This window comes from Sphingobium sp. RS1, assembly GCF_056156825.1.
This window is the reverse complement of the sequence record NZ_JBLZXE010000002.1, coordinates 736,553-794,223: the sequence shown is the minus strand read 5'-3', so window position 1 is coordinate 794,223 and position 57,671 is coordinate 736,553. Positions and strand designations below refer to the sequence as shown.

The following is a 57,671-nucleotide window of genomic DNA, read 5'->3' as shown; positions in this document are numbered from 1 at the left end:
TGGAGCCTCCTGAAAAGCCGGGGCGCTTCAGACCTCTGTTCGATGTTCTGTATGGGCATGGCCCTGGTCGTCAGGCTTTGCGGACATTCGGGAATATATGCGATGTCACGCAAACCAGCTGGATCACCGCCTTGTGTGAGACGGTGAAATTCCTACCGATCGTCCGCCGTCCTTATGCGTGGTCGCGAGATATCTCGATGCTCGCTGCCGATGTGGCAGCAGACATTGCGGCGCGACCGGCGACCCACGCCTGGCTTGAAAGCCAGCCAAGAAGCAGACCCGGCAAGGTTGGCCATGTCGCGCACCTGCTCAAGGTGCAGAACCATCTTGAGGGCTATATGCGGCCGTTCGGGTTCCCCATGATAAATCCCCTTATGTCCCAGCCCGTGGTCGAGCTTGCGCTCAGCATCCCGACCTGGAGAATGTTGGAAGGCGGCCGCGACCGGGCGGTAGTCCGCCACGCCTATGCCGATGCGCTGCCGCCGCTTGTGCGTGACCGCCGACGCAAAGGAAGCCCGAGCGGATTTGCCATGGCGGTGGTGGCAAGCAAGCAAAGCGAGGTGCGACAGCGACTGCTTGACGGGGCTCTGGTGTCTCGCGGACTGGTCGATCCACAGCTTGTGGACGCCGCTATCCCGCAAGGCCCGGTAACGGGGCGCGCCTATGTCCGGCTGCTCATGCTTCTCGATTTGGAAGCGTGGATATCGCACTGGCAGGGATTGGGAGGCTGAAGCATTGCCTCAGCCTCCCTCGGCCCGACGCGACACCGAGGCTTTGGCTTCCGATGTTTTCCAGCTCTTCTGCATTTGCGCCCACCTTTCGACCTCCCTTGCTCCCGGATCGTCGGCTGGGGGCTTTTTCCCTCGTAGCCAGAAATCGAACCATAAGAGATTGCGCTGGTAGACGCTGGCTTTGTGGGCTGGATGCCGCTTGATGTGAAGCTCGTCTGGATAGACGAACATTTCCACCGGGCTGCCGGCAGAGCGCAAAGCCCGAACGGCTTCGAGCGCAACAAGATACTCGCCATCTGCCGCCTGGATCAGAAGGGGGAATGCAACGCGGCCTGCGTTACGAGATAGTGAAATCTCCGCCCACATGTCTGCCTTATCGTCCGGTGACCTGGGCCAGCCGAAGCGCTCATAGGTGGCCTGTATCGAGGGGCCTAGTAACCATATCTGGGATGGTTCCCAGCAGCAACCGCTCACCACGGCAGCGCTGAACAGGTTACTGTGCAAGGCAGCATATTGGACAGTGGTCGATCCGTCGCTGAGGCCTGTGATGCCGATCCTATCAGCATCAACCAGGCCGGTGTCGATGAGTTGCTTCACCTTTATCTCGATCGCCGACAATATGCTGCGACGTTCGAGGAAGCCCTCATTCTGCTGGCGCTGCCGATCCGTAGATGAAAGGCCCTTGCCCAGAAGGGGCGATCGGGGCCGCTGGATGCTCAGGACGAGATATCCCTCGCGCGCGAAGAGCTGGATGGGATATTCGTCGCCGGTACCACCTCGCAGAAACCCACGGCTTTCATATTGGACGACGATCAGGGGGTAGCGGCGCCCGCGCTGGAAATCGGGCGGATAGACAAGGTCTCCGAAACACTCCACGCCTTGGTCATTTTTCCAGGTCAGCCGTTCGGCGCGGCCAAGCGCCAGTGTGTGAAAGCCAGGATTAGGATCGAAGACGACAGTAGATTTTTGCGTTTTAAGGGCTATGCGATCAAGCCAGCGCGGCCTTGATGCGCTCTCCCGTCCGCAGATGACGTCCTCGCCGATCGGCCCGCAGTTCAAAAGCAGATCCGACGTCATATAAAGTCGGAGTGGTTCCTTGGTGCCGATAATCCATTCATAGATGGCCGACGCATGGCGCGCCCACCCATCCCGGCGCACGAAGCGTACTGCTCCAGTGGCTGAGAGCCACGGCTTACCATCGATACCGGAGCATTGGTCGCTTTTGCAGCGCTGTTCGCTGCCTTGAACGTCGGCGGCGATCCGCTCCACGCCCGCCTCATCTGTTACGGTAATTGGCCGGGTGCCCTTGAGCGGATGATCCCCTTCATCAAAGGCTTGCAGCAGCGTATCCTCGGCATTGCTCACAGCCCGGATGGCGCCATCGCTGAACCGAACCGCCTCATATCGATAGAGCGGTGCACCGGCGGGAAAGGGGCGCGCAGATGCGAAAGGGAAATAGCGACCATCGAAGCGAAAGCCGGTCCTTGATTCCGTTTGCAGGGTCGATTGCTGCACGCTGTCGTCCCGGAGCTTGTAGATGATGCTGTTGCCGTCCGGGGTGAAGCGAAAATCAACGACATCCCCCGTTGCACTGTCTACCGATCGCGCTTCGATGCTATTCTTGTCCCACACCCGCAATGATCTGCCCCCTGCTGAGTGGCCCAGAGACTATGATAGTCTGGACCACGAAAGGGACGACAGATGCCATTCAAGAAGCACAAGCCGGAAGAGATCATCGGCAAGCTGCGTGAAGTTGAGATTGTGCTGGCGCAGGGGACTTCGACCGCCGAAGCATGCCGTCGGATCGGGGTCAGCGAGCAGACTTATTATCGCTGGCGCAAGGAATATGGCGGGCTGAAGACCGACCAAGCGCGGCGGATGAAGGATCTGGAGAAAGAGAACCAGCGTCTTCGCCGGGCGATTTCGGACCTGACGCTGGACAAGCTGATCCTGCAGGAGGCTGCCAAGGGAAACTTCTGAGCCCTGCGCGGCGGCGGCGCTGCATCGATCATTTACGACGAGAGCTTCCGGTGTCCGAGCGACGGATATGCCGGGTGCTGGGTCAGCATCGATCGACACAGCGCAAGGTGCCGCGCGGGGCGGATGACGAACAGGCACTGACAGAGGATATCGTCGCTTTGGCGAAGCAATATGGTCGTTATGGCTATCGCCGGGTGACGGCATTACTGTGTCATGCAGGATGGACGGTGAACCATAAACGGGTTGAGCGGATCTGGCGGCGTGAGGGGCTGAAGGTTCCGCCGCGCCAGTCAAAGCGGGGACGCTTGTGGCTCAATGACGGTTCATGCATCCGGCTACGACCCGAATATCCGGGACATGTCTGGGCCTACGATTTCGTCGAGGGGCGGACGCATGATGGCCGCAAGTTCCGCATCCTCACGATCATCGACGAGGCCAGCAGGGAATGCCTGGCGCTCATCGTTGCACGGCAGCTCAAGCATGAGGATGTTCTGGCTGCCTTGGCCGACCTGTTCGTCTCGCGCGGTCCGCCTGCACATATACGGTCCGATAATGGCAGCGAATTTATTGCGACCGCCGTCCAGAAATGGCTGGGCCAGATCGGCGTGAAGACACTCTACATCACGCCGGGATCACCATGGGAGAATGGCTATAACGAAAGCTTCAACGGGTCGCTTCGCGACGAACTGCTCAACGGCGAGATTTTCTACAGCCTCGCGGAGGCCAAGGTGCTGATCGAGGCATGGCGGCGGCATTACAACACCGTTCGCCCGCACAGCAGCCTTGGATACCGACCACCGGCACCAGAAACGGCAACACCGCCATATCCGGCCTCCGGTTCCGCTTCGCTCCACCTCCGTCCGGATATGGCGGCGATGGGATTAATCCACTAACAAACCAATCGGTCCACTCGGTGGGGGCAGGTCAGTCGCTGGCTCGGAACTGATATCTACTGTGCCCCAGGCAGTCGCTGCAATCTATGCTACGATGTTGCCTCTTCAGCTTATTGAGCCTCCTTTTGAAACGCCGTTGATCAGTCTTCGGCAATTTTGGCATAGGCGGGTCCACGACGACCCGGCTGTGACTTGGGTGCGGGAACTTGTCGCGGATCTTTTCTTGGGACGGGATCCATCTCCAGAGCGCCCGTAAATTAGTCGGCTGCGGTCTGGGAAGCCTAAAATGGCGAATGCTCCTCGAAAGCGGTAGAAATCTTCGTATCTGACCTCAGACCCGAAACTCGCCTGTCGGCCATTCGTACGTGTCGCGGTGACAAAACCTGACTGTCCGCAGCTGGATGCCAGAAATTGGCCTCTGAACGGCGGCTAAGGGTCGCCGTTACAGGTGGTCTATAAGGAAGTTAGGCGAGTTTATCGTAGTCCGCTAACTTTTATATCTTTCGCACGAGGCTTGGGATCTGCCTCCTACTGCTTGCTGGAACGTTTTTCCGGTGGCCATCACGGCCACTGGAGATGTGTCATGGGATTATCAGAATTTGATCCCGCCGCTCGCGAGCGGGTGTCGTGGAACGCTGGACGCAAAGTCGGCGCGAAGCGCGCGCTCAAGCCCCGCCAGATCTGGGCGATACGCTTCTTTCTTGATCAGCATGGTCGGACCCGGGATCGGGCGCTCTTTGATCTCGCGATCGACAGCAAGCTTCGCGGCTGTGACCTGGTGAAGATCAAGATCAGCGACATTGTTTGTGATCGGAAAATTCGGACGCGGGCGATCGTCGTCCAGCAAAAGACCGGGCGGCCGGTTCAGTTCGAGCTGATGGACGATGCTCGCGCCAGTCTGCTAAGATGGCTGGAGCTGAGGGGAGGCTCACTGGAGGATTATGCCTTCCCGAGCCGCACCGATCACGCGACCCATATGAGCACGCGACAGTATGCCCGCCTGGTGGATGAGTGGGTAACGGGCATCGGCCTGCCGAGTGAGGATTACGGCACGCACTCGCTAAGGAGGACTAAGGCGTCGATCATCTACAAAGCCACCGGGAATCTACGCGCGGTCCAGATCCTGCTTGGGCATACGAAGATTGAAAGCACCGTCAGATATCTCGGAGTCGATGTAAAGGACGCCTTGACCCTGGCGGAAGGCACGGAAATCTGAATTCAGCTGGCTCCTCGCATCTGCGAGGAGCCAGATCCCATGTCGCGTCCGCCACGCGCCACTTCTCGCCGTTCAAATCAAAATTTCGATTTTCGAAAGCTGACATAATAAGGCGGTTCATAGGCACGCCCGCCCTTGTCATTCGCCCATGGACGGGGTGAGGTCGCGGTTCAGCAAAGTCGCCCGATGGCCACCGCCATCTATGCTGAAGCAAGCATTCGGGATATATACCGGCAGAATCCATTGAGATGATGCCATGGTCGTCCAGTCTGCAGCTATTCCTTATCGTTATGACGCTGATGGGGAACTGGAGATTCTGCTCGTGACGTCGCGAAAGAAGAGGCGTTGGGTTCTCCCAAAAGGCCATGTGCGTCCAGGCATGGGGGCCCATTCATCGGCCGCAAAGGAGGCGTTTGAGGAGGGCGGCGTGATCGGCCGAACGGAGGCTGATCCCATCGCCAACTATCTCCGAAAAAAACGGAGTGGGTCCGAGGACGAGGCGCTCACCGTTGCCGTCTATGCTATGGCGGTTACCACGGAAGCGCCTGTGTGGCCTGAAATGCGTGAGCGAAAACGCAGATGGGCAACGCTGCCCACCGCGCTTTCGCTGGTCGAGGGCAAGGGAGTGCGCGAAGCACTCGCCGCCTTCGAACATGTTTTCAGTCCCCATCGCGGGCAAAGCTGTGACTAAAGGCTGACCGCTGCTGCGGATGGCAGAAATTTAATTGATGAGCCGCCCAAGCCGTTCCTCAGGCTTGCCTCGCCCCTTGCTCTGCGCCGGCTGGCGGCCACACATGCGCTTCCCCCTGACATGACTTGCACCAGGCGTACAGCGCGTCATACATGATGAGGCCCTGCGCGAGCATAATGTTATCGTCCTTGTAGATTGCCGAGAGTCCCAGCGAAATGGCGAACAGGCCCGCTGATTGCGGCGTTAGATCAAGCCGCGACGTATCAGCGCCGCGGACAATCGTGGCTAGTTGATCCAGCGCCGGGTCATAAAGATTGTAGCGAGCAAGAAAGGCGTCGAAGCTGCAAAGCTCCCCGACATGACTGAGCTCGGCACCCGGAATGTCATAGGCGATCGCGGCTTCCCGCTCCGCTGTGGCAAAGACCTCGGCTGCGGGCACGTAAAGAAATTCAGGATCGTCATCGATAAAGCGGGTGATGAGCCATGGACAGGCGATCCGGTCGATCTTCGGGCGTTCCCGTGTAATCCACTTCACGGCTGTTTCTCCTCATCTAGAGAGGCGGCAAAGCTGTCGCTTGTGCGTAGCGCTTCTCCACAGATTCCCAGTCGAGATTGGCAAACCAGGCATCGATATATTTTGCAGCCTGGGTGCCATAATCCATGTGGAAACTGTGTTCGTACATGTCGAGCGCGAGGATCGGGATGCCGGCTGCCGCGCCGTGCATATGATCCCAAGCCCAGTGGTTCTGGAGCGATCGTGTATGCACATTCCAGACAAGGAGCGCCCAGCCGGATCCTCCGGCGAGAGACATGCCTGTCCGGCGGAACTCTGCCTCCCAAGCGCCGAATGATCCCCAATTCCTGGCCAGCGCTTCGCGGATCGAGCCGGTTGCCTCACCATCGCCGCCAAGGCCATCGAAATAGATCTCATGGAGAACCACCGAGCCTGTGCGGTGCAGCTCCTCGCGCTTCATGCCGCCATAGACGACCGGGGGCACCTCCGCATCCGCCATCGCCGCAGCAAGTCTCGGTTTGAGCGCGTTCAGCGTCTTGACCGAGCCGATGTAATTATTTTCCCAGTGCGATCGGATCAGCTTCTCGGAAAGGCCCGTCAGCTTTGCCGGATCGAACTTGAGGGGTTTTGGCTGAAAGGTCCCGGTAAATGCCGGGGCGGCTGCAGCGAGAGCCCTCTCAGCCTGGGTGCTATCGGTTGTCGCCATTGCTAATGCTCCTATCCCCAGTGTCTTGACCGCCGTTCTGCGCGAGAAGTTGGTCATTTTTGAGTTCCTTGTTCAGACGAGGAGAACGTAGGCCGCGCCCAGCGCCGCGCAGACGCCCAGCACCGTCAATACCCCAACCTTGAAGCGGAACACCGCGATCAGAGCGCCAAGCGACAGCAGAAATGCGGGCAGGTTTATCGAAGCCAGCACCGGCAGATCGACCGATCCGGTCGGCGTTGGAACGGCCTCGACCCGCGCAAACAGCGTGTGGATGGCGAACCAGATCGCTAGGTTCAGGATCACACCCACAACGGCTGCCGTAATGGCGGTCAATGCAGAGGACAGAGCCTTGTTACCGCGAAGTCGTTCGATGAAGGGGGCGCCCGCGAAAATCCACAGGAAACAGGGAACGAACGTAACCCAGGTGGTCAGGATCGCGCCCAGCGTCGCAGCGGCGAGGGGGGTGAACGGGCCGGCGTCGCGGAATGCGGCAAGGAAACCTACGAACTGCGTTACCATGATCAGCGGCCCGGGGGTGGTTTCTGCCATGCCGAGCCCGTCGAGCATCTCGCCAGGGCGCAGCCAACCAAATGTGTCGACCGCCTCCTGCGCGACATAGGCCAGGACAGCGTAAGCGCCGCCGAAGGTGACCACGGCCATCTGGCTGAAGAAGCTCGCGATTCGGGTGAACACATCGTCCGGCCCAAGCGCCACAAAGAGGGCGAGTACCGGCCCGAGCCACAACAGCAGCAGAACCGAACAGATTTTGAGCGACCAGGACAGGTTGGGCTTTGCATGTTCGGGCAAGGCTTCGCCCAGGGCCGTGTCGCGATCATGAACGATTTCGCCGCCACTCGCACCATGGCCGCCGCCGCCCTTGAACTGGGCAATCCCGCTGCGGCCGCCAATATAGCCCGCCAGCCCCGCGGTCAGCACGATCAGCGGGAAGGGCGCATCCAGAAAGAAGATGGCGACGAAGGCAGCCGCAGCTATCCCTCGCATGACATTATTCTTGAGCGCCCGAGATCCCACCCGGACCACGGCCTGGACCACGACGGCAAGCACCGCGGCCTTGAGGCCAAAGAACAGGCCCTCGATCAGGGAGACATGGCCGAACAGCACATAGATGTAGCTGAGGCCCAGGATCGCGAGGAAACCCGGCAGCACGAACAGCGCCCCGGCGATCAGCCCGCCCTTGGTCTTGTGTAGAAGCCAGCCAATGTAGACGGCCAGCTGTTGCGCCTCTGGCCCCGGCAGCAGCATGCAATAGTTCAAGGCGTGGAGAAAACGTTCCTCACCGATCCAGCGCTTCTCCTCGACGAGGATGCGGTGCATGACCGCGATCTGACCCGCTGGTCCGCCGAAGCTCAGGGCGGCGATCCGCGCCCATATGCGGGTCGCTTCGCCAAGCGAGATGCCGTGGTCGCCAGCGGGCGGCGCGTCAGGGGCGGCCATGGTAGATGCACTGGCTGTCATCGATCCGTCTTTCTGTTGCTGAAAAAAGCGTGAAACTGGTTGAGCGCTTCGCTGGCGCTAGCGATGCGCTGGAGATCGTCGTCTGTCGAAGCGCAGACACCCGAGAGCATGGCGCCGACGCCGGCGGTTTCGGGGCGCGCGAACTTACCGTCACCAATGTCGAGCTCGTGGATGATCTCACCGATGGCGACGAGCGCGGGGTCGGAGGTCAGCTCGGCGCGCAGAAGCAGGGTTTCGAAACTGCATCGGTCACCCTCATGGGTGAACTCGGCATCGACCATGTCGAAGCGAAATTCGCCCTCCGCCGGATCATAGTGGCGGCTATCGACGAATTTGAAGTGCGCATGCGGATCGATAAAGCGGCGGATGAGCCAAGCGCAGGCGATGCGGTCGACATGCACACCGCTGCGCGTGACCCAGGTTTTGCCGGTCAGGTCGAGCGCAAATGACACATCGGCGGGTTCGGTCCGGCTGACATCGGGATGAGCGTAGCGCTGACGATCCAGTTCGGCGAGAGCGGCTTCTGCGTCCTGGCGGCCATGGGCACCGAAGAAGTCGAGCCGGCTGACTTCCTCCATTCGCTTCTGCAGCCGCGCAATGTCGGGCCCGCTCGCAGGGCCTGTCTCAAGAAGCCGCCGAGCGGCCTGCGTGATGTCGTCATAATCCGCGTCCCGCGCTGTATCGAACAACGCGCGTACGTCGGCGTCGGTCTGGCCAGCGAGGAGATAGGCGTCGATCAGCGTCGCCTCCCCGCCGCTGCCGCTGATCTCTTCCAATAGCTCCAGAAAGGCCGCTTCATTCTCCGGGGAACGGGGCAGAACATGCACGGCATTTTTGAGGGGCACCGCACCGATCGCTTGCAGTCGACGCCAGATTTTCACGCGCAGGTAAGGCGGCTTGGCCGGCAATTGATGAAGGAGGGCGAGCCAAAGGCTGGTGTCGGATCGAGTCATGATGCATATGTATCATCGAATCTGATTCGAGGAAATAAACATATCAATGTCTCGTTCCTTCTCCTTTCTGGTAGCTGGCACCATCCTGCTTTCCGCCACTCCGGCCTTTGCGGCAGATGACGGTTTCACCTTGAGCGGCAGCCTTCGCCTGCGCTTCGAAGAAATTGAAGGGCAGTCGCGCGCGGGCTTCGATCGCACGGACAGCCTCTTCAACGCGCGTACACAAGTGCTGGGAGAGTATCGCTCCGGGTCGTTTCGCGTGGGAGCCGAGCTTTTCGACAGCCGTGTTTATGGAGCCGATCCTGGCACGCCTATATCGACCAACGAGGTCAATGCGCTTGAGCTGGTGCAGGCTTATGTCGCCACCGATATCGCCAATCCGTTTGGCAAGGGCAGCAAACTGACGCTGACCGCTGGTCGCATGACGTTGAACCTTGGTTCGCGGCGACTGGTAGCGGCTGACGATTATCGCAACACCACCAATGGCTACACCGGGCTGCGCGCGGATTTTACCGCGCCCTCTGGCCTGAACGGCGTGCTCATCTACACTTTGCCGCAGCAGCGGCGGCCCGATGACAGGGAGAGCCTCGAAAATAACCGGGTTGCGTTCGATCATGAGGGGTTCGACCTCGTGCTCTGGGGCGGGATCATCAGCACGGCCAAGGCGATCGGCCCCGCCACAGCAGAACTCAGCTACTTCCATCTGGGTGAGCGGGATGAGCCGGGCAGGGCCACGCGCGATCGTTCGCTCGACACGTTCGGCGGCCGCATCATGCTGGAACCGGAACCCGGCAAGTTCGACTATGAAATCGAGGCCTTCTATCAGACAGGAAGTGTGAGCGCTTCCCTCGCAGCGACCGCACCGCGTCAGTCCGTCAGGGCGAACTTTGTCCATGTCGATGCAGGCTACACCTTCCCAGGAGCCTCGAAGCCGCGCATTTCTGTCGAATTCGATCGCGCCAGCGGTGACCGGACGGGCAGTGATAATAATCGGTTCGATACGCTGTTCGGCATGCGGCGGGCCGACCTCGCGCCCGCCGGGCTGTATAACGCCGTCGCGCGCGCCAACATCGTCACTCCCGGCGTTCGTTTTGAGGCGACGCCGAGCAAGAAGTGGGATTGGTTCGCGGTCTACCGTCTCATGTGGCTGGCTTCGCGCACCGATGCATTCTCCACGACGGGGGTGCGGGACAGTAGCGGCCAGTCAGGCAGTTTTGTCGGGCACCAACTGGAAGGTCGCGTCCGCTACTGGATTATTCCCACGCGTCTGCGGTTCGAGTTTAACGGTCTGCTGCTGGCCAAGGGGCGTTTCCTGCGCGCCGCGCCCAATGCGCCTGCGGGGAAATGGACCCGTTATACCTCGTTTAATCTCACCGCGAGCTTCTAAACAGGGGCAGAAATTTGTCTCTAACGCAGCAAAGCTGCCGGCCTCCATTCGGTCAATCCCAGGTGCTCACGATCGAAAAGCGGCCCTTCCGCACCTGGCAATCAAAAATTGGGCGCTGAACGGCCGGAAAGGGTCGGCTTTGCCACGTAGCGCTGCGTAATGGACAAATTAGTCGGTATCACCCGCCGCCCAAAAGTCGTATTTCACCGAACAATCTGGATCAGGCCACTGCGCCTTGTCCCGGCAAGGCTCAGCCGGTAGGGCGGGTAACCGAGCCTAGAGCATGCTGGAACGTTCCCGGCAATCTGACGCAATCGGAGAGTCCATGTGCCGTGACGACCTTCCCGTAGAGCTGCGGGACTATTTCGACAGCTCCCCGGTCGCCCTGTCCCTTGGAGAGGCATCGAGCGATCATGCTCTGCTGCTGACCAACAGGCGTTTTCGCGACCTGACCGGTTACACAACGAGCGAGATCGTCGGCCGCAACTGCCGCTTCCTCCAGGGCGAGAGCCGCAATGACGAGGCGCGCGAGAAGATCCATGCGTTTCTAGCGGAGGATCGCATTGCCAACGTCCGCACGCCCATCGTCAACTTCCGCAAGGATGGCCGTCCGTTCGTCAACCTCCTCTACATGTCGAAACTGCGGGCCCAATCCGGCGAGGTGCACTACATCTTCGCATCGCAGTTCGACGTCAGCCGTACGCAGGCGGACCTCTTGCAGAACTATGATGCCGACCTTGGTCAGACGCTGGACCGGATAAGCCCGGTGCTGGCGGAAAGCGGCATTGTGGTGGAGGGATCGCTGATGACCATCGCGAACTCAGCCGCCACCATCGCCCAGGCCAAGCTGACCCTGACCGAGCTAGACCGAGGTTCCTTCCTTTGAGCGGCGGGGACGTTCCGTCACCACGCCTGCCAGTCGTCGGCATCGGCGCCTCGGCCGGGGGGCTGGAGGCGCTGCGCGAGATGCTATCTTCGGCGCAGGGCCCGACTGGCATGGCCTTCGTTATAGTGCAGCATCTGGACCCCACTCATGAGAGCATGATGGCGCAGCTGCTCGACCGCCACACGACCCTGGAAGTGCTGCAGTCCGAAGGAGGCGAGCGGATCGCGGCGGATAAGGTTTACATCATCCCGCCGGGACACGGCCTCGCCATACGCGACGGCGTGCTGGAGCTGACCGAGTTCGCACAGCCACGGGGCCTGCGCCGTCCCATCGACGATTTCTTTATCTCGCTTGCCACCGACCAACAGGGGGATGCGGCGTGCGTCATCCTATCAGGAACCGGCGCGGATGGGACCACGGGACTACGCGCGGTCAAGGAAAATGGCGGCGTCTGCTTGGTCCAGCAGCCCGACAGCGCGCGCTACGACGGCATGCCGCTCTCGGCCGTTGGCACCGGGCTCGTTGACTATGTGAAGCCGCCGAGCGAGATGCTCGAATGCCTTATCGCCTTCTTCAACCACCGCGCCGTCGATGCAACGGAGCGGGAGGCAGCGCTGGTTGCCGACCATGTCGATGACATGTGCAAGACCTTGCGCGCTGCCGTTGGGCACGACTTCTCCGGTTACAAGCGCACGACCCTGATCCGCAGGGTCGAACGGCGCATGCATGTACTCGGCATTGGTTCAGGCAGCGCCTATCTCGCACGCATCAAGTCCGACTCGGAGGAGTGCGAAGCGCTGTTCCGTGATCTCCTTATCAACGTCACCCGGTTCTTCCGCGATGCCGAGTTGTTCGAGCGGCTGCGCACGCAGGTCGTGGAGCCGCTGATGCAGGAGAGCGATGGCGAGGAGATACGCATCTGGGTGCCCGGCTGCTCATCCGGCGAGGAAGCATACAGCATTGCCATCCTGTTCGCTGAGGCGGCGCGCAAACTGGGCGTGACCCCGGCCACGGTACAGATCTTCGCGACCGATATCGACGAGAGCATGCTCCAGATCGCGCGAGAGGGCGTCTATCCCGCCTCTGCTCTCGCAGACATGCCGAGCGCGCTGCGAGAACACTATGCGATCCCGCATGCGGAGCGCTTCACCATCGCGTCGCAGATTCGGGACATGATTCGCTTTTCTAGCCACAGCATCGTCAAGGATCCGCCCTTTTCGCGCATCGACCTGGTGTCCTGCCGCAACCTCCTGATCTATTTCGACGATCGTTTGCAGCAGTCGGTCATGCCGCTTTTGCATTATGCGATCCGGCCAGGTGGCTATCTCTTCCTCGGCCCCTCGGAAAGCGTCGGCCGTTTCGAGCATCTTTTCCCGACACTCGATCAGCAGGGGCGTCTGTTCAAGCGCGCGCCCGGTCCGCCCAGTTATCCCATAGACCTGCCCGGCAGCGCCTATCCGCGCGGCACCCGCGCTGACGGCCGAACGGAGAGGGGTAGCGGCCGCACCTTATCGGACGAGGGCGCAGCAGTGCGCCGGATCGTTGACCGCTATGCACCCGCCAGTTTGGTCCTAGACCAGGATGGTGGAATCATTGCCGCCTATGGTCGGTTGGGACGATATTTCGACTTCCCCGTCACCCGTACCGGCGGATCGAGCGCGATTAGCCTAGCCCGGGCGGGTCTGCGCACCGTGCTCGGCCCGCTGCTGCGAGAGGGCCGCGACACCCGCAAACGCGTCGTCGTGCGCGACGTCCAGGTCGAGACGGAATATGGCAATCAGCAGATCGACGTCGTGTGCGATCCGTTGCCCGACGGTACGTTGCTCTTCGTCTTTCGCGATACTGCTCCCTTCCGGCCTGTGCTGGATGATGACGTGGCAGAGATGGATGCAGGCGACGACCATCTCGACGCGCTGGAGGACGAGCTGCGCGTCACACGGCACCGGCTGCGCTCCACCGTGGAGGAACTGGAGACGGCGAACGAGGAGCTGAAAAGCTCGAACGAAGAAATGATGTCGATGAACGAGGAGCTCCAGTCCACCAACGAGGAATTGTCCACCGTCAACGACGAGCTCAAGTCCAAGGTCGATCAGCTTACTGTCGCCAATTCCGACCTGCGCAATTTCTTCGAGTCCACCGAATTGGCCGTGATCGTGTTGGATTCGGATTTGCGCATCCGCAGCTTCACGGAGGCCGCGACTTCTCTCTTTCCCCTGCAACCGGGCGACCGGGGGCGGCCGCTGGAGGACGTATCGACGCGCCTTGTGGAGGCGGACTACATGGATGATGCCCGCGCCGTCGCGGAAGGACATTCGGCGATCCAGCGCCGGGTTACAACACGGGATGGGGAGCGCGCCCTGTCGTTAAGGACCCTTCCCTATCGAATGCAGAACGGCGCTACTGACGGTGCGACCCTGGTGCTGACGGACATCACGGATGCTCTGTCTATGGAACGGGATTTGGCTGCACAGCGGGAGCGGTTGGATATGGCGATCCGGGCGGGCGGCATCGCCGTATGGGAATATAACGTCGACACCTGCGAAGCGGTCGTGGACGCGCATGGTCGGGAAATCCTTGGTATTTCGGCCGATACGGCGTCCAATGATGCGGAAGCGCGGCTGAGCCGCCTGCATCCCGATGATCGACCCGAATTCGACGCTGCGCTCGCGAAGGTTGTCGCGGATGGCGGCGATTTTGAGGCGAGCTACCGGGTTGTCGATGGCGAACAGATGCGACGGATAAAAAGCTTCGGCCGGCTGGTTACCAGCGAGGGATCGCCGCGGCTTGTCGGGGTATCCATCGACGTGACGCCGGAATATGCGCTTGCCCAAACGCGCGAGCTGATGCTGCGCGAGATGAACCACCGAGTGAAGAATTTGTTTGCCATCGTCGCTGGCATGGTCTCGGCGGGTTCGCGCACCCATCGGGACGTCCGCGCATTCGCGGCGGACTTGCGGGAACGGATAGCGGCCTTGGGCAACGCTCATTCTCTCGCCTCGCCAACAGGCGAGGTGCAGGCTATCGATCTGGCCGATCTGTTGAATGCGACCCTGGCACCCTACCGCGATCAAACTGATATAGCGGTCGATGGACCAGATGTTCGGATCGCTCGCTCCTCACTCTCGCCTCTTGCACTCATACTGCACGAATGGGCTACGAATGCAGCGAAATATGGAGCTTTGGGTCCGGATGGCGGCGTTCTGCGAATCGGTTGGGCGCTTGAAAACGACATCTTGCGATTGCGGTGGGTTGAGGAATGCACTCATGCGACCGTTCTTTCAGAGGGGACCGGTTTCGGGACAGTGCTGGTGAAGACTTCCGCGAAGCAACTCGGCGCCGAGGTTACACGAAAGATGAGAAACGGAACTTTTTTGATCGAGCTCTGTTTGCCTGCGCAAGCGCTTACGGATGGATAATGTGAATGGCCGGAACGGTATTGCTGGTTGAAGATGAACTGTTCGTTGCGCTCGACCTTCAGGATACCATCGAGGGGGCGGGTTTCGCCGTTGATGGGCCTTACATCTCCGTTTCGTCCGCGTTGACCGCCGTCGGTAGCGCTTTGCCGGATTGCGCCATTTTGGATGTTCAGCTGGCTGATGGCGAGGTCTATCCGGTGGCAGAGGCGCTAGTCGCAGCGGGCGTCCCTGTCATTTTCCATTCTGGACATGCGGACCCGTCTTTGCTCGTCGAGCGATTCCCTAGGGCAGTTGTCTGCGGCAAGCCATGTTCGCCTTCCCGCCTCCGAGACACCTTGAGGCAGGTTACCGGCGGCAGTGAAGATATGGCGTACACTGCTGCATAACATCAGTCAGCCAGCGGTTGACCTATGGGCCGAACCTTCCGTTTGTCCGCCACTGTGCCTTTGCACCCTCATGCGATAGATAATGTCTTCTTGAGGGCCAAGCTGAGCGCCTCTGCGCCATAGGGTTTGGCAAGGACGTCGAATTCATCGATACCTTCCCCGATCATCTGCTCGCTATACCCTGTGGCCAGCAGCACTGGCAGGCCCGGGGCTCGAACGCGCAATTGCCGTGCCAGATCGATACCGCTCATGCCTGGCATGACCACGTCGGTAAATATGAGGTCGAACGGATCTTCCTGCAGTGCTCCGAGAGCTTCGGGGCCATTTGCAACGGCGGTCACCTTAGCCCCTAGGTCGTGCAACAAATGCTCCGCAAAGTGGCGCACTTGGTCGTTATCCTCCACAAGCAGAACCTTAAGCCCCTGTGGGATGGGTTCCAACGTACCCTTTTCCTCGATGGTTCGTAGCGCCTTGTCAACGCGAGGGAGAATGATGCGGATCGTCGTCCCGACGCCTTCGCGGGAAAAAATCTCTACCGAGCCTCCGGCCTGAGCCGCAAACCCATGAATCTGGGAAAGCCCCAATCCTGTCCCCTCGCCAACCGGCTTGGTGGTGAAGAAAGGTTCGAATACCCGTTTTACCGTGTCGGGCGACATGCCCATCCCCGTATCGGTGATATCGATTGCGACCCCAGGTTCGTTTGCCAGAGGATGGTCCCGGATCGCAATCGACAGTGTGCCCCCATCGGGCATCGCATCCCGCGCGTTGACCGCTGCATTCAGGATGGCAGTTTCAAATTCGGTGGGATCGACTTCTACCCGCGCTTCCCGCGCGGAGGGCCTGACCTCAATTTGAATACGGCCACCCAGAGAGCGAGCCAAGACCTCTTCCAGTGCGTCGATCTGGATGTTGAGATCGACGACCTCTGGCCGAATGACACGCCTCCTGCTGAAGGCCAGAAGGTGACTGGTAAGGGTCGACGCGCGCTTTGCAGTCGATGCTATACTTTCAATATATCTGGCTCGCTTCTGTTCCGGGAGATCGGGTCTTGCCAGCATCTCCGCAGCACCTGCAATCACTGTCAGCAGGTTATTGAAATCATGCGCCACCCCACCGGTCAGCTGACCGATCGCTTCCAGCTTTTGGGCGTGCCGCAAGGCCTCATGCGCCTGGGTCAGTTCGGCCGTTCGCTCGGACACCCGCCTTTCCAGCATGTCATTTGCTTCACGGACCTGCTGGATAAGGCGGGCATTTTCGATCGCAACCGCCGCTTGGCCTGCCAGCCCGGCAACGAGCCCTTCATCAGCCTCTTGGAACCTGCCGGGTTCAGGATGCCCGAAAAATAATCCGCCCAGCACCTCGCCCTCGCGGGACATAACCGGGACGGCCAGATAACTCCGTACCGGAAGGTGCCCGGCAGGCATGCCAGACCCTGGTTTATTATGCCCGTATCTGGGGTCCAGCGTGATGTCATCAGATCGAACAATCCCATCGCCCTGGAAGGTCGGTGCAAACACCTGCGTGTTTCGAGGCATCGGAAAATCGGCAAAGGCTTCGCGTTCGACCCCAGAGAGAGAGTAAAGCATATAGCTTTCACCCGCTGTGTTGACGACATTGTAGAAAAAGGCGCCGAAAGCCGCTCGTGAAAGTTCGACGCCCGCGTCGGTAACAAGTTGGACAAGACGCCCGAGGTCATGCTCGCCCGCCAGAGCCGCACCGACCCGGTTCATCAGTTCGAGCGCCCGCCGAGCGTTTCGTTCTTCGGTTATATCTTCGCACGAGATCGCGATCCCGATGACGTCACCTGAAGCGGTTCGCACGGGCACCCAATTTTCTCGCCAGCAGCTGGGCTCTCCAGGCTTTCCCAAAGTGGAGGTGATGACTTCATGTCCACATATCGCCTCCCCAGACAACACCTTGCGGAGTCCTGCCAGTGTGTCTTCGGGCAGATCGGGCAATATATCAGTGACCGATTTGCCGATGTGCTCGGCCGCCGCCACACCATTCCATTGGGCGAGCCGGTCGTTGATGCTTACAAAGCGGAGATCCCGATCAAGCATGGCAAGGCCGACAGGAGCGGCTTCATAGATGGCTATGAGCGGATCGCTATCCGTGTGGAGTTGGACGGCATCCGCGGAAATCCCAGCTTTTTCCTCTTTCGCGTTGAAGGAATGCATCGCACTCGTCCCTGACCCAACTGCTTCACATCTGGAGCACGGGAGACGGTTTCGTCAAGATTTTCGCCGGAATCGCAGGGTGGATTCATATAGATCCATATCAAACACCGATATCGTAAGCGGAGCGGCAGGATCGAAATCCTGCTTATAACTTCACGCAAAAAGAAACGTTGTATACTGCCCAAGGGGGGCATCCCTCGTGGGATGTTGCCCCAAAATGCTGCAGCCCGCGAGGCAATGCAGGAAGGTGGCGTCATCGGGGAAGTCCACCGGGACGCAATAGCCGATATGATCGTGCGCAAGCGGAAAGGCTTGGGAGTGTCTACGTCATTCAGGCTGCTGATCTTCCCGCTCATGGTTACCACTGACCTTGCTTACTGGCCGGAGGGCCATTTTTCGTGAACGTACGTGGGTATCAGCGGAGAAGGCCGGATCGACAATCACCGATAGAGAAATTGGTGCAGTGGTAGTCCGGTTCGCTAAGGCCGTAATGAAAGATGATGTGGGTGCTGGCCAAGGTCGATACCCGCTGGGGATATGAGGTTTCTCATTATTTGGTATAGGTGGCAGGTGCTCAGGGAGGGCAAATTGATTGCCCTTAGAGAATAGCTGACCGTCCGGACCTGGGCGCCGAAAATTCGGCTCTGAATGTCTCACAAGGGTCGACATAGGCAAGGATGCTGCTACCCCGCATCGGAAAATGATCAGTCCAGGTTCGACGCCCCCCACGGATACAACAACGGACGGAGGGGTTGATGATTATGCGCCTGTAACGATCGTGGAGATAGAAGTGCTATCGGATGAGCAGCTGCCTGGGATGGCTTCAACTGGCGTCAAAGGCCTCGACGCTATACTGAATGGGGGCCTCACTCCTGAGCGCATGTATCTGGTGGAAGGCACGCCAGGTACGGGCAAAACAACGCTTGGGCTCGGCTTTCTTTTGTCGGGTACGGTTGTGGGCGACGTGGGCCTCTACATCACGCTTGCCGAAACAGAGGTCGAGCTTCGCGCTGTGGGCAGGTCGCATGGCTGGTCACTCGATCAGCTACAATTGTTCGAGATGGTCCCGCCAGACGGCTTTGCTGAAGATCATGAGCAGACATTGCTCCATCCGAGCGAGGTCGAGCTTGGCGAAACCGTCCGCAACATCATGGCGAAGGTCGATGAGTTAAGGCCTGCGCGTGTCGTATTGGACAGCCTCTCCGAGCTGCGCCTGCTCGCTCAAAGTCCGATCCGCTACAGACGCCAGATCCTTGCGCTCAAGCATTTTTTCTCAACCCGCGCCTGCACCGTCCTGCTTCTCGACGATCGGGGAGCAAGCGGGAGCGACCTGCAGCTCCATAGCATCGCGCATGGCGTCATTTCACTCGATCAGACCGTAGCAGGCTTCGGCGCACAACGGCGGCGGCTGACCGTGATCAAGATGCGCGGTGTGCAATTCCGAGGCGGCTATCATGACTTCGAAATTCTGCGTGGCGGCTTGTGCGTGTATCCGCGCTTGATCGCTGGAGACCATGATACGGAAGATGGCGGCGCGATAGTGACGACCGGATCGCTTGAACTCGATACGTTGCTCGGGGGCGGTCTGGTGCCAGGCACGGCCACTTTGCTGACGGGACCGGCCGGGGTTGGCAAGACGACTGCGTCCGTACAATGCATGGTCACGGCGCTCAAGAGAGGCGAGCAGGCGGCATATTTTCTGTTCGATGAGCGCCTCCCGACGCTGATGACGCGCTGCGCTGCGCTCGGCATGGACATCCAGCCTTATCTGGAAAACGGCCAGCTGCAGATGCGGCCGATCGATCCGGCCGAAATGTCGCCGGGAGAATTTGCGGGCTCGGTACGTGCTGCGGTCGAGGACCATGGTGCCCGCATCGTGGTGATCGACAGCCTCAATGCCTATCTCCAGTCCATGCCGAACGAGCAGTTCCTCGTTCTGCAGATGCATGAGATGCTGAGCTTTTTGGGCCAGAAGGGTGTGATCAGCTTGCTCATCCTCGGTCTGCACGGTGTCACCGGCGAGGTCCGTTCGGACGTAGACTTAAGCTACCTTTCTGACACGGTCGTCCAGCTGCGCTATTTCGAGGCACATGGCGAAGTTCGGCAGGCAATATCTGTCATCAAGACGCGGACGGCACGACACGAACGGACGATTCGCGAGTTTCAGATTAGCAGCGGCGGATTGCAACTTGGCGAACCGCTCCGGCAGTTCCAGGGCGTGCTGACCGGCGTTCCCACTTTCTCGGGTGAAACGAAAACGTTGATGGCAAGCCCGGCGGATCCAGATAGCCCCCGAGGATAGGATGAACGGACTCGTCCTGATCCTTGCCCCACGCGGTCGCGATGCCGCGATTGCCGCCGACCTGTTTGCTCGTCACGGCATAGCCGCGCAAATTTGCTCGAATGCGCGTGACCTTGTCCAGCAGCTGAACGACGGCGCGGCGGCTGTTTTGCTAACTGAAGAAGCGTTGTTGGCACCAAACGCGCACGAAATCGCCCTGTGGGTGGCCGGGCAGGAAAGCTGGTCGGACATCCCATTCGTGGTGCTGGCCAATGGATCGCGATCTCCCCGCACCGTTGCAGCCGCCGAGCGTCTATCCGAACTGGGAAATGTGGTCCTACTGGAGCGCCCCCTCCACGCTGAGGCGATGCTCGGCGCGATCCGCTCCTCTCTAAAGGCCAGGGCACGGCAGTTTGAGGTACGCGACACCGCACGGCTAAGCGCAGCACAGAACCGAATCCTCGCGCTCGCCGTCGAGGCGGCGCCGCTTAAAGTCACCTTGAATTCGATTGTGCGTGAGGTTGAAGCGTTGTCGACCTCCGGCGTGATCGGTTCGATCCTGCTGGTGGACGCAAATGGCCGACGATTACGCCACGGTGCCGGTCCCAGCCTGCCGTCCGCTTATAATGATGCGGTGGACGACATCGAGATCGGACCTATGGTTGGCTCTTGTGGCGCAGCGGCTTATCGAGGCGAACCAGTCTTCGCCGCTGATATCGCATCCGATCCGCTTTGGGCAGACCATCGCGAGTTAGCGCTGTCGCATGGCCTTCGGTCTTGCTGGTCTCTCCCCATTGCCTCGGTAGAGGGAGAAATCTTGGGTACTTTCGCAATGTACCACAGCGAACCCCGCGCGCCGATGGCGGCCGACCTGGCCATCGTCGACTTCGTGGTTCGCACGGCGGGTATCGTCATCGCGCGGGCCCGGGCCGAGGATAATCTTCGCGTGAGCGAGGAACGATACCGGCAGATCGTCGAATGTGCCGAGGACTTCGCCATCGTGACCCTCGATTTGACAGGTGGGATCACCGGCTGGAACAGCGGAGCAGAACGGCTCATCGGCTTTTCTCCGCAGGAAGCCATTGGTCGGCCGGGTGCGATGTTCTTCACGTCGGAAGATCAGGCAGCAAATGCGCCCGCGGACGAGATGGCGCGTGCGGCGACTCACGGCCGTGCCGTTAATGAACGATGGCATGTTCGTAAGGATGGCCGTCGGTTTTGGGGATCGGGCCTTACCATGCCGCTCGCCGACCGCGACGGGGGATACGTCAAGATTTTCCGCGACCGCACGGCCGAACATGAAGCGGAGGCCGCCCTGCGCGAAAGTGAGGCGCGCTTGCGGTTCTTCGGCGAGTTGGAGGAGCGGCTGTTCGGCGCGGCCAGCGCCAGCGAAGCGATGCAGGCCGCAGCCGAGATGTTGGGGAAGAAGATCAGCGCAGCCCGGTGCGCCTATGCTGATGTCGATGCCGATAGCGATACCTTCTGGATCCGGAATGACTACACCGCGCCGGGTATCCATAGTTCGATCGGGACATATAGCCTCGATCTTTTCGGGCCCCGCGCTGCAGCCAACATGCGGTGCGGACAAGCGCTCATTGTTCATGATGTGACGGGTGAACTCGCACCCGACCAGGGTCGGGAGATGTTCCAGTCGATCGGTATCGAGGCGATCATCTGCTGCCCGCTGGTAAAGCAGGGCCAGCTCGCCGCAATGATGGCGGTGCATCAGGACCAGCCGCGTGACTGGGCATCCAGTGAGATTACGCTGGTCCGTGAGGTGGCAGAGCGCTGCTGGGCGCATGTCGAGCGGGTCGGTGCCGAAGCGCGTCTCCGGGATAGCGAGGAGCGCTTGCGGCTCGCGGTCGAGAACGCTGAGATCGGCTTTTGGGATGTCGATCTGATCAACGACCGGTTGATCTGGCCGGCTCGCACCAAGGCTATGTTCGGTATCTCGCCGGACGTTCCCGTCACCCTGGAGGACTTCTTCGCCGGCCTGCATCCCGATGACCACGCCGCGACCACGGAAGCGTACTTGGCGGCGGCCGATCCTGAGCGCCGCGCTCTATATGATGTCGATTATCGCACAATCGGGAAGGAAGACGGCATCCTTCGCTGGGTTGCCGCAAAAGGCCGGGGCGTATTTGATCCTTCCGGTCGCTGTCTGCGCGTCGCGGGCACCGCGCTCGAGATCACCGCGCGCAAGCAGGCTGAGGAGGCATTGCAAGACCTGAACGCAACGCTCGAGTCCCGCATCCTGGAGGCGGTCGCGGAACGGGAGGCAGCGCATGACGCATTACGCCAGAGCCAGAAGATGGAGGCGATGGGCCAACTCACGGGCGGAGTTGCGCACGATTTCAACAATCTGCTTACGCCGATAGTGGGCTCGCTGGACATGCTTCTTCGCAAAGGCGTCGGAACCGAGCGCGAGCAGCGATTGATCGCCGGCGCCGCGCAATCGGCCGAGAGAGCCCGCACGCTGGTTCAGCGCCTTCTCGCATTCGCGAGGCGACAGCCTTTACAGTCTATAGCCGTCAATATCGCGCAGCTGGTTGCCGGCATGGGCGACCTCGTCGCAAGCACGACCGGGCCGCAGATCAAGATCATCGTAGAAATTGCCGAGAATCTGCCTGCGGCCAAAGCCGATCCAAATCAGCTCGAGATGGCGCTGCTCAATCTTTCGGTGAACGCCAGAGACGCGATGCCGGATGGCGGTACGCTGCGCATTTCGGCGACGGCGGAGTCCGTATCCGCAAAGCATCACTCCAGGCTCACGCCGGGACACTATGTCTGCATTTCCGTCGCTGATACCGGTACCGGAATGGATGACGCAACGATCGCCCGTGCTATCGAGCCCTTCTTCTCGACCAAAGGTATCGGCAAGGGAACGGGCCTGGGCCTATCGATGGTCCATGGCCTTGCTTCACAGCTTGGTGGCGGCCTTACCATCAACAGCCGGCTCGGCGTCGGGACAAATATTGAACTGTGGCTGCCCGTTAGCGCGACAGCTGCCAATGAAGCATCGGATCTGCAACGGCCGCAGGTCGAGGCCATGCGCCAAGGCGTTGCGTTGCTGGTGGATGACGAGGAACTGGTCCGCATGACCACAGCAGATATGCTCGTGGATCTGGGCTACGTCATCGTGGAAGCGAGTTCTGCGGAAGACGCGTTGCGCGTGCTGGACCGGGGCCAAGAGGTCGATATTGTGGTCACCGACCATCTTATGCCTGGGATGACGGGAACTGAGCTGGCACGGCGGGTACAACTAACCCGACCAAATCTGCCTGTCTTGCTCGTTTCCGGCTATGCCGAGCTCGAAGGTATTGATGCCAGACTTCCCAGGTTGACCAAGCCGTTCCGTAAAGACGAGCTGGCAGCAACCCTCAATTTTCTCTTGGAATAGGAATTGGTTCCTGAACCCCGACAAAGGGCCGACCGCGCAATCAGGACTGGCCTGCTATCGCTATAGCAGAAAGGTCCGCAGTCGCGTCGATAAGCGAACCTGTGCAGGGCGGTGACAAACCAGGCCAATGGAGCGCCGGCAAATTGCTGAGCGCGGCGGAGTAAAAACCAGCCATTGGTAAGGTTGCTCTTTTTGGAGCGGCCGGGGATGTTTGCCGTGGAGAGCTATGCAGCGGTACGCCGCTCTGTGTTTGTCGAAGGGAACAGCCAGCGAGAGGCAGCGAAGGTTTTCGGCCTGAGCCGAGAGACGATCGCGAAGATGTGCCGTTTCTCGCTGCCGCCTGGCTACACGCGCTCCAAGCCTGTCGCCAAGCCGAAGCTAGGATTGTTGCTGCCGGTGATCGACCGGATACTGGCTGAGGATTACGTCGCGCCGGTCAAGCAGCGGCATACGGCCAAGCGGATTTTTGAGCGGTTGCGCGATGAACATGGCTACGGCGGTGGCTATACGGTGGTGAAGGATTACGTGCGGCAGAGCCGTGTGCGCAGCCGCGAGACCTTCGTGCCGCTGGCGCATCCGCCAGGGCACGCTCAGGTGGACTTTGGCGAAGCGGTGGGCGTGATCGGTGGAGTGCGGCAGAAGGTGCATTTCTTCTGCATGGACCTTCCGCAGTCGGATGCCTGTTTTGTGAAGGCCTATCCTGCCGAGACGACGGAAGCCTTTCTGGACGGACATGTTTGCGCGTTCGCCTTCTTTAGCGGGGTGCCGCTCTCGATCCTGTACGACAATACCAGGATCGCGGTCGCCAAAATCTGCGGGGATGGCAAGCGTGAGCGTACCCAGGCCTTCACGGGGCTGGTCAGCCACCACCTGTTTGCCGATCGCTTTGGCCGCCCAGGCAAGGGCAACGACAAGGGGAAGGTCGAAGGGCTGGTGAAGTATGCGCGCTCGCACTTCATGGTGCCGATCCCGCGCGCGGCGACCTATGACGACTTCAACGCAGAGCTGGAACGGCGGTGCCGGGCCCGGCAGGAAGAGCGAGCCGGGCGCCACACCGAGACGATCGGGGAGCGACTGGCGGCAGATCTGGCGGCTTTGCGCCCGCTGCCCGCCGGCACGTTCGAACCATGCGAGACCAAGGGGGCACGCGTCTCCTCGACCGCGCTCGTGCGCTACCGCACCAACGATTACTCGGTGCCGACCTGCTATGGCTTCCAGGACGTCGTAGTGAAGGGCTTCGTCGACCGGGTTGTCATCCTGTGCGGGGGCGAGGAGATTGCCCGTCATCCGCGCTGTTATGGCGAGGCCATGTTTGTGGCAAACCCGCTGCATTATCTGGCGCTGATCGAGACCAAGCCAGGCGCGCTCGATCAGGCCGCCGCGCTTCAGGACTGGACCCTGCCGGAGGACTTCCAGCACCTGCGGCATCTCCTTGAGGTGCGGATGGGCAACAAGGGGAAGCGCGAGTTCATTCAGGTCCTGCGCCTGCTTGAGGCAATGCCGATGGAGGTGGTGACCTTCGCGGTGAAAGAGGCCATCCACATCGGGGCTATCGGCTTCGATGCGGTCAAGCAGATCGCACTGGCGCGGATCGAGCGTAGACCCGCCCGGCTCGACCTGGAAGCGTATCCCCACCTGCCCAGGATGGAGGTCAAGACCACACGCGCTGCCGACTATGCCAGCCTGCTGCCGGGGATCGCTGCATGAGCCGGGCGGGGGATGACAAGATGCCCATCGGCACGACGGCGGGCACGCCGCAGGTGCTGCTGGCGCATCATCTCAAGCAGCTCAAATTGCCCACCGTGCTGCGCGAGTATGAGAAGCTGGCCCGGGAATGTGCGCGCGATGGCGTGGATCATACCCGCTATCTTCTGCGCCTTATCGAGCTGGAACTCATCGACCGGGAGCGGCGCACGGTGGAGCGCCGTATCCGCGCCGCCCGGTTCCCGGCGGTCAAGAGCCTGGACACCTTCGACTTCACGGCCATCCCCAGCCTCAACAAGATGCTCGTGCTCGAACTGGCGCGTTGCGAGTATATCCTGCGGCGGGAAAACATCATCGCGCTGGGCAACAGCGGGACAGGCAAAACCCATGTAGCGCTCGCCCTGGGCTTGGCCGCCTGCCAGAAGGGCTTCAGCGTCCTGTTCACCACCGCTGCCGCCCTGGTGAACCAGTTGATGGAGGCCCGCGATGAAAAGCGGCTCCTGAGGATGCAGCGCGAACTTGCCGCCGTAAAACTGCTGATTGTCGATGAACTGGGCTATGTCCCGCTCTCGCCGACGGGGGCCGAACTGCTGTTCGAAACCTTCTCCCAGCGCTACGAGCGCGGCTCCACGATCGTGACCTCAAATCTACCCTTCGAGGACTGGACCCAGGTCCTGGGCTCTGAGCGGCTGGCTGGCGCGCTCCTTGATCGCCTTACCCACCACGTCAGCATCCTGGCCATGAATGGCGACAGCTACCGGCTCAAGCAGTCTGCCCGCCGCCGCCGCACCGCCGGGGCGGACCAAAACCAGGCCACCACGCCCGACTGAACTGCCGAAAACGGCCAATATGCAAAGGGCCCCGATCGGGGCCCTTTGCATATCATCCGCGCCACATTCACTGGCCTGCTTTTACTCCGCCACGCTGGCCTAAAATCCGACCGCCGTTGACAGACAATCCATCAGCTCTGTGATTTCAGCTGGACGCTATTGTAATGACCTTCCCAACACACCATGTTGCAAACGCTACAGTCGCAAATCGACGGTCTTCGGCGCTTTGCAGCACCTATCTCCTTCTTTCCCTGCCTCCCCTAGCGAGAGGCCGGCCACATTGGTCGGTCTGCATTGAAAGAAAGGAAGCTCACATGAGCAGCAATACCGGCACCGTCAAATTCTTCAACGCCGATAAAGGCTTTGGCTTCATCGCCCCTGATAACGGGGGAGCCGACGCCTTCGTTCATATCAGCGCGGTCGAGCGTGCCGGCCTGGCTACGCTTCGCGAGAAGGATCGAGTGTCCTATGATCTTGAACAGGACAAGCGCGGTAAAATGGCCGCTGTGAACATCGCCCACGCCGAATAAGGCGCGGTTGATCGTCCGGACGCGCCGCTCCCATGGCGCGTTCGGGCCAATCTCTGACAGGAGATATTATATGGCAGCTATCGACTATCGGGCTCTGGCGGCGAAGGCCCGCGAAGAAGCGGACGCTTCCACGCTCGACAATGTGCGCAAACGCTGCCTTCGCGCCGAAGCTGCTTGGCTCGTTCTGGCGGGCAGGCATGACACAGTAGAAAATAACCGGGCCAGACGCGAGGCTGACCGCTCTATACTATAGGTGAGATGACCATATCAGGTCGCCTTGTTCAAAGGGAGCTTTGAGGACAAAGCTATTCTAGTAAAAGCCCTCACACAGGGAACAAGCGTGGCTGACGATCGTCCTCCGATTGGTGATTAAATCCTGGGCACGGTGCCTCCGATATTCGCCGGAGCTATGTGCCATTTTTATCAAATCTTCAACGCCGCCTGCTCGGCGAGATGCGCTCGACCGTTTCGGTCGAAGTCTCGAAGATGATATACCTCTAGCTGACGATGATGACGATTTTTGCGGACATCATTGCCGAATTGTACGACATTCCCACAGCCGCTTTCCAAGGCTGCTCCCCAAAGTCGAGCTAGGTAAGAAATTATCGCATCAGGCAGCAGTGCTGCCCGCTTTCGCGGCAAACCAAATATTATGCCAGCGCTCCCGGCTCCCGATATATGCCGGTAATATGATCTCGTCGACCGCGAAGCCGGCGTCTTCCAGTCTTGTGGCAAACGCATCGTCCGAATAGGATGACCATATTGACAGGAGCCCGCCGGGGCGAAGGGCTGCATAGGCAGCGCGGATGCCGGAAAGAGAATAGAGCCGGTCATTTTGCGCGGTAATGAAACCGTCCGGACCGTTATCGACATCCAGCAATATGGCGTCGTATCGACCTTCTTCTTCGACAATGATGTCATGGACATCCTCCAGGCGCAGGCGGACGCGTGGGTCGGCTAGGCCATTGCCAAAGAGATGAGCGAGAGGCCCTCGCGCCCAGCTAACGATCTTGGGCACAAGTTCGGCAACGGTGATCGACGCGTCGGCGTTCCATGAGGTGAGGGCAGCACTCAGTGTAAAGCCCATGCCCAGGCCACCTATCAACACCTGTCCGCCATCTTGCGCCAGTCGTTCGCGCGTAAGTGTGGCAAGCGCAACTTCCGATATATGATCCTGGCTTCCCATTAGTTCGTCCGCCCCGAACTGGATGGAAAATTCCTTTCCACACTTGAGGAGGTGCAATTGGCCACCTCCAGGGATATCCGCAACGTCGACAATTTTGATGGGCGGCCGACTTTCAGACCGGGCTTCAGCGGGATCGGCCGATGTCACGGGCACGGCATGGGGATGGCGGCTGTACCGCTGGGGTGACGCGCGATGGCGTGGCATACTGTTCCTGTCGGATGCTCGGATCAGTCGCGACGTAAACCAGCATGGCGTCCATTGCGCGGTGATGGCCGGCTTTGGCCTATTTCGGGCCGGAGACCAAACCCTAATTGATCGACATCGACGGTTCGCGAAGTCGCCGACGTCATCTCCAGCCAAGTCGGCATAGTGCAAGCCGTTCGCGTGTCGTCACGGGCAGATCTTCGAAGCGTGGCTCCGCCAGCGACCATCGTCGGGCCGGAACTCCTCCGCCATTAAACGCCGTCCGATCAGGGCGCCCTGCCAGCCTGCTCTCTCGTGCCTTCTCGATTGAGCACGGCAATGATCTTTCCATAGGCACGCGCTAGTTCTTCGTGTCTGCTACGTTTTTCAGGGCAAGTTGCGACCATGGCTTGATTGAGTTCTGCATTCTGTCGGCGGGTAAGGTAGGCGTTGGATTCCATCATTCACCTCCACCGTGTCGAGGGCGGAGGCTTCCGCGCGATAAAGCTGCCGGAGCGCCTCACCTCTCCCGTGATTAGCTGTCCTTTTACGAGACCGCGCAGAGTTTCCGTGTCGTCCGACGACGACATTACGACGCGCAAGCCACCAGAGACCAGTGGTTCAATCACCGATATCCGCAGCGCATGTTTCTGACAGAGAGACTCAATTTTGGCTTCTGTCTCCTGGACGTGGATGACCCGGCTCAAAGCGCGGCATCCTTCGCACGCAGAGGAAGCGGATCGAACGATGTCGCAAAGCCAATGGCTTCCGATCGGTAGGGCGCGCGATGGTCGCGAATGCGTTCCGCATATTTCCGGGCGAGATGCTGATGCGCACGGCGCGCTGCAAATCCCGGCGCGGTCTGAGCGCGGAGCAGTTCCTCCTGCTCGCGTTTCAGCAGATAGTTGAGATCGTCCATTGAAAGGCTCCTCGGCTTGGCAAGCGGGAGCGCGATTGTCTCTCAGTCACAGCGGATGCCTGCAGCATTTTCCGCGCAATGACGCTTTGTAGCACAGAATACCACCATCGTCGCGAATTTAATTTTATGAAATCACCTTATTTCTCTCATTTTCGGAAAATACCATATAAAAACTCGCTAGACAGTATTCGGAAACATCTGAAAGAATAACTATATAAAATCATCTATCAACAACATGATGTGCGTGTAAGTTTGTTTAATTTCGATATTTAAATATTTTATATTGCATATTTTCACTATTTTTGTTTGGCGGATATTTGGTGGCGAGCGGAGAGAATGGCGCGCCGGTATCAGCTGCAGAGCCCGTGAAGCTGGTACATTAGCTATATGCTTCATGATCCTTTCTCCATGGCCGGACTCTCATAATGCTGAAGGAGGATCAAACGGGGGGTGGGAAGCACATCATTGGCGATGGATGCGAACCGCAGCTATCACCACCTGCGACCCCGAACAGGACATTCGCCAATCGGTCAGTCTTGGGCATCCAGAATGGGAAAGCTGCCGGTCTGCACCTGGGAGTGTAAAATTGAGTGCTGAACGACCGGCAAGGGTCGGTTTCGTAAATCCAACAATTACCGACACTTGAGCGCGCCTAAAGTGAGCCGACTTTAATCCTGGAACCGTCGACAAAGCGGCTGAGCCGGAAATGGGCGGTATCGACAGCGGGCGTATCCTGAGCGATCAGTTGACTGGCAAGATAACCGATGCCAGGGCCCAGCCCGAAACCATGACCGGAACAGCCAGCGGCGAGAAACAGGCCTTCCAAGCCTCCAGTTGCTGATATGACGGGCACCGCATCAGGCGTGCAATCGACATAGGCGCCCCAAGCCTGATCAATCTCGATGCCCGCGAGTTGAGGGAATGTGGTTCGCACATTCTCCATGATCGCTTGCACCAACTTACGGTTAGGCGCGGGATTGAGAACCCGGTTCTTCTCGAAGATATGATCGCTGCCGAACATGCCGACCAGCGATTCAGGGCCTCTGATGAACGACGCACCGACCTGCATGTTTACCGCTTTGATCCGCTGGATGAACTGGGGCATGAAAGCGCCAGCAAATGCGATACCCTGCGGCGTCAGTTCAAGTGCGGCCCGTCCGCTGATTGCCAATGTGTAGCTGCCGTCCAGTCTGCGCGTCATGGCCAGGTCGGGGCAATAGATTACGTTACCCACGTTCACCGTCGGTTTGCTGCGGACGGCGGTCTGCCTGACACTCGCTTGCGGAAATTTGATGCCATGTCGGCGCAAAAAGCCGGATGCCCACGCGCCAGACGCGCACAGAACGGCGTCGGCTTTGATCAATCCCCGCTCGCTATGGACGCCCGTTACCCTGCCGTTGGTAATGTCCAGACCGCGAACCGCGCAATTTTGGTGAATGGTTGCGCCCAATGCGCGCGCGCCCTCTGCAATGACCGGTGCAGCGAGCGCGGGTTCCGCCTTGCCATCGGCCACCGAATGTATGCCGCCGACCCATTTGCGGCGGTTTTCCGGGATGCGGTCGGCGGCCTGCGAAGCGCTGAGCATATGGGTTTCGACACCAAATTCACGCGCTGTCGACCGCCACGCTTCCCAACCGGCCAGCATGGCGGCATCGTCCGTGGCATAAACCAGCCCTGTCCGGCGAAAACCGAGATCCTGCCCGATCTCGCCAGCCAGAGAGTCCCATAAGGACATGGACAGCAGGGACAGCGGCATTTCGCGAGGATCGCGGTTTTGCTGTCGGCACCAGCCCCATGTCCGGCTGGATTGCTCACAGGCGATATGGCCTTTTTCGAGTAGAGCGACTTTCAGCCCCCGCTTTGCCAGATAATAGGCTGAGGCTGTCCCCACGATGCCGCCGCCGATGACGACGACGTCTACGGCATCTGGCAATGCAGGATCGCTGGCAATGGCTTTTACGGCCGGGTTCATAGGAGAAAACCTTGGCTGATCATGGGCAGAGATGCTCGAAATTCACTTGCTGGATTTGAAGTAGGCGTAAATCTTTTTAACATGGGCGTAGCTCTCCCAGGTGCATCTTGCCCCTTGCTCGATAATAAATGTATCGCCCTTGGAGAATGTCGCGGTGCGGTCCGCCTCGTCGATGAACGTGACGTCGCCTTCAAGCAGGTGCATCAGCTCGCAATGCTGGAAATATATGGCGCGCCGTTGATAGGGCGTGGAATCCCAAATCCCGCACAAAAACTCATCCCCGGTGGACCGGAACATGCTGTTGGAACGGCAGGATGGCACCGGACTGGTCAGGACTTCCAGCGCTGGAGGGTTGGAGGGACTGAGCGGCGCGTCATTGTCGATGGCGACAATGTCATGCGTGCCCTCGACCGCGTCCAGATAGCGCATGCCGATCATGGTGACGGGACGCTCTGCCTTCCAGCGAAATGCCGTTCCCTTTGCTATGACGGCGCTCGTTCCGGGGCTCAGGGTCAGTTCCTGCTGCGCGGTGGAGAGGTGGATTTCGCCATCCTGAGCGACAATCCACAAGTCGCCCCGATCTTCATGGGCTTCGCCGTCGCCTGCGGCGATCGTCGCGGCCAGCACTTCGCATGCGCCTGCGCGTATTTCGGCGATCCGTCCGCCGGTGCCGAAGGGATCGGCGTCAACTGTCAGGGGGTTGTCGCTGGCCTTGACGCGCAGGTCGACAAAAGTGGGATGATCAACGCTCATTTCGTTTCCATGTCAGAGGGCGTAACTGAGACGTCGTTCAGAGATATTTCAGCCACCAAATGTCCTTGCGCCGCTTCTTGAGGTTGGAGAACCAGCGGGTCGGGAAATAGAGCGGCACGATCAGCCCCAGATACCAGACCCACACCCAGCCCAGTGAATTCACGCCGAAGATGTCGCCATGGTTGGTTCCCCAGATCGCCCGCGCGCTGAGGTACAGGATGCGCAACAGATAAAGGTGGAAGAGGTAGAAGAACATTGGCGCACCGCCCATGACCGACAGCCAGTGGGTCGGGCGGGCGTCGTTGGCCCGTTCGAAGGCGGCCAGCAGGATCAGGCCCACGCCCAGCGTCGGCAGCAGGAACAGCAGCGAGGGGGGATATTTGGTGAGTGCCAGGAAACTCATCAGCGTGCGGATCGGCTCGCCAGGCACAACAAACCATGGTGCGTCACCATAGATATTGAGCGCGCGCAGGATGATGAAGCCGATGATCATCGCCGCGCCGGTCCCGCGTAACGTGCGGCGTCGAACGCCCGGCGTCAGCCTGTTGAACCAGCCGCCCGCCGACCATCCAAGGCAGATGACACCGATCCACGGCAGGATGGGATAGTTGAACTTGATGACCGTGCCAGCCAGTTCGATTTGCGACCGTTCGTGGATGATGGCCCATGGCACAAATAGCGGATGGTTGGCCGGGAAGGTGATGCCGTCCAGCAGATTATGCCCGGCGACCAGCACCAGCCCCAATGCGAGGATCGCGCGTGCGGGCAGATGGATCAGCCCCGCCAATAGGATCATGCAGAGGCCGATGGCCCATATAACCTGAAGGAAGACGAACTGCGGAACCAGCTCGGCACGCCAGGAGAAATTCACCAGTGTCAGTTCGAGCAACACCAGAAACGCACCACGGCTCAATAGGAAGCGGCTCGTTTCCGCCAGACTGTGCTTCTGGTGGTAAAGATAGGCCGAAAGCCCCGTCAGGGCCACGAAGATTGGCGCGCAGAGCGTGCTGGTGATCCGAGTGAAGAACAGGGCAGGCATGATCGTCCGCGCATCCACCGGATCGCCCACGGCCATGTAGAGGAACCAGGTTTCCCGCACATGGTCGAGCAGCATGATGACCATGACCAGCCCGCGCAGGGCATCGATACTCTGTAGCCTTGTTGCGGCGGCCGCCGGTTTGGAGGCAGACGCAGCGGGTGAATAAGCGAGGGTGGCCATGGGCGCCTCCGGGTTTAAGATGGATGGAATCAGGCGGAAAGGCGCGCGATCGCGTCCACCTCGACCAGAAAGCCATAATGTAGTTCAAGCACCGGCACGACGGTTCGGGCTGGGCGTGCGTCGCCCAGCATCTCGCCATAAATGCGGTTGAACTCCGGCCAGTTTGCGACCCCGACGATATAGGCGGTAACGCGGCACAGGTCGTGCGGCTGGCCCCCGGCGGCTTCCAGGATCGCCAGCATGTTGGCTATCGCCTGCCGCGCCTGAGCTTCGAAACCCATGTCGTCCAGCGGCGCCTTGTCGGCGCGGATCGGCAACTGGCCCGAAATATAGAGATCATCGCCGGACCGGATCGCCTGCGCATAATGACCAGCGGGAGCCGGGGCGGCCGGGGTCAGGATCGGTTGCAATTTGTCGGTCATTACCATCCTCCGAAACGCTGCCACTCACCATGGACGATGTCCGAGGCGCCGTGGACGACATGATAGGTGCGGTGCTGCGCGCCGGTGGCGCAGGCATGATTGGGCAGGATGCGCAGGCGATCGCCGATCTTCAGGTCGGGCAGCGACGCATTGCTTCCTGGGCGGACCATGATGATGCCATGTTCCTGATTGGCGTCGGACAGGATCAAATCGTCATAGGGCCGACCGCTGGCGTCGCAGACGATGCCATAGCCCTGATTGACCGCCTGTTTCGATGTGCCGCGATCCTGCGACATCGCCATCCAGCCAGCGTCGATCACGATCCAGCCCTTTTCGCGCTGATGACCGATCACCGTGCCCAGCACGGAGACGGCAATATCATCGATTTGGCAGATGCCGATTCCGGCCATAACCAGATCGAAAAAGACGAAGACCCCGGCACGCACCTCCGTCACGCCGGTCAGGTCCGTGGCATGATGTGCTGTCGGGGTGGAGCCGATGCTGACAACGGGGCAGGGAAGTCCCGCCTCGCGCAGGATGGCGGCGGCATCGACGACGCTGAGCCGTTCTTCCTCGGCGCAGCGGCGCAGTGCTTCCTCGCCGCGCGCGCCATAGCTGGCGCCTGCATGGGTGAGCACGCCGCGCAACGCGCCGCCGTCCTCCAACGCCTGACCGATCTCGATCAGGCGATCCCTGTCGGTCGGCAGCACGCCGGACCGATGGCCATCGCAATCGATCTCGATCAGCGCGGGGATGGCGTCACCTGCTTCGCGAGAGGCGGTCGCGACCGCCTGAGCCTGCTCCACCGTGTCGAGCACCACGGCGAGATCGACGCCCCGTCGACGCAGTTCGATCACTTTCGCCAGCTTCCACGGCGCAATGCCCACGGCGTAGATGATGTCACGCACACCGGCGTTCGCAAAAAGCTCCGCTTCCTTGAGCGTCGATACCGTTGCCGGGCCTTCGGGCGTGCCCATGACGCGCCGGGCTACCTCGACCGACTTGGCGGTCTTGAGGTGCGGGCGCAGGGTCACGCCCAGCGGGGCGAGCCGCGCCCGCAGCCGGGCGATATTGCGGTCCATACGCTCCGAATCCAGAAGGAGGCACGGTGTTTCCAGATCGCACAGGCGCGTGATGGTGTCCGCACCCTGATCCTGTTCCAAACTATCTGCTGCGCTCACGGGCGAAATCCTTGTTGTCTTGAAAGAGGATGCTGCATGACGACCCGCCATCACGCAATTAATGGTTTGTGCATGTATGGATAAGATCAAGCTTAACCATCCCACCAGACATGTTCGGCGAAGGTGTAGCCCATGAAACCGCCCAGCGGCACGGGATAAAGCCCCTTCAGGCGCCGGTCATGGCCATCGAGCAGACTGATGAAGACGGGAATGGCGCTGCCGCAATATTGGCGCACCAGGCCCTGCATCTCTCCATAGAGTTGCTTGCGTTTGGCGTGATCCGATTCTCCTCGCGCTTCCAGCAGCAGGCGGTCGAAGCGTGGATTCTTCCAGCCCGATTCATTCCAGGTCGCATCGGACTTGTAGAAGAGGCTGAAGATCATATCCGCCGTGGGACGGGGATTGCTGTTCCCGAAACCGAGCGGATGCTTCATCCAGTGGGTCGACCAGTAGCCATCTGCTGGAACGCGGTTGACGGTGAGATTAAGGCCTACGCGAGAGCCATATTCCTGGAGGACCGATGCCATATCGACCGATCCCTCGGCAGCGGGTGAGGCATAGAGCGGCAAACGCACTCCAGAAACGCCCGACCGCTGGAGATGCCATTTCGCCCGATCCAGATCGAGCTTGGTCTGGGGCAGGTCGGCCCGGAAATAGGGATGAGACGGCGGAATCGGATGATCGTTCGCGATGGTCGCATAATTGCGGAACAGCGCCCGGTTGATGAGCGGTCGGTCGAGCAGATATTTTATCGCCGCATTGAAATGGGGATTAGAGGTGGGCAGGCGATCCTGCCGAATGATGAGGTTGGTGTAGAGGCCGGATTTTGTCTCTACGATACCGTGCGCGGGAGAGGCAAGGATGCGCTTTGTCGAACGGGGGTTGACCGCGTTGATCAGTTGCACGTCGCCCGACAGCAGCGCATTGACCCGGCTGACCTCGTCCGGAATGCCGATCAGTTCGATCTCGTCGAGATAAGGCTTGCCCGGCTTCCAGAAATTGGGGTTGCGGCGGGCAAGGGTGCGGATGCCGGGACGGAACTGCTCCAGTCTGAACGGGCCGGTGCCGTTGGCCGATCGGAAATCCTTCTGTCCATTGGCGATGATCAGGAAATGCGACTGGGCGAGGATCGCGGGAAGATCAGCATTGGGACCGATCAGCTTGATCTGCAACTCCAGCGGTCCGGTCGCCTTGATCTCCGCAAACTGCTTTGCGATGTCGGCCATTTTCGAGCCGACACGGGGATCTTTATGGCGGAGCAGCGAATAAACGACATCGGCGGACGTCAGGCTTTTGCCGTTGTGGAAGGTCACGCCCTTGCGCAGCCGCACATGCCATGTCTTCTGATCGCGGCTGACGATGGCCTCCGCCAGCGCGGGCCGGGGATTAAGCGCCCGATCCAGCTCCGTCAGGCCGCTGTAGAGCATGAAGTGCCGCACATAGTCGGTATTGAGCGCGCCCTTGGCCGGGTCGAGCGTATCGGCAGTCGAAGTCGAGGTGCTGGCGACGCGGATGCGCCCCCCGGTGCGGGGGCGGGTCGCGCTGAGACCTGCGTTTGGGAGAAGAATGCCGCCCGCCGTCAGCGACAGGCCCGATCCCAGCAGATGGCGCCTGCTGAACAGCGGATCGTTCATGCCGCGAAGTAGCCCAATATCGCCTTGGTTTCGAGATACTCCTCCAGACCGAAGGCACCATATTCGCGGCCATTGCCGGACTGTTTATAACCCCCGAAAGCAGCAAAACCGTCCCAGGCCGGATGGTTGATATGCACCTGACCGGCTCTGATCCGCCCGGCAACGCGGCGTGCGCGGTCGGCATCGCCCGACTGGACATGGGAGCCCAGGCCATAGACGGTGTCATTCGCGATACGGATGGCCTCTTCCTCATCTTCATAGGGGATGAGGCACAGGACAGGCCCGAAGATTTCCTCCTGCGCGATCTTCATGGTCGGCCGGACGTTGGAAAAGATCGTCGGTTTGGCGAAATAGCCTCGTCCCAGCCCCTCGGGCCGTCCCGGACCGCCGCACAACAGCTTTGCGCCTTCCCCGATCCCTGCGCCGATCATCGACTGTACCTTGTCGAACTGATTGAGACTGGCGAGCGGACCAAGATCCGTATCCTCCGCCAGCGGATCGCCGACCTTCATCGCTATTGCGGCGGCGGCGGCCAGAGCTTCAACCTCCGCCAGCCGTCCCGCCGGGACGAGCATCCGCGTCGGCGCGCTGCACGATTGGCCGACATTGCGGAAGGCCGCCGCCACGCCGATCGGCACCACCCGCGCGAAATCCGCATCGTCCAGCAGGATATTGGGCGATTTTCCGCCCAGTTCCTGCGTCACCCTTTTCACCGTCGGCGCGGCGGCCTGCGCCACCAGCACGCCCGCGCGGGTCGATCCGGTGATGGAGATCATGTTGATGTCCGGGTGAGACGCGATCGCCGCGCCCACCTCCGTCCCGGTGCCATAGATCATGTTGAAAACGCCCGCTGGCGTCCCGGCATCATGCATGATCTGCGCAAACAGCCGCGCGCTGAGGGGCGAGAACTCGCTTGGCTTGAGGACGATGGTGCAACCCGCTGCGATGGCCGGGGCGACCTTCGCCGTAATCTGGTAGAGCGGCCAGTTCCAGGGTGTGATCAGGCCACAGACGCCGATCGCCTCCTTGGCAATGGCGGTCGTTCCTTGCTGGCTGAGGAAAGCATAATCGCCCAGCACTTCTATAGCTGCGCGGATATGGGCGATACCGAACGGAACTTGCGACGCGCGCGAAAAGGCAATGGCGCTGCCCATTTCAAGGCTGATCGCCTGCGCCAAATCCTCGCACCTTTCCTCCATCAGTGCGAGGATATTGCGCAGCAGAGCGATGCGCTCCTCGATCGAGGTCAGCGAGAAGGAGGCGAATGCCCTGCGCGCAGCGGCGACTGCTTTGTCGACATCAACGCTGCTCCCGGCCGCGACCGTTCCGATGATCTCTTCGCTGACGGGGCTGGTCAGGGGGATGGACGGCGAACGCCTCTCCGGCGGCTGCCAGCTGCCATCCACATAGAATTGATCGCAGGGCGACACGTCCATTCTTAAAACCCTTCCGTCAGCGATGGTCGAGCATCGCACCGCCCTTGTTCATCGTTGTTCCAGCGGACAGGATAGGCAAAATCATATATGCTGCAATTAAGCTGTTCTGCATGTAAAATTAAGGCTGACCTAATGATCTCTACCGATGATCTGAGCTTCTTCGAGATTATCGCCCGTTCGCCATCGCTCGCGGAGGCTTCACGCAGGCTGAATGTAACGCCTCCCGCCGTGACCCAGCGCCTGCGCACGCTGGAGGCAAAGCTAGGGGTCAAACTGATTGAGCGCACTCCGCGCGGCCTCAGTCTCACCGATGAAGGTGAATTGGTCGCATCCGAGGGCGCTGCGATCCTGGGCACCATCGATGATCTTTCGGAACGTTTGGCAAGTCGGACCAGCGAAGTGCGCGGCCATCTGCGCGTCACTGCCCCCTATGGCTTTGGCCGACGTCATGTCGCGCCGGTTGCGCAGCAATTTGCGGTGGACCATCCTGCGGCCTCGATCACGCTGGACTTATCGGACAGCCCGATACGTCAGATATCGGAAAGTTGGGACATCGTCGTCCATGTCGGCAGCCTTCCAGTGAGCGATAGGTTGGTTACCACTCTGGCACCCAATCGCCGGATCCTTTGCGCGGCCCCGGAATATCTTAGAAATGCGGCGCCGATCGACCATCCGATGGATCTCGCCTCACACCGTTGCCTTGCGCTGCGGGAGAATAATGAGGATGTGACGCTCTGGCGTTTCTCCCATCGCAAACAAGGCAAGACGACAGTTCGGATCAAGCCACCGCTTTCAAGCAATGATGGCGAAATCATTCGGGACTGGGCACTGGCCGGGCTCGGCGTGATCGTCCGAAGTGAGTGGGACATAGCCGAAGATCTGGCTGCTGGACGCTTGACAGAAATTCTCGCCGACTGGACTCTTCCTCCAGCCGATGTCGTTGCCCTTCTGCACGCGCGGCAAGGCCGAAGTGGTCGAGCCAATGCATTTTTGCAGGCGCTCAGGCATAAGCTCGCGCCGACACCGTGGCGCTAGTAATCAGCTTCGTTCATCATCGAACATAGCTGAGCGGTGTGTATCGGAAACTCGGGAGCGGTCGGTCCGCACCTGAGGATGGAAAATTTGGCAGTGAGCGGCAAATAAGGGTCGGCCTCGGAAAACCGCATCCGTTATGCCCGACCATCCCTCAGAATCAGGAACTTTTACATTGCGGTCGCAATTCGGGCGGCGACACGAAGTGACAGGGGGCGCTCGTCAAGCGCATCTTCCAAGCGATCCAGCAGCAGCACGAGATGGCCAGCCTCGGCATCCAATTCCTGCGCGCTCTCGTTCAATGCAGCCCAGAGCGGCGCGAGAGAGGCGACAAGCGCGGCGCCATCTGGAGACAGAGATATAAGGCGGCGTCGGGCGTCAGCCTTATCCTCGAGGATCTGGATCAAACCAGCGCCTTCCAGCGCTCGTCTTGCCTGACTCACAGAGACATGGGTTATGCAAAGTACCTCTGCGATTTCGCCGACGGTCATCGGGCCATTCAACACGATCTGGTTAAGAATGCCGAACCAACGTTGCTCGAAATGGATACCCTGTGTGGTATAGATTTGCGCCGTTTCGCGGTCGAACCGTTCGGACAGGCGGCGCAGGCGTGCGCCAAGAGCGGCTGCCCCGGCTGCACGGCTATAATCCATCTGCCTCTCTGTCATGCCAGGGGAGCCGTCAAAAGATGCTCAGCGATGTGCCTGATCGCGTTCTTGCTCTCGGGGGTGGCTGACATGTTCGTGAAGATTGCCACACCCTTTCGTGTTGCCGGGTCTAGATAGGCGGCAGTGAATACGCCGGGATCGCCGCCCCAGTGATTGATCCTGCGTCGGCCATCGCTGATGGATTCCATCCAGCCCAATCCTTGCCCACTCACCCATGTTGGCAATCCGGGCGGCACTGTCATGGTCAACATCTCGACCTGATTGGCAGCGGACAGGATCCGGCTCTTGTCGGTCGCTCCACCATTGGCTGCTGCAGCGACAAAAGGCATGAAGCCAGCGATGGAAGCGCGGAGCATGCCTACCGGAAAATCCGGAAAACCGACAGGTTGGGTGGCAAACGTCAGACCATCAATGACGTCATAGGGCGTGACGGCCAGTTGTGGAGGCACATCTGCAATGCGCCAGGCAACGGGCCGCATGCCCAATGGTTGGAATATCCGCTCCTGCGTGAATAGCCGAAAATCTTCGTCGGCAACGCGCTCAACGATATAGCCGAGTAAAGCATAGCCAACGTTGCAATAGTCATAGGCTGCACCGGGTGTGGTTGAAGAAAAGCAGCCTGTAGCTGAATAGCGAGCGCCACCGGGCGTGAGATAGTCCGTCAAGAACGTCCTGAGCGCCACCGGGGAGTCCTTGCCGATCTTCCGGAAATCCACCTGATAATATGTCTGATCGGAAATGCCTGAGACATGGGTCAGCAGATGCCGAACGGTGATCGCCGCATCGGGATAAGCCGGATTGGCCACCGTGAAATCGAGATAGCGATTGATGGGTGCATCAAGATCGACATGGCCTGCCTCGACCAGCAACATGATTGCCGTGGCTGTCACAGTTTTGGTGATGGAAGCGAGGTGAAAAATCGATCCGGTGGTGACGCGCCGCTGGCGCGCGACATCGGCAAAGCCATAGCCTCGCATAAGCTTCACCTTGCCCGCTCTCGCGACGCCAACTGCCATGCCGGGGATGGAAGCGCTGTGCAACTGCTCCTTAAGGAACCTGTCCAGGGAGTCATCACCCACATTGGCTGACAACACTGGAGCGGCCATTCCGCAGAGGGATGCCATCAATACTGCCCGGCGACTAACCGATGCATTTCGTACAGGGCAATTAAATTTAGACATCGTCCACCCCAATCAAACTATGTAGGCACCTACATTAATTCCTTCGGTGAGTAAATATGAATTGGCGAACGCCTCCAGTTGGATAGCCGACCTTCCGCTGCTGGGAACGTAAGATATCCTTCTGAACGGCTTGTATGGGTCGTTATGACCCCGTACCGCCGCCCGCGGGATCGCTGTCAAAGTCCTCCGGATTTCCTCCGCCTCCAGCACCTGCGCCGCTGCCTTCCACCTCGCCTGTGCCACCCCTGGCGCGCTTGCCACGATTATTTGCGCCGCGTTGCGGCGCTGTCTCGGTCACCGGCTCGCGGCCCTGGGTGCTGTGCGGATCGTTCATCTTACTCATAATCTTTCTCCTTCAGCCCGCTTACGATAGCCGCCTTTTTCAATGGTCAGCCAAGGCCCTTCTCCAATTCATCCAACCATAAGACCGCATTGCCGTCGGACGGCGCGCGCCAGTCGCCGCGCGGGGACAGCGCGCCGCCCGAAGACACTTTAGGGCCGTTAGGAAGCGCCGAACGCTTGAACTGGCTTGTACCAAAGAAGCGGCGCAGGAAATTTTCGAGCCAGTGTCGAATTGTCGGAAGATCATAGGCTTGCTTGGCGTCTTCGGGGTAACCTGCCGGCCATTCGCCTGCGGCAGGATCGCGCCATGTGTGCCATGCAAGGAAGGCGACTTTTGAGGGCGGCAGCCCCTGACGGACGATGTGGTGCAGAAAGAAATCGTTCAAGGCATAAGGGCCCACCTTCGACTCCGTGCTTTGCAACGCGCCCGTTCCATAAGTCGGCACCAGCTCGGGCGAGATCTCGGTGTTCAAGATCGCATCCAGCACGCTCTTTGCGGCGTCACCAAACTGGCCGGTCGCGATGCACCAGCGGATCAGATACTGGATCAGCGTCTTGGGCACCCCGCTATTTACGGCATAATGGCTCATCTGATCGCCCACGCCATAAGTGCACCACCCGAGCGCAAGCTCGCTCAGATCTCCGGTTCCTACGACAAAGCCACTGTGTCGGTTGGCAAGACGGAACAGATAGTCAGTCCGCAGGCCCGCCTGCACATTCTCAAAGGTTACGTCGTACACTGGCTCGCCGCGTGCAAAGGGATGGTCCATGTCCGCTAACATCTGTCGCGCTGCAGGGCGAATGTCGATCTCCGCGCCCGCAACGCCGAGCGCCTGCATCAGTGCCCAGGCGTTGCCTTTGGTCGCCTCCCCGGTCGCGAACCCTGGCATGGTATAACCAAGGATTGCCGAACGCGGCAGGCCGAGCCGATCGCAAGCCTTGGCCGCGACAATCAGCGCATGGGTGGAATCCAGGCCGCCCGACACGCCGATGACAAAATGCTCGCCTTCTGTCGCGCGAAAGCGCGTGACGAGCGCCTCCACCTGAATGTTGAACGCCTCATAGCAGTCGGCATCGAGTTGCAGCGGGTCGGCAGGCACGAAGGGAAAGCGGCGAACGGGTCGGCGTAGACCCATATCGTTCACTTTCGGCGTAAAGGGAAATCGGATGGTACGAATGCGCCTCTCCGGATGACCGGCAGCGACCGCACAATCGTTGAATGTGCCGTTGCGCATTCGTTCCAGCCGCAGCCGCTGGAGATCGACATCGGCGTATACTAGTTCCGCTTCCTCCCCAAATCGTGTGGATTGGCCTAGAAGCTCTCCAAATTCATGCACCATCGCCTGCCCGTCCCAGGCGAGGTCGGTCGTGCTCTCGCCAGCGCCGGCCGCCGAATAAGCATAGGCTGCGATGCAGCGCGCCGACTGCGAGGCTGAAAGGACATGCCGGTCGCGCGCTTTGCCGATGGTGATGTTGGAGGCGGAAAGGTTGCAGAGCAACGACGCCCCGGCGAGCGCACCCATGGTCGAAGGGGGGAGCGGTGCCCAATAATCTTCACAAATCTCTACATGGACTGTGAAATCGCAATAGTCTTCCGCAGCGAAAAGCAGGTCGGTTCCAAACGGCACGCAGTGGCCTGCGACCTTGATCTCTCCTCCGTCTAAGCCTGCGCCTGATGCAAACCAGCGCTTCTCATAATATTCGCGATAATTGGGGAGAAAGCTTTTCGGTACCACACCCAGCAGCTTCCCGCCTGCGATGGCAAGCGCCGTATTATACAGACGTCCTTTGCGCCGGAGTGGGGCGCCGACCAGCAGCAAAGGCAGGTCCGTGCTGGCGGCGATGAGGAATCCGATCTCCGTCTCCACCCGGTCGAGCAGCGCTTCCTGGAGATGCAGGTCATCGATGGCATAGGAGGACAGGCTGAGTTCAGGGAATAGGATGAGGTCGGCACCTCCATCCGCCCCTTGCCGGGCCAGTTCGAGAATTGCGGCGGCATTGCCCGCGACATCGCCTACGCTGGCACATGGTGTAGCGGCGGCAATGCGGATCAAGCCGTGCGTATGGATGGATGCGAAACGATCAGAGTTCATCGATAGCCTGCCTCATCATATCCAGTGCTACGCGCAGCGACTTGATGCGGACTGGCCCTCGTCCGATATCGCCGAAGTGCCGGACTTCATGGGACGTCCTGCCGTTCCGCTGTGCGCACGAGAAATGAACGAGCCCTGCCTCTCCGCCATCCGGCGCGTCGCCAGCAAATCCGGTTATGGCCAGCGCCACATGTCCAAGGGAATGGGTAAGAGCGCCTTTCGCCATGGCAATAGCGACCTCTTTGCTGACTGCGCCGCATTTCTCGATTTGCCCGCGCTCCAGCCCCAGCAGTTCGCATTTTGATTCTTCACTATAAACGGCGAATCCACGTTCGAAAGCATGACTGGCACCTTCGATATCCGTGAGCAGCGAAGCAAGCAGACCGCCGGTGCAGCTTTCGGCGGTCACCAGCTTTATATGGCGGGCGCAGGCAGCCTTTAGCAGCTTTTCCGCCGCCTCTTCCACATCGCCGGGAAGAACTGGCGAAAGCGTTTCTGCCGCCCGCGCGTTCAATCGGCCGAACGGCGCGATTTTGCGCCTGCCTCCTCTTGCCCGGCTCGTGTGTCCTCCTGCTCGCCACGCCGGGTCATTGCGACAGGGTCGTAATTGGATGGGATTGCGCCACCGCTGATCGGGTCACGCTCGGGCTCACGGTCCAGTGTGTCGCTAGGCCTGCGCGCGGCGCCTTGGGGTTGGTTCTCCGTAGAGATATTCGGATCGCGCGTTGCCTTGGTGGGCACGTCACGCGTTGTGCGCGCATCATCGTTCATTGGACTCTCCTCAATAAGCTTAAGGAAAGTAAGGCGCATTGGTTCCCTGATAATAGACTGACCTCGATCAATCCGGCGCCGGCGGCGCTTTCAAATTCATTGCTTCAGATGACCTCAATCATACGAGCGAAAACACAAGCGAAAGCCACGCGCGATCCGCGGCGATAACGCGAAGGTAATCGCCCGCGGGACCAGCCAGTAGATGCCGCATCCTGGGACTCAGCAGCCGTTCGTCAGTGCACCCGCAACAACCGATTACGCCCAAGGCTGCCAGTCCCCCAGTGCATCAGGGCCGCAACTCAAATCAGCCGAGGTCCACCCTTTATCGTTGCAAACCCGGCAGTGGGAAATGGTAAGGTCTATTAGAGACGTCGATCAATCGGAAATGACATTCAGCCCCGGCCGTCCAATAGATGGTGCCGCACTTTCGAGACGGGCGAGCAGCCGTAGGCCATCCCGGTGACCGCAGTCCCACCGTTGGCGCGTAGTAGGAGCGGAAAAGTCCATCGCTTTGCCCGCGACCTCACGCTGCTGATCCGTATAGGATGTTGTAAGAAGAGTCACAGACGCTGGCGAGGCTTGGGAGGCAAATGCGTCTTGCCAGCGGGTGATACTGCGGCGCGTCTGCGCGGCGAAGATCAGGTCCTGGGTGCGGCCGATCGCCTCGCCAAAGGTTGTGGGGCGGCCCGATTGGAGCGGCAACAGGTCGGATGCGATGCACAATATCGGCTTTGCAGGCCGTGTGGCCAGTACGGGATCGAGGGGAAGGTTCATAGACAGGCCGGCATCGCCCAGCCATCGCCCTTCAACCTCGACAGACCGAAATGTCGAAAGAAGCGCAGCGCTGGCACGGATGTGGTCTGCGGTGATGGCATCTGTGGCGGTATCAAAGCAGACATCCTCACCGGATTGGATGTCAACAGCAGCGGCCGTAAAGCGCATTTGACCGCTGTTGAGGAGATCGAAGTCGATCAGCTCGTCAAGCGTAGACCGCAGTTCGTCGGCATCGTAAAGGGCGCTCGCCCCGTCTTGGACATCAGGTGCCCAGTTAAAGCCCGATCCCATTGGGCCAAAAAGACCTCTGCGTCCGGCCATCATGGTTTCAAGAGCGGCCGCCGATCGGCGCAGCGTCTCGGGAAGCATGTCCCATGGCAAAGGCATCGCAACGCTTTCTGCGGGACGCCAGAACTGTCGCAGCTTAGCGACACACTCGTCCCGAGCATTACCCGCTATGATGGCGCCTACAATGGCGCCGATCGATGCGCCGACGATCCAGTCAGGTAAGATGTCAGCTTCCGCCAAAGCCTCATAAAGTCCAGCGTGATAGGCACCCAACGCATTCCCGCCGCCAAGGACGAGAGCAATCTGGCAATCGACTTCCAAAAGCGGGTGCGCAACCCCTGCAACGCCGTCGGGCGCGTTCATGTGGTCATCGCCGCAGCGCGCTGCAGCGCGTCTAGTTCGATCTGGTCGTGGGAGCAAAAAATGGTCAGTGCGTTCCCGTGTACACGCTTCAGTTCACGCAGTCGATCCTGGTTGCCAAGGCGTCGCGATCGATCAACCTCCATAAGCCGTTGATATGCGCGCAGACCTGGCGTGCAGCGCGGACGATCCACGTCCATCTCGCCGCGATAGAAATATGCATCGCCCGCATTGAGCACCCAGCCCCCATTGCTATCGATCGCGACGCCCGCGTGGCCAAATGTGTGGCCGGGTAATGGCACCATGAGGATTTCAGGCGGCAGGCCATCAAGCTGGCGTACCGCATCGAAGCCGAGCCAGCTCTCGCCGCCTTGCGCATAGGTTCGCCAGTCGCGCACTTGATCCCATTGGTCGGGGCGATAACGACGACGGGCAATGAAGCCTTGCCGCTTGCGCTCGGCGGCGTCCCGCTCCAGTTCCATCACGTGTACACGCGCTTCGGGGAAGTCTTCGATCCCGCCCGCATGGTCGAAGTCGAGATGTGTGAGCACGATGTGCCGCACGTCCCGCGGCGAGAAGCCGAGCTGCTCAATCTGATAGCGCGCCGTGTCCTCAATCCGAAAGCGGATGTTGAGGAAGGCATGGAAGAAACGGCTGAGGCGCGGATGCGGGTGGTGAACGTCTGCAGTGCCATAGCCTGTGTCGATGAGGACCAGCCCCTGATTGGTTTCGATCAGCTGCGCGGTGCAGGGGATCGTCGCTAGCGGACTGCGGCTGAAGCCGTCGAACAGCGGTCCGCCAAGCGGGCAGTCCGTACCGCATTTGAGATAATGGATGCGCATGACTACCCTTTAATTATACGATAGAATATCGACTGGGATGAACATGTTGCATATGCAGACTTACCTTTTTCACATGTGAACGCGCTCATCGAACGGGACGGCTGGTTTTTTTCGACGCTCAAGAATCTATTGCCATCTCTAAACTTATTGATATTCTCAATACAGGCTCTTAGCCATGCAAGCTCTCTAGCGCACCACCATTTCCAATATCGCCTCACGCGTGGCCAGATCGTAGCTATTGCCGTCGGCAAGGACATGGAGACGCACCCCGAACATGGAAAGCGCCTCCTCGCGCCGGGCTTCTGCTATATTCGAATGGGATACCCCGCTGCCGTCCACGATATAGACTGCCCCCCGACCCAGAACCTTGAAGCGACGATCTTCTATGACGATAGCGGTATCCTCATCGATGCCGATGCCCAGTACCCTAGGATTTTGCGCAACGGCGCCGAGCAGGCGTCCTATTCTTCCACGCTCGGCAAAATGCTGGTCTATGATCACGTCCCGAATGAGCCCAAGGCCGGGCGCCATATGCAAGTCGCCTATCCTGTAGGATTCAGCGCTGGAGCCTCGTACCAGCATAGTCTCGCTCATAACCGACGCGCCGGCCGATGTCCCCGCGACCAGCCCGCCGCGGGCATGCAACGCCTTTACGGCCAGCTCTATCGGCGTGTCTCCAATCTGACTTGATATGCGCAACTGGTCGCCGCCAGTGAAGAAAATTCCAGCCGCGCCTTCCAATATGGCCTGCGTCTGGGCGGAACGGGTTTCTTCGCGTTCGCTCACATAAAGCTAAACCAGATCGTTGAGACCAAGGGCGCCGAACGCCTCTTTATAGCTTTCGAAATATCCATCAGGCTGGCGGCTGGCTACGGTGGCGATCACCAACTTCCCGCCCTGGAGGCGAGACGCGATCTCGTCCAGGATCTTGCGATCGCCATCCTTATCCTCATGCCCCCCGATCACGATCAAAGGGCCAGACCTATTGCTCATCAAATAAATCCTGAAACTCAGCGATATCTACGCCGGCGCGGGGGTGAGCCATTTTCTCGTTCGCCATCGCGACCGCAAACTGCGGACTGTTATGCGCAACACCGAAGCGACCATTTTTATCGAGCGCGATAATTCCAGCTTCGCCCGTAATGCGCTGCATGTGCCTGAATGCTGCCCGAACGGCGGCCACTGGCGCGCAGTCCTCCATTTCCTGCATCACGCGGCTGGCGAGGGCGAGACGGATGATAGTTTCGCCGTCGCCTGAAATCGCCACTCCGCCCACATTGTCATCGACATAAAAGCCGCACGCGGCCAAAGGCGCGTCTCCTACCCGACCCGCGCACTGGTCGGACAGGCCGCCGGTCGACGTTGCAACCGCCATCCGCCCATGCGTGTCGAGCGCTACGCAACCCACCGTATCATGCTGCTTGCCAGGACAGGCGTGCGAAGACGTGCCTCCTGAGGTTTCGCTCAGCGCTATGCCCTTGCGTAACGCGAATGCGCGAGCGCCTTCACCCACAAGAAGGACCGGCAATTCCTCGAGCAGCAGGCGCGCTACCATCACTGGATTGCGGACATGACGCAGCGCTGCCACGGCGCCGATGTTCAGCGTCGTTCCATCCATCACGGCAGCGTCAAGTTCATGATCTCCATCGGCGTTGGCTACAGCGCCGCAGCCGGCGTTGAATGTCGGGTCATCCTCCAGAGCTTTGACTACGTGCAAAACCGCATCCAGAGCGCTGCCGCCCGATCGCAGGATTTGTGCGCCGATAGCTACTGCGTTGTTACATCCCTCACGATTGCGGGCCTGATCTATCTGAGGGATCGCGCGCGCACCGCCATGGGCAATGATCGACCAACGTTCAGCCATGGGCGGCCTCGGGCTGCCTATGCGGTTCGAAGCTGTTTACGACGGTCCAGACGATATCGACCTGGGTCGGGCTCAGCACCACCACATCTCCTGGCCGTGCGAGGGCGAGGGCAAAGCGGGTTGCCTCGATCTCGTCGATCACGCGGTGGATATGATGGGCTGCCATTCCGCCCTCCAGCGCGCCGCGCGACATCAATGCATTGATTTCTCCCGCAGGCCGACCTCTGCCGTCTGGCGTTTCTCGAAACACAAGATCATCGAATATGCCTGCGGTCAGCCGTCCCATGCCGATCAGATCCTCATCGCGCCTGTCACCAGGAACGCTATAGGTGCCAATGAACCGGCGACCGTGCCGCCGCAACGTGTCGAGATAGGCGGCCAGTGCCTGCACCGCTGCAGGGTTGTGGGCATAATCGACGATTACCGTTATGCCGTGACGCTCGGTAATATTGAGGCGACCAGGGCTATCTTGCCATGATGTCGTGAAGCTGGATAACCCCGCCGCAATCACCTGCGGTTGTATATCCAGTGCCGCGGCTATTGCGGTAGCAGCGAGCGCGTTGGCGGTGTTGAAAGCGGCCGCGCCGTTTTGGGTCGCAGGAATGGCTCCAGCCGCGATGATCTGTTGCCGCTTCCCCTCATGATAGAGGCAGATGGCTTGCATATCCTCATGGGTTTCAAGAACGACGGCCGTCCCTCCGCCGGCCAGATGCCCTTCGGGCAGTGCACCGATGCCCTGCATCGAGAACCAGCAAATCCGTCCCCGTGCACGGCGAGCGATAGACACGACCATCGTGTCATCGGCGTTGAGGACGCTGACCCCTCGGCGCTTGACCGCTTCCACTACTACCGATTTCACATTGGCAAGGTCATCGAGGCTGTCGATCCCTTTAAGCCCCATATGATCTTCGGTGATATTCAGCAGACATCCGACATCGCAATAATCAAAGCCGAGGCCTTCGCGCAGAATGCCGCCTCGTGCCGTCTCCAGTACGGCAGCATCGACCCTGGGGTTGGCTAGCACCATCTGCGCGCTCTTCGGACCGCTGGCGTCAGCAGCGCGAATGAGATGCTCGTTGACATAAACCCCCGACGTGCTGGTCAGGCCGACTGTCAGACCTGCGGCGCGCAGAATGCGCGCTGTCATCCGTGCCGTTGTCGATTTGCCATTCGTACCTGTGATAGCCACGATCGGTATGCGGCTCGCGCGCGCATCGGGAAACAGGTGATCGACAATCGCCTGCCCGACATCCCTTGCTTCACCTGACGATGGCGACAGATGCATGCGCAGGCCTGGCGCAGCATTGAGTTCAACGATACCGCCGCCTGTCTCGGACACCGGTCGCGATATGTCGGGAGACAGGAAATCGACGCCTGCAACATCCAGACCGACCGTTGCGGCTGCCTGCTCGGCGACGAATATATTGTCCGGGTGGACCTCATCGGTGCAATCCTCGGCGGTCCCGCCGGTCGAGAGGTTCGCTGTATCGCGGATACGCACAGCCTGGCCTGGAGCCGGGATAGAACGGGGATTTAATCCCTGATCGGCCAGCACCGACAGCGCAGCGGTATCGATGGTGATCCGCGTCAGGCTGTTTTCATGCCCGGTACCGCGACGAGGGTCGTCATTCGCCCGGGCAACGAGGGCCTCGACGTCATGGACGCCATCGCCTGTGACGCTCGCCGCATGACGGCGAGCAACGGCGACGACTTTGCCGCCAACCACGAGGAAGCGATGATCGATGCCAGGCAGCTGTTCTTCTATAATGACCCTGGGACCATAGCCTTTTGCCAGGGCGAAGGCCCCATCCAGGGCATCGTCATCAGCGATATTAAGCGTGACGCCGCGCCCATGATTAGCGTTGAGGGGTTTGATGACCAGCGGTTTGCGCAACCGTGCGGCTTCCTGCCGGGCTTCATCCACACCGCGCACCACGACGCCACGGGGTACAGGCAGTGCAGCATCGGCAAGCAGCGAGCGCGTCAGCTGCTTATCGCCTGCAATTTCCACAGCGATATGTGATGTTTCGCCAGTGATGCTGGCGCGCATTCGCTTCTGTCTGCTGCCATAGCCAAGCTGCAACAAGCTCTGACTGTCGAGACGCCGCACCGGAATGCCCCTGCGTCTCGCAGCATCGACAAGGGACTGTGTACTGGGGCCTAATGCGGATGATTTGATACGGGCTGCAAGTTCAGCAACGATGTCCGCGATCCCGGCATCCTCCGGAAGCTCGCTCTTTGGAAGGCGGGACAAACCGCGCAGCGCGGCCAGCGGCTCGGGCAACAGTTTGGCAAGAAGCCTGAGCGCATGAAGCCCTGCCAATAAGCCAGCCTGCTCATCCACATATTCAAAAAGAATATCGTAAGTTCCGGGCCGTCCACGAACCGAGCGTGTTTTCCCGCGCGAAACGCGGGCGCCGACAAGCACCTGCAATTCGATCGCGACATGCTCTGCGATATGACCGAGCCATGTCCCTTTCTCCAGCCGTTCTACAAAACCGCCGGGACGCCCCTTGCTGCAATGATGATAGTGTAAGCCCGGCAGGATGGCGAGCAAGCGCGCCGCAAAGCCGGTAAGCCTGTTGCTTGGCCAGGCTTCCAGTTCACCAAGGTCAAGCCTAATGCGGACCATTGCACGGCGGCTATACAGATTGGGGCCGCGATAGATGCTGCGCTCAATGACCTCGAGTGGTGCGAGGCTGACACAAGAAGATGCCGAGCCTATCAGATCTGAAGGCGGGCTGTTTACCTCTTCAGGCGCCGAAGAAAAGATCATGGATGAGAAATCCGGGCAAGAGAGGAAGAACGGGTTTAAAACGCTCGCCCCGTCGGTCCGGGTGCATAAGCTCCCGCCAAAATCGCATTGATCTCGATCTATCTGAGTGCCTGCCGTCGCGATCGGGCATGCGCTCTTCCTGATAGATTATCACTTTCGCCTGCGGTTTCGCGTCGTGCCACTGGTCATCGGGTCGGGTTTTTGAGGAGGCTTCCATCCTGGGGGCGGGGTCACCCGCTGCTGGCTGGTGCCCAGGCCCATCTTGCCGGGTTGCTGCCGCGTCAGTCCTGTAGGATCGAAGATTTCGTCGGGGGGACGATCGGCGCTGCGGATGAGGCTGATGCGGTCACGCAGTTTCGCCGCTTCCTCATAGTCCGATCGTGCTGCGGCGGCCTCCATGAGAGCGTGGAGCTGCGCAAGGTCATTTGTCATATGTCGCCTCATCGCTCCCAGTCCGGGCGGGGCGGCCCGATCATCACAAGCTTGTCTTGATGAGCAGGAACGCGACATGACAGGCAATGTTTCGTCCCAGAGGGCGTGCTGCAGCGATCTTTGCGTACCGCGTTGATTGGCCTTACTGCCGCAATAGTGCGGAACGGGAAATCGTCTTAAACTGGAGCAATGTGCGGAACAGCGTCTGCATCCCGGCGTAGTGCGGCATATGCCTGCACCAATCACTCCGATGTTTCCTTGGCAGCATCCCTCTCAATGTGAGAGCGAAGCGGCTTTGGCGAACCATGTTTCCGAGCAGGCCTTCCCCTGTGTGGGAGCCAAGGCGGCGCTTGCCAAAGGGACGCTCTCGGTTCTTGCCTGCAAAGCGATCGACAGTGCATGGGACGATGTTCGCATTCATGATGCTCTATCACGCTTCGCGGCAGACTATCGTGCCGACCCGGGCCTTTATCGCAGCTTCGCCGTCGTCTTTGATGGACCGGCCAGTCTGGACGAAGAAGCGTTTGAAGCGGCCTTATGGTCTCGGCTTCAATCGCTATCCGACAAGGATGTGTGGCGCGGCCATAGCTATGATAGCGAAGTGAGCAGCGATCCTGCTAACCCCCATTTTTCCCTCAGCTTTGGCGGAGAAGCCTTTTTTGTCGTGGGGCTTCATCCCAATGCAAGCAGAGTTGCGCGTCGTTTCGAGAAGCCAACCCTGGTGTTCAATCTGCATGACCAGTTTGAACGACTGCGCGCCGAAGGACGATATGAGACGATGCGCGAGAAAATCCTTGTTCGCGACGAAGCGCTTGCCGGAAGCCGAAATCCTATGCTCTCGCGCCATGGCGAGTCGAGCGAGGCACGCCAATATAGTGGCCGCAAGGTAGACGAAAATTGGGTTTGCCCATTTTCATATCGAGGTTCGAGCGGGCCACCACTGCCGGACGTCGAAGGCGACGACAAAGGGGCTTCGATATGAATATGAAAGACGTAAATGAGATACCGCCACGTAGTGGGACCGCTTTCCGCCTCGCAGAAGGGCAGATATTAACGGTCATCGACCCTAACGGGGTCCAGGTCGCTGACCTTCTGGCGTTTAATGCGGCCGATATGAACGAGGTTATCTCGTCCGGTCGAACTTTGGACTATGCCGAGACAGTCCGCCTGACAACAGGCCATGCCTTATATTCCAACCGCTCCAGGGTCATGCTGGAAATCGTCGAAGACATGGTTGGCGTGCATGACTTCCTGCTCACGCCCTGTTCGGTCGATACTTTTTTGCACTTTTATCCGGACGAACCGGTCCATCGCGGCTGCTTTGGCAATCTGGCTGAAGCGCTCGCGCCTTATGGCGTGATGCCTGATCATATTCCTGTTGCATTCAACTGCTTCATGAACGTTCCCATCGATAGCGAGACGGGGAAATTGTCCGTTCTGCCGCCGGTCAGTAAGGCAGGCGACCATATCCGATTTCTGGCAAAAATGGATCTGGTGATTGGGCTCACCGCCTGCTCGGCATTTTCGTCGAACGGGGGCAGTTTCAAGCCCATCCATTATCGCATAGAGGGTTCAAAAGGATGAAATCGGGAGACGAACCGTCGTCATCGACCTATGTGGCCCGAGCGCGCCGCAATATATGTCACCATATTGCTGTGGCCGCAGGGCTGGCAGAGGTTTCGTGTGTGACGAACCGATTGACCTTACGGCGCCATGGCTCAGTTGAAACGTTGTCAAATAAGCTGAGCGATCGGCTCTTCGGCATGATCCGCTTTTTCAAAAGCCTTTCCCCTTTTTCCTCTCCTCGGTTCAAAATCAGAGCGCGATCATTTTGTGAGCGGTAGGAGCCAGTCAGCGTTTCGTTCCAGGTCCCTCTCGGGAATGCCTGAGAGCGTCCTCAGCGCCGGGAGATCGATGAGGGACAAGCGGCGACCTTCGCGCCTGATAAGCCCAGATACAGTCAACCGACGCATGATCCGGTTCACATGGATTGGGGTCAGTCCGACCACGTCGCCAATCTGCTCTTGCGTGAGAGGCAGGTCAAAGGAATGGATTTTCTCTCCCTGTGCGGCAGCAAGCCGCTCCTGCAAGTGAAGTAACACCGCTGCGACGCGCTCCATCGCATTTGTGCGACCTACTGAAATAAGCCGGTCCATCAAAATCACGCGCTCTTGCTGCGCTGCCAGGAAAAACAGCATTGCGAGGCGGGGATGCTGCGCGAAGACATCGGCCAGTGCCGTCTTGCTTATTTCTGCAACCAGGCAGTCCGTGAGCGCCATCAATGAATCCGCGGCTTTGATAAGCGGCAGGCTGGGCGCCCCTATGACGTCCCCTTCCATATGAAGCTTTAGAAACTGTCGCTTACCGTCTCGCAGCGTCACAAAGCTGGCCGCCCAACCATTTAGGAGCAAGAAAAGCTGGGGCGGGTGCTCGCCTTCAAGGCGAATAATACGCTTTGCTTGATAGATGTGCCCGCGATCGCCCAGCCCTTCAAGGACCGCATTTTCACCTTCAGTCAGATCTGCGAGAGCGGAAAAACGCTTGGCCGAAAATCCGCTCATTCAGATATGGAGGTGGGCTGCATCAACATAAGGCAGGCCATATCGATATGGTCGATCCCGTGCGTCGATCCAGATTAGATATTGAAACTTTTCTTTTTTCGGGATGGTGTGGGTACTGCAAAGACGGCGTAGCCAGCTTTCAGCAATCGTTTCTGTCGTTCAGGCGCTGTGTCTGCGAGAAGATAGCTCGCTTCAAAATCACCGGCTTTTGCCAGGCGATCCCAATCATGGATTTCGACGACCCCACCCTGGAAAATTGCGAATTCGTCAACGCGCAGGGATTTGAGGCAGCGGTTGACATGGACCGATGTCATCGCGACAGCGTCACCAAGCTGCTCCTGTGTGATGGGAAGCGCATAGCGAAGCAGAGCGGTGCCGTCACCGCTTGATCTGATCGCCATCTCGCAAAAAAGATGGGCTATACGCGCGCGGCCATTTCTTCGTCCCACATTCACGATCCATTGCATGAGGATTGCTGCATCCAGCATGCAGTCGCGCCACAAAGCCTCACCTATGGCGGGGTAGACGGCAGCCATCTGACGGATCGCGAAATGAGGAATGCGAAGCAGGGTGGTGTCGATCAATGCTGTAAGTCCGCCTACGCCGATTGGTCGCACAGTGGAGTGGAGATCAGCCATATCGCCTGGGATATGAAAAGCAGTGATTTGGCGGACGCCGGACGCGGTCTGACCGAAGCGGGCGATTAGGCCCGATGCGACGAAACAGCTTGCATCAATTTCTTCGTTCAGATGGACAAAATCCTGCCGTGCGGGAATATGGGCTGCGTGATAGGGTAACGCCAGGATGGCTTGCTGCTCAACCGCACTCAGTTCAGATCGTACAAGCAGGCGGTCGACAAATGACTGCAAGGCGCTTGGACCAAGTTCTTCCATAGGACGGCTCCCAAACGCAAGCGGGAGCATGAAGCAGCTCTCAGCCACCAGCGCCTGCTGAGCATTGTGCCGATGATGCCACCAGCGTAGCATATATCTGGTCGAGGGGCCTAATTAACCTCAGGCCTTATTCTTGATCGTCAATATATCTCTGAATCTAATGACAGCCAGAACCACCTTCGTCGCATCCGTAATCTCGACGCGGTGGTCGAGATTGACGGGTTCACCATGTCTTATATGTTCAGCGACGAGTTCGCGGGCGCCAGCGATCGCCGCAGCCCTTGCAACGTCCAGGTCATCAAACTCGCGACCTTCGTCATCGATAACGTCATGGTCGTTATAAAGGTTGATGTAAAAGATGGCCATGCAGTCCAAGCGTAACCCGGCGCCTTTGGTTCCTTAGCCCGCGACGTGCCGATCGAAATATCCGTGCTCATCGGCCAAGACGTAACGGCATGGGAACAGGATCAATGAGGAATAGCCTGGAGCTATAGACGAGCAAATCTGCCGATCGCGTTCTTGCGCAGCCTTGTGTCGGTAGCAGCAAAATAGCTGATGTCTGCTCCGGGGCACGCGGAGCTGAGCCCCTAAGTGATTGGTAAGGATCGGTTTTGCCGCAGCCAACAGTCGGCTACGATCCTGTGACCCTTCCTGCATCTAACCATGAACATCAAATTTTGTTTAAGGCGGAAATTTGATCCAACTGCTTTAGCGCAGCCGCCGCAGCGGCAATCAGGCTCTCTCCGGTGCCGTCAGCTGCATCCGGGGTCATGGTGATGGCAACACCAGCGGGCCCGTCCAGAATGACGAGGCCTTCTTCCGCACTTGCGATGCCGGGGAGCGTTTGCGTCCGTGTGGGCGATGAAACATCTTTCATTGGAGCGCCTTTGATTCAGGGAGGAAGGGTCTGACGAGGCCATCGTCGATGTAGAGATAGGAGGGATTAAACTGCCCTCGGGCGGCCAGCTGTTGGGGATTAAGCACTTCGACCAGCGACGACCGAAAAATGCAGATCCGCTCTTCCCGCAGGGTGCGCAAGACCCTATTTACATGGACGTTGGTGAGCCCACAGATTTCGGCGATATCCGTCTGCGTCAGGCCAAGCGCGAACCTGCGGCCGTCACTCAGGCCCGCCGAGACAAGACGCGCATTGATCTCGCTTAGAAAATGAGCGACCCGACCGATGGCGTCGAGGCGGCCCAGCCGGAACAGCCATGCCCGATGAATGGCGGCATCGATCAAGGTGGCGAACCAGAGCTTGCGCGCCATGGCCGGCACTTCCACGATGATTTCATCGAGCGCGCTGTGTGGCAGGATCGCGACCGTCGCAGCAGTCATTGTGGCCACGTCATGATCCAGTATCTTTAGCGGGTACCCATGCAGATCGACGAAATCACCCGGTACATGGAGTGCAACCTGCTGGCGCAAACCGTCTTGATCGTCGATATGACGATCCACCATACCCTCGATTAACAAAATGCTTTGATGGAGCGGTTCTCCCGCGCGTACCAAAGTCGTGCGCGGCGCCAGCGTCCGAACCTCGCCGATTGCAGCTTCCAGCCGTGCCCGTTCCGACGGCTCCAGCGTCACTCCGCGTTTGTCTTTCAAGAAGCGATGGGTAAACATATGAAACCTGATGGGGGCATCGACGCAGAGGCCGCGCATCAATCCAACGGACAAACCCTGTGCATGTTGCCTGCCGATCCCACAAATCGTGATGACGCAAGTTAAGTTTGCGCCTCAAACAGCCAATGTTGCGACGAACCGTTCAATCGCCGAGCCTATGTCGGGCATGATCAACCCACGCTCGCTGGTGAGCGGCGCATATCGCGGACGCGGTGCAATCCATCCCATAGCGTCGGCCGGCCTGGCGTCGATCGAAGCAAGGCTAAGCCCCATATTTTCTGCAAGCACGCTGGCAAAATCGGCCCACGACAGGGCGCCTGCGCTCACCAGATGCCACAGACCTGTTTCGCCATCGATGACAAGATCGAGCGTTGCGCGCACCAGGTCGGGGACATAAGTGGGCGAAATGATGATGTCGGACGCCGCTGCGAACTGACGGCGCTCGCGCAGGGCGTCGATGCAATGTATCGCAAAATTCTGCCGGTCATAAGGCGAGAAGAAAGCTGCGGTCCGGACGACAAGTGCGTTTCCACCTGTCCTCTGGAGTGCAGCATCGGCGCATGCCTTGCTCTGCCCATAAATGTTGAGCGGCGCAGGCGCATCGCTCTCGACATACGCACGGCCCGCAAGACCGTCGAAAACCAGATCGCTGGAAAAACTGGTATAATGGATGTCGCGATACTGGCATGCCTTGGCTAAGGCCAGGCTTCCGGTAACGTTAGCGGCGTAGCAGTCCTCCGCCCGATGCTCGGCTTCATCGACGCGGACCCAGCCAGCGCAATTTATGACCGCCCAAGGGGAAAGCGCGTCCAGGGCACGATGGATTGAGACTGGATCATTGAGGTTCAGTAGCTCCCGTCCGGTCAGGACATGGTCTATGCCCCGCAGGCGGCATGCGCCCGCAAACGCTTGGCCGAGCGTCCCGGTCGCCCCTGTGATGAGCAAGGGGCGTGCGGACACCGATAGCAGCGGATCATGTCGACGCCACCATCCGCGACGCGAAAGCACGGGGTGATCAGGGTCCATGCCAGCAGCAAGCTTACGCATAAGCGGCCCGAGCGCTGTCTGTCGTGGGCGTGCTCCCCGTATATCGAAGACCCCGCTTTCATAATGGCCTGCGGGCGCTGTGAGCAGGCTGTCCCAATCCTGCGCGCCAAGCAGGCTCCAGGCCGTAACGGCTTCGATCGGGATGCCATCGTCGCGCAATCCCTGCGCGATGGTCCACGCCTCCCAAAACCATCGCATTTGCTCCTCGCGCGTGCAGCCATTGTGGATTTCGGTAAATGCTATCGGAATGCCGTAACGGGCCCAGCAGGCCTTGGCTGCGCCTGCCAGTCCTGGCGGGTGTTCGACCACACGAACCGCCTCCATATCGGCAAGCGGCCCCGCGCCGCTGTCGCCATGGCTGGCTGGCGGGTACAGCTCAAGCCGATGGTCAAGGAAGCGATCACTCGTCAGATAGTGATTAAGCCCCAGGATATCAGGTCGGCACGGCGCCTGCGCGATCGCTTCGAGCCGATGGTCGAAGCCGCAGCCGGCAACATGGTCCCAGAGCTGATGGCCCGGCACAAACCGGCCCGTCAGCATGTCCCAGGACGCCCAGCGTCGTGCATTGTCGAACGCGGCCTGGGCGCTGCGCTGTGGTGTGGCGTCGCTATGCCCCAGATCCTCGGTCTGAATCAGCCGCGCCTGCGGCACGATTGCACGGATTTCCAGCATCGCCCATCGGATCGCGTCAATCTGGTTCACAAGGGCAAGCCAGAAAGCGCTTTCCTCCCGCGCATGCGGATACCAATGTCCATAAAGTGCGGCAAAGCGCGCCGTTGTGAGCGGCTCGTTGACGGGCGTCCAGTCGCGCACCCATGGATAGCGAAGAGCTGCAGCCTTTGCGTGGGCGGCAAGCCCGGATGCGAAATCGGGGGCCAGAAGGTCCGTGACGGACGGACCGCTCCCATGGTGGATGAGCCCGATGATCGGCTGTACGCCCAGATCTTGCAACCGATCCAGTCTCTCATCGTGCCAGGCCCAGAGCGCTTCGGGATCGGCGCTCCGTGCGAAGCTTTCCCAGATAAGCGGATAGCGCAACGCCGTAATGCCAAGGGCGGC

Annotated in this window: 49 protein-coding genes (2 of these 49 running past the window's edge); 16 read left to right on the top strand and 33 right to left on the bottom strand. The window is 59.7% G+C overall.

From position 1 onward, the window contains the following. On the top strand, positions 1–731 hold the 3' portion of the coding sequence (locus ACNHGR_RS05420) for an asparagine synthase-related protein (protein WP_475284483.1). 43 nt of this gene lie to the left of the window's left edge; the window shows 731 of its 774 coding nt (coding positions 44–774); its start codon lies beyond the left edge, outside the window; it ends in the stop codon at positions 729–731. Between the two features lie 9 nt (positions 732–740). Here ACNHGR_RS05420 and ACNHGR_RS05415 read toward each other — a convergent pair whose 3' ends face one another. Beyond that, entirely contained in the window at positions 741–2,363 is a 1,623-nt protein-coding gene (locus tag ACNHGR_RS05415; RefSeq protein WP_475288328.1) for an Atxe2 family lasso peptide isopeptidase, read from the bottom strand. A 69-nt stretch (positions 2,364–2,432) separates the two neighbouring features. Between ACNHGR_RS05415 and ACNHGR_RS05410 the strand changes: the two genes are divergently transcribed. From ACNHGR_RS05410 to ACNHGR_RS05400, 3 genes are all read left to right on the top strand, one after another. Next, positions 2,433–3,604, top strand: a protein-coding gene (locus tag ACNHGR_RS05410) for an IS3 family transposase (protein WP_475284352.1) whose coding sequence is annotated in 2 segments (ribosomal slippage) — positions 2,433–2,697 and positions 2,697–3,604 — 1,173 coding nt in all. Because the reading frame shifts where the segments join, the coding sequence is not laid out codon by codon here. A 583-nt stretch (positions 3,605–4,187) separates the two neighbouring features. Further along, positions 4,188–4,820, top strand: a complete 633-nt coding sequence (locus tag ACNHGR_RS05405; protein ID WP_475284481.1) for a tyrosine-type recombinase/integrase — start codon at positions 4,188–4,190, stop codon at positions 4,818–4,820. 256 nt (positions 4,821–5,076) lie between these two features. Further along, the gene (locus ACNHGR_RS05400) at positions 5,077–5,511 is read left to right on the top strand and encodes an NUDIX hydrolase (protein WP_475284479.1); all 435 of its coding nucleotides are present in this window, start codon (positions 5,077–5,079) and stop codon (positions 5,509–5,511) included. A gap of 58 nt (positions 5,512–5,569) precedes the next feature. Here the strand turns inward: ACNHGR_RS05400 and ACNHGR_RS05395 are convergent, their stop codons facing one another. The 4 genes from ACNHGR_RS05395 to ACNHGR_RS05380 are packed head-to-tail and all read right to left on the bottom strand — an operon-like array spanning position 5,570 to position 9,115. Continuing rightward, positions 5,570–6,046 (bottom strand): chromate resistance protein ChrB domain-containing protein, encoded by a 477-nt coding sequence (locus ACNHGR_RS05395; RefSeq protein ID WP_475284477.1) that lies wholly within the window; start codon positions 6,044–6,046, stop codon positions 5,570–5,572. 16 nt (positions 6,047–6,062) lie between these two features. Next, positions 6,063–6,788, bottom strand: a complete 726-nt coding sequence (locus ACNHGR_RS05390) for a superoxide dismutase (RefSeq protein ID WP_475284475.1) — start codon at positions 6,786–6,788, stop codon at positions 6,063–6,065. Positions 6,789–6,803: 15 nt separating this feature from the next. Further along, positions 6,804–8,207: a chromate efflux transporter gene (gene chrA / locus ACNHGR_RS05385; protein WP_475284473.1), complete on the bottom strand. Its 1,404-nt coding sequence runs from the start codon at positions 8,205–8,207 to the stop codon at positions 6,804–6,806. After that, positions 8,204–9,115, bottom strand: coding sequence for a chromate resistance protein ChrB domain-containing protein (locus tag ACNHGR_RS05380; RefSeq protein ID WP_475284471.1), 912 nt, complete (start codon positions 9,113–9,115; stop codon positions 8,204–8,206). The genes chrA and ACNHGR_RS05380 overlap by 4 nt, the downstream gene beginning before the upstream one ends. A gap of 91 nt (positions 9,116–9,206) precedes the next feature. Here ACNHGR_RS05380 and ACNHGR_RS05375 point away from each other — a divergent pair, with 91 nt between their 5' ends. From ACNHGR_RS05375 to ACNHGR_RS05360, 4 genes are all read left to right on the top strand, one after another. Continuing rightward, positions 9,207–10,547: an alginate export family protein gene (locus ACNHGR_RS05375; RefSeq protein ID WP_475284469.1), complete on the top strand. Its 1,341-nt coding sequence runs from the start codon at positions 9,207–9,209 to the stop codon at positions 10,545–10,547. Between the two features lie 325 nt (positions 10,548–10,872). Next, positions 10,873–11,433: a PAS domain-containing protein gene (locus ACNHGR_RS05370; RefSeq protein WP_475284467.1), complete on the top strand. Its 561-nt coding sequence runs from the start codon at positions 10,873–10,875 to the stop codon at positions 11,431–11,433. Beyond that, positions 11,430–14,849 (top strand): chemotaxis protein CheB, encoded by a 3,420-nt coding sequence (locus ACNHGR_RS05365; RefSeq protein ID WP_475284465.1) that lies wholly within the window; start codon positions 11,430–11,432, stop codon positions 14,847–14,849. Before ACNHGR_RS05370 ends, ACNHGR_RS05365 begins: the two co-directional genes overlap by 4 nt. Positions 14,850–14,854: 5 nt before the next feature. Beyond that, entirely contained in the window at positions 14,855–15,235 is a 381-nt protein-coding gene (locus ACNHGR_RS05360) for a response regulator (RefSeq protein ID WP_475284463.1), read from the top strand. Between the two features lie 68 nt (positions 15,236–15,303). Here ACNHGR_RS05360 and ACNHGR_RS05355 read toward each other — a convergent pair whose 3' ends face one another. Further along, the gene (locus ACNHGR_RS05355; protein WP_475284461.1) at positions 15,304–17,412 is read right to left on the bottom strand and encodes a response regulator; all 2,109 of its coding nucleotides are present in this window, start codon (positions 17,410–17,412) and stop codon (positions 15,304–15,306) included. An 817-nt stretch (positions 17,413–18,229) separates the two neighbouring features. On the opposite strand from ACNHGR_RS05355, the gene ACNHGR_RS05350 reads away from it, so the two are divergent. The 5 genes from ACNHGR_RS05350 to ACNHGR_RS05330 all read left to right on the top strand — a co-directional run bounded on the left by ACNHGR_RS05350 (position 18,230) and on the right by ACNHGR_RS05330 (position 26,157). Next, on the top strand, positions 18,230–19,714 hold the full coding sequence (locus ACNHGR_RS05350; RefSeq protein WP_475284459.1) for an ATPase domain-containing protein: 1,485 nt from the start codon (positions 18,230–18,232) through the stop codon (positions 19,712–19,714). A 1-nt stretch (position 19,715) separates the two neighbouring features. Continuing rightward, a complete protein-coding gene (locus ACNHGR_RS05345; RefSeq protein WP_475284457.1) occupies positions 19,716–23,093 on the top strand; it encodes a GAF domain-containing protein in 3,378 nt (1,125 codons plus the stop codon). Positions 23,094–23,300: 207 nt separating this feature from the next. Then, complete coding sequence (istA, locus tag ACNHGR_RS05340) at positions 23,301–24,800, top strand: IS21 family transposase (RefSeq protein ID WP_475284455.1); 1,500 nt, start codon at positions 23,301–23,303, stop codon at positions 24,798–24,800. A 20-nt stretch (positions 24,801–24,820) separates the two neighbouring features. After that, positions 24,821–25,627 carry an IS21-like element helper ATPase IstB gene (gene istB / locus ACNHGR_RS05335; protein ID WP_475288326.1) on the top strand — a complete coding sequence of 269 codons (807 nt, stop codon included), beginning with the start codon at positions 24,821–24,823 and terminating at the stop codon, positions 25,625–25,627. Positions 25,628–25,941: 314 nt separating this feature from the next. Then, positions 25,942–26,157 (top strand): cold-shock protein, encoded by a 216-nt coding sequence (locus ACNHGR_RS05330; RefSeq protein WP_475284453.1) that lies wholly within the window; start codon positions 25,942–25,944, stop codon positions 26,155–26,157. Positions 26,158–26,767: 610 nt separating this feature from the next. On the opposite strand, the gene ACNHGR_RS05325 is transcribed toward ACNHGR_RS05330, so the two are convergent. The 9 genes from ACNHGR_RS05325 to ACNHGR_RS05285 form a co-directional block, all read right to left on the bottom strand. Further along, positions 26,768–27,400 (bottom strand): spermidine synthase, encoded by a 633-nt coding sequence (locus ACNHGR_RS05325; RefSeq protein WP_475284452.1) that lies wholly within the window; start codon positions 27,398–27,400, stop codon positions 26,768–26,770. 829 nt (positions 27,401–28,229) lie between these two features. Continuing rightward, positions 28,230–28,445 (bottom strand): hypothetical protein, encoded by a 216-nt coding sequence (locus ACNHGR_RS05320; protein ID WP_475284450.1) that lies wholly within the window; start codon positions 28,443–28,445, stop codon positions 28,230–28,232. A gap of 652 nt (positions 28,446–29,097) precedes the next feature. Then, entirely contained in the window at positions 29,098–30,417 is a 1,320-nt protein-coding gene (locus ACNHGR_RS05315; RefSeq protein ID WP_475284448.1) for an NAD(P)/FAD-dependent oxidoreductase, read from the bottom strand. Positions 30,418–30,459: 42 nt separating this feature from the next. Then, the gene (locus tag ACNHGR_RS05310) at positions 30,460–31,170 is read right to left on the bottom strand and encodes a cupin domain-containing protein (protein WP_475284446.1); all 711 of its coding nucleotides are present in this window, start codon (positions 31,168–31,170) and stop codon (positions 30,460–30,462) included. 37 nt (positions 31,171–31,207) lie between these two features. Continuing rightward, positions 31,208–32,389 (bottom strand): acetyltransferase domain-containing protein, encoded by a 1,182-nt coding sequence (locus ACNHGR_RS05305; RefSeq protein WP_475284444.1) that lies wholly within the window; start codon positions 32,387–32,389, stop codon positions 31,208–31,210. Between the two features lie 29 nt (positions 32,390–32,418). Continuing rightward, complete coding sequence (locus ACNHGR_RS05300) at positions 32,419–32,811, bottom strand: RidA family protein (RefSeq protein WP_475284442.1); 393 nt, start codon at positions 32,809–32,811, stop codon at positions 32,419–32,421. Continuing rightward, positions 32,811–33,893, bottom strand: coding sequence for a DSD1 family PLP-dependent enzyme (locus ACNHGR_RS05295; RefSeq protein ID WP_475288325.1), 1,083 nt, complete (start codon positions 33,891–33,893; stop codon positions 32,811–32,813). Before ACNHGR_RS05295 ends, ACNHGR_RS05300 begins: the two co-directional genes overlap by 1 nt. 191 nt (positions 33,894–34,084) lie before the next feature. Further along, positions 34,085–35,626, bottom strand: coding sequence for an ABC transporter substrate-binding protein (locus ACNHGR_RS05290; protein WP_475284440.1), 1,542 nt, complete (start codon positions 35,624–35,626; stop codon positions 34,085–34,087). Then, positions 35,623–37,062 (bottom strand): aldehyde dehydrogenase family protein, encoded by a 1,440-nt coding sequence (locus ACNHGR_RS05285; RefSeq protein WP_475284438.1) that lies wholly within the window; start codon positions 37,060–37,062, stop codon positions 35,623–35,625. Before ACNHGR_RS05285 ends, ACNHGR_RS05290 begins: the two co-directional genes overlap by 4 nt. A gap of 132 nt (positions 37,063–37,194) precedes the next feature. Here ACNHGR_RS05285 and ACNHGR_RS05280 point away from each other — a divergent pair, with 132 nt between their 5' ends. Further along, positions 37,195–38,097 (top strand): LysR family transcriptional regulator, encoded by a 903-nt coding sequence (locus tag ACNHGR_RS05280; protein ID WP_475284436.1) that lies wholly within the window; start codon positions 37,195–37,197, stop codon positions 38,095–38,097. Between the two features lie 167 nt (positions 38,098–38,264). Here the strand turns inward: ACNHGR_RS05280 and ACNHGR_RS05275 are convergent, their stop codons facing one another. The 12 genes from ACNHGR_RS05275 to ACNHGR_RS05220 all read right to left on the bottom strand — a co-directional run bounded on the left by ACNHGR_RS05275 (position 38,265) and on the right by ACNHGR_RS05220 (position 50,485). Beyond that, entirely contained in the window at positions 38,265–38,747 is a 483-nt protein-coding gene (locus ACNHGR_RS05275) for a MarR family winged helix-turn-helix transcriptional regulator (protein WP_475284434.1), read from the bottom strand. Positions 38,748–38,758: 11 nt separating this feature from the next. After that, entirely contained in the window at positions 38,759–39,868 is a 1,110-nt protein-coding gene (locus tag ACNHGR_RS05270) for a serine hydrolase domain-containing protein (RefSeq protein ID WP_475284432.1), read from the bottom strand. 217 nt (positions 39,869–40,085) lie between these two features. After that, complete coding sequence (locus tag ACNHGR_RS05265; RefSeq protein WP_475284430.1) at positions 40,086–40,286, bottom strand: hypothetical protein; 201 nt, start codon at positions 40,284–40,286, stop codon at positions 40,086–40,088. A 46-nt stretch (positions 40,287–40,332) separates the two neighbouring features. Beyond that, a complete protein-coding gene (locus ACNHGR_RS05260) occupies positions 40,333–42,378 on the bottom strand; it encodes an NAD(+) synthase (RefSeq protein ID WP_475284428.1) in 2,046 nt (681 codons plus the stop codon). Then, positions 42,368–42,892 (bottom strand): CinA family protein, encoded by a 525-nt coding sequence (locus ACNHGR_RS05255; protein WP_475284426.1) that lies wholly within the window; start codon positions 42,890–42,892, stop codon positions 42,368–42,370. The genes ACNHGR_RS05260 and ACNHGR_RS05255 overlap by 11 nt, the downstream gene beginning before the upstream one ends. A 632-nt stretch (positions 42,893–43,524) precedes the next feature. Then, complete coding sequence (locus tag ACNHGR_RS05250; RefSeq protein WP_475284425.1) at positions 43,525–44,574, bottom strand: patatin-like phospholipase family protein; 1,050 nt, start codon at positions 44,572–44,574, stop codon at positions 43,525–43,527. Next, the gene (locus ACNHGR_RS05245; RefSeq protein WP_475284423.1) at positions 44,571–45,413 is read right to left on the bottom strand and encodes an MBL fold metallo-hydrolase; all 843 of its coding nucleotides are present in this window, start codon (positions 45,411–45,413) and stop codon (positions 44,571–44,573) included. The genes ACNHGR_RS05250 and ACNHGR_RS05245 overlap by 4 nt, the downstream gene beginning before the upstream one ends. A gap of 186 nt (positions 45,414–45,599) precedes the next feature. Further along, positions 45,600–46,199 carry a cyanophycinase gene (locus ACNHGR_RS05240; RefSeq protein WP_475284421.1) on the bottom strand — a complete coding sequence of 200 codons (600 nt, stop codon included), beginning with the start codon at positions 46,197–46,199 and terminating at the stop codon, positions 45,600–45,602. A 6-nt stretch (positions 46,200–46,205) separates the two neighbouring features. Continuing rightward, a complete protein-coding gene (locus tag ACNHGR_RS05235) occupies positions 46,206–46,406 on the bottom strand; it encodes a hypothetical protein (protein ID WP_475284419.1) in 201 nt (66 codons plus the stop codon). After that, positions 46,396–47,277, bottom strand: a complete 882-nt coding sequence (locus tag ACNHGR_RS05230) for an isoaspartyl peptidase/L-asparaginase family protein (protein ID WP_475284417.1) — start codon at positions 47,275–47,277, stop codon at positions 46,396–46,398. Before ACNHGR_RS05230 ends, ACNHGR_RS05235 begins: the two co-directional genes overlap by 11 nt. Continuing rightward, complete coding sequence (cphA, locus tag ACNHGR_RS05225; RefSeq protein ID WP_475284415.1) at positions 47,270–50,053, bottom strand: cyanophycin synthetase; 2,784 nt, start codon at positions 50,051–50,053, stop codon at positions 47,270–47,272. The genes ACNHGR_RS05230 and cphA overlap by 8 nt, the downstream gene beginning before the upstream one ends. 150 nt (positions 50,054–50,203) lie before the next feature. Then, positions 50,204–50,485, bottom strand: coding sequence for a UvrB/UvrC motif-containing protein (locus tag ACNHGR_RS05220; protein WP_475284413.1), 282 nt, complete (start codon positions 50,483–50,485; stop codon positions 50,204–50,206). A gap of 229 nt (positions 50,486–50,714) precedes the next feature. Here ACNHGR_RS05220 and gntA point away from each other — a divergent pair, with 229 nt between their 5' ends. Together gntA and ACNHGR_RS05210 are read left to right on the top strand one after the other, a co-directional pair. Continuing rightward, entirely contained in the window at positions 50,715–51,467 is a 753-nt protein-coding gene (gene gntA, locus ACNHGR_RS05215; RefSeq protein ID WP_475284411.1) for a guanitoxin biosynthesis heme-dependent pre-guanitoxin N-hydroxylase GntA, read from the top strand. A 2-nt stretch (positions 51,468–51,469) separates the two neighbouring features. Further along, the gene (locus tag ACNHGR_RS05210) at positions 51,470–52,069 is read left to right on the top strand and encodes a DUF1989 domain-containing protein (RefSeq protein WP_475288324.1); all 600 of its coding nucleotides are present in this window, start codon (positions 51,470–51,472) and stop codon (positions 52,067–52,069) included. Positions 52,070–52,311: 242 nt separating this feature from the next. Here ACNHGR_RS05210 and ACNHGR_RS05205 read toward each other — a convergent pair whose 3' ends face one another. The 6 genes from ACNHGR_RS05205 to ACNHGR_RS05180 form a co-directional block, all read right to left on the bottom strand. Next, positions 52,312–53,046: a Crp/Fnr family transcriptional regulator gene (locus ACNHGR_RS05205; RefSeq protein WP_475284409.1), complete on the bottom strand. Its 735-nt coding sequence runs from the start codon at positions 53,044–53,046 to the stop codon at positions 52,312–52,314. A gap of 74 nt (positions 53,047–53,120) precedes the next feature. After that, a complete protein-coding gene (locus ACNHGR_RS05200) occupies positions 53,121–53,939 on the bottom strand; it encodes a Crp/Fnr family transcriptional regulator (RefSeq protein ID WP_475284408.1) in 819 nt (272 codons plus the stop codon). A gap of 120 nt (positions 53,940–54,059) precedes the next feature. Next, entirely contained in the window at positions 54,060–54,305 is a 246-nt protein-coding gene (locus ACNHGR_RS05195; RefSeq protein WP_475284406.1) for a DUF6894 family protein, read from the bottom strand. Positions 54,306–54,609: 304 nt separating this feature from the next. Then, the gene (locus tag ACNHGR_RS05190) at positions 54,610–54,816 is read right to left on the bottom strand and encodes a hypothetical protein (protein ID WP_475284404.1); all 207 of its coding nucleotides are present in this window, start codon (positions 54,814–54,816) and stop codon (positions 54,610–54,612) included. Then, positions 54,813–55,565 carry a Crp/Fnr family transcriptional regulator gene (locus ACNHGR_RS05185; protein WP_475284402.1) on the bottom strand — a complete coding sequence of 251 codons (753 nt, stop codon included), beginning with the start codon at positions 55,563–55,565 and terminating at the stop codon, positions 54,813–54,815. Before ACNHGR_RS05185 ends, ACNHGR_RS05190 begins: the two co-directional genes overlap by 4 nt. Before the next feature lie 114 nt (positions 55,566–55,679). Further along, positions 55,680–57,671, bottom strand: the 3' portion of a protein-coding gene (locus tag ACNHGR_RS05180) for a sugar nucleotide-binding protein (protein WP_475284401.1). It continues 201 nt past the right edge of the window; 1,992 of the gene's 2,193 nt are visible here — the last part of the coding sequence; its start codon lies off the right edge, out of view — the gene reads right to left on this strand; the stop codon is at positions 55,680–55,682.

What these genes read in the sequence shown, in the direction of transcription:
- ACNHGR_RS05405 (WP_475284481.1), top strand. Translation starts at nt 4,188, where the DNA reads ATGGGATTATCAGAATTTGATCCCGCCGCTCGCGAGCGGGTGTCGTGG.
- ACNHGR_RS05400 (WP_475284479.1), top strand. Translation starts at nt 5,077, where the DNA reads ATGGTCGTCCAGTCTGCAGCTATTCCTTATCGTTATGACGCTGATGGG.
- ACNHGR_RS05390 (WP_475284475.1), bottom strand. Translation starts at nt 6,788, where the DNA reads ATGACCAACTTCTCGCGCAGAACGGCGGTCAAGACACTGGGGATAGGA.
- chrA (WP_475284473.1), bottom strand. Translation starts at nt 8,207, where the DNA reads ATGACAGCCAGTGCATCTACCATGGCCGCCCCTGACGCGCCGCCCGCT.
- ACNHGR_RS05375 (WP_475284469.1), top strand. Translation starts at nt 9,207, where the DNA reads ATGTCTCGTTCCTTCTCCTTTCTGGTAGCTGGCACCATCCTGCTTTCC.
- ACNHGR_RS05370 (WP_475284467.1), top strand. Translation starts at nt 10,873, where the DNA reads ATGTGCCGTGACGACCTTCCCGTAGAGCTGCGGGACTATTTCGACAGC.
- ACNHGR_RS05360 (WP_475284463.1), top strand. Translation starts at nt 14,855, where the DNA reads ATGGCCGGAACGGTATTGCTGGTTGAAGATGAACTGTTCGTTGCGCTC.
- ACNHGR_RS05355 (WP_475284461.1), bottom strand. Translation starts at nt 17,412, where the DNA reads ATGCATTCCTTCAACGCGAAAGAGGAAAAAGCTGGGATTTCCGCGGAT.
- ACNHGR_RS05350 (WP_475284459.1), top strand. Translation starts at nt 18,230, where the DNA reads ATGGCTTCAACTGGCGTCAAAGGCCTCGACGCTATACTGAATGGGGGC.
- ACNHGR_RS05345 (WP_475284457.1), top strand. Translation starts at nt 19,716, where the DNA reads ATGAACGGACTCGTCCTGATCCTTGCCCCACGCGGTCGCGATGCCGCG.
- istA (WP_475284455.1), top strand. Translation starts at nt 23,301, where the DNA reads ATGTTTGCCGTGGAGAGCTATGCAGCGGTACGCCGCTCTGTGTTTGTC.
- istB (WP_475288326.1), top strand. Translation starts at nt 24,821, where the DNA reads ATGCCCATCGGCACGACGGCGGGCACGCCGCAGGTGCTGCTGGCGCAT.
- ACNHGR_RS05330 (WP_475284453.1), top strand. Translation starts at nt 25,942, where the DNA reads ATGAGCAGCAATACCGGCACCGTCAAATTCTTCAACGCCGATAAAGGC.
- ACNHGR_RS05320 (WP_475284450.1), bottom strand. Translation starts at nt 28,445, where the DNA reads ATGGACGATCTCAACTATCTGCTGAAACGCGAGCAGGAGGAACTGCTC.
- ACNHGR_RS05315 (WP_475284448.1), bottom strand. Translation starts at nt 30,417, where the DNA reads ATGAACCCGGCCGTAAAAGCCATTGCCAGCGATCCTGCATTGCCAGAT.
- ACNHGR_RS05310 (WP_475284446.1), bottom strand. Translation starts at nt 31,170, where the DNA reads ATGAGCGTTGATCATCCCACTTTTGTCGACCTGCGCGTCAAGGCCAGC.
- ACNHGR_RS05305 (WP_475284444.1), bottom strand. Translation starts at nt 32,389, where the DNA reads ATGGCCACCCTCGCTTATTCACCCGCTGCGTCTGCCTCCAAACCGGCG.
- ACNHGR_RS05300 (WP_475284442.1), bottom strand. Translation starts at nt 32,811, where the DNA reads ATGACCGACAAATTGCAACCGATCCTGACCCCGGCCGCCCCGGCTCCC.
- ACNHGR_RS05295 (WP_475288325.1), bottom strand. Translation starts at nt 33,893, where the DNA reads ATGGACCGCAATATCGCCCGGCTGCGGGCGCGGCTCGCCCCGCTGGGC.
- ACNHGR_RS05290 (WP_475284440.1), bottom strand. Translation starts at nt 35,626, where the DNA reads ATGAACGATCCGCTGTTCAGCAGGCGCCATCTGCTGGGATCGGGCCTG.
- ACNHGR_RS05285 (WP_475284438.1), bottom strand. Translation starts at nt 37,062, where the DNA reads ATGGACGTGTCGCCCTGCGATCAATTCTATGTGGATGGCAGCTGGCAG.
- ACNHGR_RS05280 (WP_475284436.1), top strand. Translation starts at nt 37,195, where the DNA reads ATGATCTCTACCGATGATCTGAGCTTCTTCGAGATTATCGCCCGTTCG.
- ACNHGR_RS05275 (WP_475284434.1), bottom strand. Translation starts at nt 38,747, where the DNA reads ATGGATTATAGCCGTGCAGCCGGGGCAGCCGCTCTTGGCGCACGCCTG.
- ACNHGR_RS05270 (WP_475284432.1), bottom strand. Translation starts at nt 39,868, where the DNA reads ATGGCCGCTCCAGTGTTGTCAGCCAATGTGGGTGATGACTCCCTGGAC.
- ACNHGR_RS05265 (WP_475284430.1), bottom strand. Translation starts at nt 40,286, where the DNA reads ATGAGTAAGATGAACGATCCGCACAGCACCCAGGGCCGCGAGCCGGTG.
- ACNHGR_RS05260 (WP_475284428.1), bottom strand. Translation starts at nt 42,378, where the DNA reads ATGAACTCTGATCGTTTCGCATCCATCCATACGCACGGCTTGATCCGC.
- ACNHGR_RS05250 (WP_475284425.1), bottom strand. Translation starts at nt 44,574, where the DNA reads ATGAACGCGCCCGACGGCGTTGCAGGGGTTGCGCACCCGCTTTTGGAA.
- ACNHGR_RS05245 (WP_475284423.1), bottom strand. Translation starts at nt 45,413, where the DNA reads ATGCGCATCCATTATCTCAAATGCGGTACGGACTGCCCGCTTGGCGGA.
- ACNHGR_RS05235 (WP_475284419.1), bottom strand. Translation starts at nt 46,406, where the DNA reads ATGAGCAATAGGTCTGGCCCTTTGATCGTGATCGGGGGGCATGAGGAT.
- ACNHGR_RS05230 (WP_475284417.1), bottom strand. Translation starts at nt 47,277, where the DNA reads ATGGCTGAACGTTGGTCGATCATTGCCCATGGCGGTGCGCGCGCGATC.
- cphA (WP_475284415.1), bottom strand. Translation starts at nt 50,053, where the DNA reads ATGATCTTTTCTTCGGCGCCTGAAGAGGTAAACAGCCCGCCTTCAGAT.
- ACNHGR_RS05220 (WP_475284413.1), bottom strand. Translation starts at nt 50,485, where the DNA reads ATGACAAATGACCTTGCGCAGCTCCACGCTCTCATGGAGGCCGCCGCA.
- gntA (WP_475284411.1), top strand. Translation starts at nt 50,715, where the DNA reads ATGCCTGCACCAATCACTCCGATGTTTCCTTGGCAGCATCCCTCTCAA.
- ACNHGR_RS05210 (WP_475288324.1), top strand. Translation starts at nt 51,470, where the DNA reads ATGAAAGACGTAAATGAGATACCGCCACGTAGTGGGACCGCTTTCCGC.
- ACNHGR_RS05205 (WP_475284409.1), bottom strand. Translation starts at nt 53,046, where the DNA reads ATGAGCGGATTTTCGGCCAAGCGTTTTTCCGCTCTCGCAGATCTGACT.
- ACNHGR_RS05200 (WP_475284408.1), bottom strand. Translation starts at nt 53,939, where the DNA reads ATGGAAGAACTTGGTCCAAGCGCCTTGCAGTCATTTGTCGACCGCCTG.
- ACNHGR_RS05195 (WP_475284406.1), bottom strand. Translation starts at nt 54,305, where the DNA reads ATGGCCATCTTTTACATCAACCTTTATAACGACCATGACGTTATCGAT.
- ACNHGR_RS05190 (WP_475284404.1), bottom strand. Translation starts at nt 54,816, where the DNA reads ATGAAAGATGTTTCATCGCCCACACGGACGCAAACGCTCCCCGGCATC.
- ACNHGR_RS05185 (WP_475284402.1), bottom strand. Translation starts at nt 55,565, where the DNA reads ATGTTTACCCATCGCTTCTTGAAAGACAAACGCGGAGTGACGCTGGAG.